Here is a 57,671-nt window from a genome sequence, read left to right on the forward strand (position 1 = left end):
TTAGTGCACGGCCCGACGAAGACAGGTAAGTCGGTGCTTGTGCAGCGACAGCTGAAAGAAGCGGTGTACGTCCGGGGTGACTTGGCGACGGCCGCCGAGCTTTGGGAAGCCGCAACCACGAAGCTGAACCTGTTCACCACGCGGTCACGTGAAGATTCGACGGCGACGAGCGCGAAGCTCACGCTCGGGGCGCGCATCAAGCTCGCAGTCGCGGGGTTCAAGGGCGAGGTCGGCTATGAGGCCACCAAGGGCGAGAAGGCCGGTCGCAGCGCTTCCGACAATCCCCAAGTGCTCGTCGCTGACCGCTTGATTCAGACGCGCGGTGTTCTCATCATCGACGACCTGCACCTGATGCCTCGTGATGAACAGCGGAAAGTCATGACGACCGTAAAGGGCATCACGGATGGCGGCGGCCGAGTTGTTGTCGTAATGGCGGGCTACCGGGTGCAGTACCTTGCGACTCTGGTGCCCAACCTCGGGGGACGCATTGCGCAGCTCGAGGTGGAGCTTTGGAGTGTGGATGATCTGGTCGCGATCGCGAAGCTTGGGTTCGACAAGCTCGCGGTGACCGATCCGGAGGGCACGCTTGCTCGCGAGCTCGCTGAGAACAGTCTCGGAAGTCCGCAACTTATGCAGCGCCTTTGCGCTTCACTTGTTCGTGATGCGAACGGAATCCGTTCACGCACCATGACCAAGCACACCCAGCCGGTCGAATTGAAGGCGCCCGATGACTGGGCCACCTTCTACGGTCACACCTTGTCGAAGGTACTGCTCGAGGTGCAGTGGTTGCTTGAGCTCCGTCGCGGCCCTGTGGAACGCCGTCCTCGGAATACTCACTCCACGCGAGGCCATGACGGGCGGGTCGAGCAGCAGGACGGCTACGAGCTCATCATTCGTGCGCTTGGAACGCTCGTCCCGAACGTGAACCCGACGCGTGATCAGATCCATGCCGAAGTGACGCGGAGCATCATCGGCCATCCCAGGCCAACTCCGCAGACGACCGGGAGCAAACTTAAGTACCTGAGCCGCATTGCGTCCGCGCCCTTGCATGCCGCACTCGACGAAGAAGGTCTAGACCGAATGGGTGGAGACGAGGCCGACCATGACCCGGTGCTCGAGTATCAGGAAGTCGGGGCGAACGCAGTTCTCCGGATCACTGATCCGTTGTTCGCGTTCACGCTGAAGTGGTGGCGGGATTAGGCTTTGCGAGCGGCCGCAAGTGTACCGCGAGCGGCGCAACGTGCCGGTCTGGGTGAGGTGACATGGCTGCAGCTTGAGGTCTGTGATCCGTGGTCCACGACAGAGCCGCGGCTGCAGCGCCGGGAGCCGTTGTCCCGCTCACGGCGGCCGGTCCTTGGCGAGCAGTCGTCCCTCGAGCGCTTCGGCGCCGGCGGCCGGGCCACAAGGCCGTCCTGGCGACCGTGCACTCGTTTTGCCAGGGCTCTCTCGTGGCCGTCCGCATGCGCAGCACCTTCACGTGGTTCGTCGCCCCCGTGACCCTCGTCGGTGTCCCGTGTAGCAACTCGGAGACATTTCGGTCGTAGCGACGATCAGCCGAGAACCGCGCTGCGGCCGATATGTTTGCCCCACACGACGGCACACTGGGGCCCCGGGCCGATTGAAGCCGCCCAGGGGGCGCAGGCCGTTACTCGCTTGAGCGACTCTCGGCCGGGCTGGGGCTGGTCACATCGGCAGGTCGAACTGAGTGAAAGCGTGTGGCCGGGACGGTCAGCATGAGGGTACTCGTGTGGTGCAAGTCACGTCGATGTCCTGGCCAGTCCACGCTCTCCAGTTCCGCTTGGTATTGGCGGTTGCTGTCGCAGTTTTGTGCGCGCGCTCGGTAGGGGCGGTTAGGTGGATCGTTCGGTCTTTCAGCTCCGCTTCCCAGCCGTGCTTCATGAGCGCTCGGAGCCGGCGTTCGAGTTCCGTTGTCGCGTCCGCGATCTGGCGGAGGGGGCCGGCCATTACGTGGTCTTGGTTGAGGGTGAATGTGTTGTGGCGGCCGGTGCCGTGCTGGATGACAAGGCCCAGGCCGCTGAGTTTCTTGAGGGCAGTGTGAATGGTTTTGCGGTCGAGTTGTAGCTCGGCGGCGAGTTGTGTCGGCCGGAGATGAGAGTCGGGTGCGTCGAGAAAGAGTTCATACACCCGGGCGGGGGTTCGTGAGAGCAGGCTGCTGAGAGGCGCGGCGGGATCGAACATCGTGCGAACGAGCCTAGCAATCTCGTGGTAGTTTCCACCACGGCAGTCGTGGCAATTTCTCCCACGAGGGTTGGCGCTTCGTGGTGGTTTCTGCCACCGGGCTATCAAATAGCCTCTGATCAGGATTGTTTCAAATCGTGGTAGTTTCTGCCACAATAGTTCGGTCTGCCCTCAGTTACCCCAGTTACCCCGGGTTACCCGGTCCGGGTAACCGCCAACTCCCGCGGAATCACTGGGCTCCTGTAGTAGTAAGTAGTAGTAGTTACCCAGTTACCCAATAGATAGATAGTTAAGAGAGAACCAAGGGGTGTGCTCTCGCAAACACCCCTACCCTCCCCTGCCTATATGCATGTACCCCCCAAAATCGGGTAACCGGGTAACCGGAGGCCTAAACCCCAGGTCAGGACTCATAAAAACGGTTACCAACGGGTGGTAACTGCTTGGTAGGCAGGTAACTCCCCGAAGTTCCAGGTAACGGCGGATTTCTTGCCAGGCCTGGGAATTAATCTCCTCGGCGGCGGTTGCATCCTGTGAAGCCCGCACAACCGAAGGGAGATTTCGTGGCTGAGACAGTGGTCCTCGCGCCTCGCGGCATCCACCCGGATGTGCCCGAGCGCGGCGGTCGCCCGCGAGAGCGGGCGCTGCGTCATCGAAACACCCAGCCTTCTGCCATCAGTGTTCGATCCCCCCGCCCCGATTCCGGGGGTAGAGCCGCGGCGTCAATCGCAATCGCCGGGGGCTGGAAACCTCAGACCCATCACCGTGCTGCGAGCGCCCCCGGCTCCCCGGTCTCGGACAATCCGGCACCACGTCCGTCGAAAAACTCCGAGTGCCGCGCATGACTCCGTCCGAGTCCAGCATCTGCTGGGGCGCACCGGCTTTCGGAGGAGAATCCTGTGAACCAGACCACCGCCACCAACCCGCCCGGTTGTCTGCATCGAGCTGAGCTGAGCGCGGGGCTCATCGCGTGAAGCGCGCTGGAGGTTGGCCTGTTGGGTGCGGGGCTGGGTGCTCGACAGGCAGAATCCGGTCACCTTCTCGTCGCCGCAGAGTTCGCCCTGGTGGCGAGCGCGCTCTGCCAGAGGGGCTTGACCTGCCCGCTGTTCTGAGGCGAGCGAGTTCTCTGACGCGCAGGTGCGCGGCCCATCACTGCAAGGTCACGCGCCCAGGGTGGGGGGTCCTTGGCGGGGTCCGGTCCGGATGAACTTCTGGTGACAAAAAGTCGGATGCGCTCGCGGGCTGCTTCGATAGATGTCAATATAGATGCATGTCGAATCAAGAAGTCGAATTGATCATCATCGGGTCCGGTCCCGCGGGGTACACGTCGGCGGTTTACGCGGCGCGTGCGGGTCTCGCTCCGGTGGTGATCGCGGGTTCGGTGACCGCGGGCGGTGCGTTGATGACGACGACCGAGGTGGAGAACTTCCCGGGCTTCGTCGATGGCGTGCAGGGGCCGGAGCTGATGGAGTCGATGCGGGCGCAGGCCGAGCGATTCGGCGCTCAGATTGTCTACGATGACGCGATCCGCCTCCAGCTCGACGGCGACGTGAAGACCATCGAGACCGGTGCCGGGGCGACGTATCTGGCGCGGGCGGTGGTCCTGACGATGGGCTCGGCGTACCGGAAGCTCGGCCTTCCCGAGGAAGAGCGCCTGTCTGGGCACGGTGTGTCGTGGTGTGCGACGTGCGACGGGTTCTTCTTCCGCGAGCAGGAGATCGTCGTGGTCGGCGGCGGGGACTCCGCGATGGAGGAGGCACTGTTCCTCACCCGCTTCGCGTCGAAGGTGACCGTGGTGCACCGGCGGGACGAGTTCCGCGCGTCGAGGATCATGGCGCAGCGCGTGCTCGACGACCCGAAGATCGAGGTCGCCTGGAACAGCGAGGTCGCCGCGATCCTCGGCGATGAGCAGGTCACCGGGCTGACGCTGCGCGACACGATCACCGGGGCCGAGCGCACGCTCGACTCGACGGGGGTGTTCGTCGCGATCGGGCACGACCCGCGCTCCGAGCTCGTGACCGGGCAGGTCGACACTGACGCGGACGGGTACGTGCGGGTCGCGCACCCGTCGACACGGACGAACCTGGCCGGGGTGTTCGCGGCCGGGGACCTCGTCGACCACACGTACCGGCAGGCGATCACCGCCGCGGGCACCGGCTGTGCGGCCGCGCAGGACGCCCAGCACTACCTGTCGAGCCTCGCACGGGCCACTGTTTCCGCACCCGTCATGGAGATCTCCGCATGAGCACCGTCACCGCTGTCACCGACGCGACCTTCCAGGCGGAGGTGCTCGAGTCCGAGCTGCCGGTCGTGGTCGACATCTGGGCGAGCTGGTGCGGCCCGTGCAGGGCGATCGCCCCGATCCTGGAGCAGCTCGCCGGCAAGTACGCGGGCCGGGTGAAGATCGTGAAGGTCGACGCCGACCAGAACCCCGAGACCGTGACCGCAGCCGGCGTGACCTCGATCCCGACCCTCGGCTTCTACCGGAACGGGGAACGCGTCGACATGCTGATCGGCGCGCACCCGAAACCCGTCTACCTCGCGAAGATCGAGGAACTGCTCGCATGACCGACACCCTGACCCGCACCGCCCCGAAACGGCTCTCCACCCTCGACAAATGGCTGCCTCTCTGGATCGGCCTCGCCATGGTCGTAGGCCTCCTGCTTGGCCGTTTCGTGCCCGCGCTTTCAGACGCGCTGTCCGCGATGGAGATCGGCGGGATCTCGATCCCGATCGGGCTGGGCCTGCTGGTGATGATGTACCCGGTGCTCGCGAAAGTCCGCTACGACAAGGTCGCCGCCGTCACTGGCGACAAGAAGCTCCTGGTCTCGTCGCTGCTGCTGAACTGGCTCGTGGGGCCTGCGGTGATGTTCGCGCTCGCGTGGATCTTCCTGCCGGACCTGCCCGAGTACCGGACCGGGCTGATCATCGTCGGGCTGGCCCGCTGCATCGCGATGGTCGTGATCTGGAACGACCTCGCCTGCGGCGACCGCGAGGCGACCGCGGTGCTGGTCGCAATCAACTCCGTCTTCCAGGTCGTGATGTTCTCGGTGCTGGGCTGGTTCTACCTGACCGTGCTGCCAGGCTGGCTCGGACTGGACGCGCAGGGACTGGAGATCTCGGTCTGGCAGATCGCGCTGAACGTGCTCGTGTTCCTCGGGATCCCGCTCGTCGCGGGCTTCGCTACCCGTTTCATCGGCGAGAAGCGCAAGGGGCGCGACTGGTACGAGGAGAGGTTCCTCCCGAGGATCGGACCGTGGGCGCTCTACGGGCTGCTGTTCACGATCGTGCTGCTGTTCGCACTGCAGGGCAACGCGGTGCTGGCGAAGCCTCTCGACGTGGCGCGCATCGCGCTGCCGCTGCTGGTCTACTTCGGCCTGATGTGGTTCGCGGGGCTGCTGCTCGGCAAGGGCCTCGGTCTCGGCTACGCACGGTCGACGACGCTGGCGTTCACCGCAGCGGGCAACAACTTCGAGCTCGCCATCGCGGTCGCGATCGGCACCTTCGGCGCGGCATCCGGCCAGGCCTTGGCCGGGGTCGTCGGCCCGCTCATCGAAGTGCCCGTGCTCGTGGGCCTGGTCTACGTCTCGCTCTGGGCCGCGAAGGCCTGGTTCCACACCGACCCCTACGCCACCGAATCGAGGACGTCATGACCGACACGACCGTCATCTCCGACGCCGACGCGTGCGCGCCGTCCACGGCGCACGCGATCGGCACCGAGGCCGCCACGACCGTGGCCGGGGCACTGAAAGCGCTCGCTGACCCGCTGCGGCTGCGGATGCTCTCGGCGATCGCGACCGACCCGCGCGGCGAGTCCTGCGTGTGCGATCTTGCCGAGCTCGCCGAGGTGTCGCAACCGACGGTCTCGCACCACTTGAAGGTGCTGAAGGAGACCGGGATGCTGCTCTCAGAGCGCCGTGGCACCTGGGTCTGGTACCGGATCGCGCCGGGCAAGCAGCGCGCCGTCGCGTCCCTCCTCGACGCGTTCGCTCCCGCCGCAGCCGTCACCGACGAACCCGAAGACACCGCAGCACGGGCCGCGGCCCTGCAGCAGATGGACGCCCGCGTGACCCGGCTCGCCGAAGAGCTCGCGGACGAGCTGACCGGGCTGCACCGTGATGTCGTGATTGCGATCGTGCGCGAGTCCTACGCGGGCCTGGTGCGTTCGGCGAAGCTGACGGCGCACATGATCCCGCTCACCGAGCGGTTCGCCCGGCAGCGTCTGGCCGATCTGACGCGGGACCGCTCGGCCGGGGTGCCGCAGGTGCTGTTCGTGTGCGTGCAGAACGCGGGCCGCTCCCAGCTCGCCGCCGCGATCGTCAACCGGCTCGCCGAAGGCCGTGTGATCGCCCGCTCCGCAGGCTCCACCCCCGCGTCGGACGTGCACCCGCACGTGCGCTCCCTGCTCACCGAGATCGAGGGCGCACAGGAGGCTGAGACGGCGTTCCCGAAGCCCCTCACCGACGACGCCGTGCGCGCGGCCGACGTGGTGGTCACGATGGGCTGCGGCGACGTCTGCCCGATCATCCCCGGCGTCCGCTACGAGGACTGGGCCGTGGGCGACCCGGCTCTCGCTTCCCCGGACGGGGTCGACGCGATCCGCCACGATATCGAGGGCCGCGTCCGCGAGCTCCTCGCCACGCTCACCGACTGAACGAAAGCGAACAACAATGACTGACCAGAAGCCTTCCGTCCTCTTCGTCTGCGTCCACAACGCCGGGCGCTCCCAGATGGCCGCCGGCTGGCTCCGCGAGCTCGCAGGCGACCGCGTCGAGGTCCGCTCCGCCGGGTCCATACCCGCCGACCAGATCAACTCCGTCGCCGTCGAGGCGATGCGCGAAGTCGGCGTCGACATCACCGCCGAACAGCCGAAAGTGCTCACCACCGAAGCGGTGCAGGACTCCGACGTGGTGATCACCATGGGCTGCGGCGACGCGTGCCCGTTCTTCCCCGGCAAGCGCTACGAGGACTGGAAGCTCGACGACCCGGCCGGACAGGGCATCGATGCCGTGCGCCCGATCCGGGACGAGATCAAAGGTCGCGTCGAAACGCTGCTGGCGGAACTGCTCGTCTGAGGGACTGCGAGGGACTGCGAGCACGGGAGGGGCAGCGGCCAATGGCCCTGCCTCTCCGCTGTGTTTCCGGGTTTCCTGGTCCCTGCGGCGAACACCGATGTGCCGTGAGGCGTGCGCCATCGATCGCGCTACAGCCCGTTCTTGCTCTACCGGGACGCGCCTCGCAGCGCTGCTTCGATCTGCTCCTGCGTAGGCGCTCCGGCGAACCCGTTCCTCGTCGCATAGACGCGGCACGCGAGCGAGCGGACCGGTGCTGTCGGGAACAGGTCGACGCCGTCGACGAGGATCGTGGGCGAGCCTCCGAACCGGGTGCTTACCGCCTCGGCCTCGGTCCGGATCGTGACCAGCTCGACAGGCACGGCCCTGAATCCAAGAGCGTCCAGTGCTGCGCGCGCGTTGGCTTCGGCCACGTCCGTGTTCGGGCAACCGACAATGTGCAGCAGCTCGACCTTCATGCGGCATCCTCGAATCGCGCGTCGTTCGACGCCCGGTCCGGGCCTGGCGGGAGAAGGTTCAGGCAGACCAGGCCGACACCGGCGACGACGAAGACATCGGCGACGTTCCCGACGAACAGGTCGCCGTAGGCGAGGAAGTCCGTGACCTGCCCCTGTCCGAAGGAGGGCGGGTTCAGGAGCCGGTCGACGAGGTTGCCGACCGCGCCGCCGAGGACCAGGCCCAACGCGGCACCCCACCGCGCGCCACGCAGCCGCACAGCGAACACAACTACCGCGATGGCGGCGAGGAGGCCGACGAGGGTGAAGATCCAGGTGGACCCGGAGCCGAGCGAGAACGCGGCTCCGGGGTTGTAGACCAGGGACAGGCCGAACAGGTCGCCGACCAGCGGAACCCGCTCGCCAGAAGTCAACTGCGCCACAGCGAGGGCCTTCGACCCCTGATCGAGGGCCACGGCGAGCACGGCGACCGCGAGGGCGACGCCGAGTGCCCTCCGACCTTTCGGGGAGGGCGGGCTCGTCCCCTCGGCGACGACGGTGCCCTGCGCGGTCACGCGATCGACTTCCTGGTGCGCGCGGCGCGGAGACCGTTGAGGATGACGACGACCTCGGCGATCTCGTGCACCAGCACCACCGCGGCCAGCCCCAGCACGCCGAACAGTGCCAGCGGGAGCAGGGCGGTGATGATCAGCAGGGACAGGGTGATGTTCTGGTTGATGATGTGCCGTCCGCGGCGGGCGTGGTCGAACGCCCGCGGGAGGAGCCGCAGGTCGTGGCCGGTGAAGGCGACGTCGGCGGACTCGATCGCGGCGTCGGAGCCGGTCGCGCCCATCGCGATTCCGATGTCCGCGGCTGCCAGGGCGGGGGCGTCGTTGATGCCGTCGCCGATCATCGCGACCGAGCTGTGCCTGCCCAGCTCGCTGATCGCGGCGGCCTTGTCCTCCGGGCGCAGCTCGGCGCGCACGTCCTCGATCCCGGCCTGCGCGGCCAGCGCGCGGGCGGTGCGGGCGTTGTCGCCGGTGAGCATGGTCATCCCGACGCCCTGGGCGGCGAGGGTGCGGACGACCTCTGGGACCTCGGGGCGCAGCTCGTCGCGGACCCCGATCGCGGCGACCGGGACCCCGTCGCGGTGCACGATGACGACGGTCATGCCCTGCTCCTCCAGGCCGGCGACCTGGTCCTTGAGCGGGCCGGCGTCGAGCCAGCGCGGGCTGCCGACCGTGATCCGCGCGCCGTCGAGGGTGCCTTCGATGCCGTGCCCGGCCTGCTCGGTGACGTCCAGGGCGGCGGGGGCTCCGGCGGCGGCGGCGGTGATCGCGGCGGCCAGCGGGTGGGTGCTGTGCTGCTCCAGCGCCGCCGCCCAGGCGAGGGCCTGCGCCTCGGTCACCCCGTCGGCGGTGAGAACGGCGGTAACGGCGGGCTCGTTGCGGGTGAGGGTGCCGGTCTTGTCGACGGCGACGTGGCGGATCACGCCGAAGCGCTCGAACACGGCACCGGACTTGATGATCACGCCGAACCTGCTCGCCGAGCCGATCGCGGCGACGACGGTCAGCGGGACGGAGATCGCCAGCGCGCACGGCGACGCCGCGACGAGGACCACGAGGGCGCGGGTGACCCACAGCTCCGGGTCGCCGAACAGCGACCCGATGACCGCCACCAGGACGGCGAGGATCAGCACGCCGGGCACGAGCGGGCGGGCGATGCGGTCCGCGAGGCGGGCGCGGTCCCCCTTCTCCGCCTGCGCCTGCTCGACCAGCTCCACGATCGTGGTCAGCGAGTTGTCGGTGCCCGCCGCGGTCGTCTCGACCTCCAGCGCACCGGCGGTGTTGATCGCCCCGGCCGACACCGCATCGCCGGGCTCGACCTCGACCGGGATCGACTCCCCGGTGATCGCCGACGTATCCAGGCTGGAGCGCCCCGTACGGACGATCCCGTCGGTCGCGATCCGCTCGCCCGGCCGCACCAGCATGACCTGGCCCACGGCGAGATCCTTGGCCGCGACCTCGACCGAGGCCCCGTCCTGGCGGATCGTCGCGGTCTCCGGGACGAGCTTGAGCAGCGCCCGCAGCCCGCCACGGGCCCGGTCCATCGCCTTGTCCTCCAGGGCCTCGGCGATCGAGTAGAGGAACGCCAGCGCGGCGGCCTCCTCGACGTAGCCGAGGATGACCGCGCCGACCGCGCTGATCGTCATCAGCAGGCCGATGCCGAGCTTGCCCTTGAACAGCTTGCGGAGCGCGCCCGGGGTGAACGTCGACGCGCCCAGCAGCAGGCCGATCCAGAACGCCACCAGCGCCGGGACCTCCGCCCCTGTCCATTCCAGGACCAGGCCCGTGCCGAAGGCGACGCCGGAGAGCACCGGGACCATGATCCCGCGGTCACGCCACCACGGACGCTCCCGCTCCTCCTCGGCATCCTCGCCGACCCGGGTCTCCGGCTCGTCGCAGCCGCACGCCGCGCTCACGCGCCCGCTCCCGTCCCGCAGCAGCCCGGCACCGTGCACTCGGCGTCCACGCACGGCGCGTGCTCGTCCACGGCCAGCGTCACGTCCACCAGCGCCGTGAGCGCCGCCGCGAGGTGCGGGTCGGCGATCTCGTAGCGCGTCTGCCGCCCCTCGGGCTCGGCGACCACGATCCCGCAGTCACGAAGACAGGTCAGATGGTTCGACACGTTCGAGCGCGTCAGCTCCAGCTCGCGCGAGAGCACGGCCGGGTAGCTCGGGCCAACGAGCAAGGTCATCAGGATCCGGGAGCGCGTCGGGTCCGCCATGGCCCGGCCGAGCCGGTTCATGACGTCGAGGCGAGAAGCAATGGTCAGCATGCACTGAACTATACAGCCAGCACTGACCTGAAACCAATGGGTAGTGAACCTACGATGCCGAACCCACGCCGAGTTGGATGAGCTGCGGGGCCGGCGCGCAGCACGATCCCGCGCTGGCGGACTCGTCCGGCGCATCGAAGAGCCCCGAGCCGCCGCACACGCCCGTGTCGGGCAGAACGAGATCCACCCGTTCCGCGGCCTCGCGGTCCCCGGCGATCGCGGCGACGACGCTGCGCACCTGCTCGAACCCGGTCAGGGCGAGGAACGTCGGCGCACGGCCGTAGGACTTCGCTCCCACGATGTAGAACCCCGGCTCGGGCTGCTCGAGGTCGGCCGCGCCGGTGGCCCGGACGGAGCCGCAGGAGTGCACGTTCGGGTCGACCTCCGCAGCGATCTTCGACGGGGCCTGCAGGCGCATGTCGAGGTCGAGACGGATCTCGGAGAGGAAGGACAGGTCGGGACGGAAGCCGGTGGCGACGAAGACCCGAGCGGCAGGCGCGAGCCGGCGGCCGTCCTCTGCCACCAGCACCGCCTCGCCGGCGGCGAGGGCGACCTGCTCGGTGCGGAACCCGGTCACGAGATCGACGAGGCCGTCTTCGACGGCCCTCTTCGCCCGCTGGCCCAGAGCGCCGCGTTCGGGCAGCTCGTCGGAGCTGCCGCCGCCGAAGGTGTTGCCGACAGCGCCGCGACGGAGTACCCAGGTGATCCGCGTCCCGGGCTCGCGCTTGGCCACGCGGGAGAGCGTGCCGATCGTCGTCGCGGCGGAGTGACCGTTGCCGACGACCACGACGTGCTGACCGGCGAGAGCAGTCGCGTCCTCGATCGCGGGCATGCGGTGCTCCAGGAGGCCTGCGTCTGTCGCTGCGCTCTCGCCGAGGGCAGGGAGCCCGTCAGCTCCGGCGGGGCTCGGTGTGCGCCAGGTGCCCGAGGCGTCGATCACGGCGCTCGCTTCGATCCGCTCCTCGGTGCCGTCCGCGCGCTCGACGTGGACGACGAAGGGCTGCTCGGCACGGCCGGCGTCGACGGAGAGATCCCGGCCCTTGCGGCCGACGCCGACGACCCGGGCCCCGTAGCGCACGCGGTCGCCGAGGGCCTCTGCGAGGGGTGCGAGGTACTGCTCGATCCACTGCGCGCCGGTCGGGTAGCCCTGCGTCGGGGCCGACCATCCAGTCGGCTCCAGTAGGCGTCGCGACGCAGGGTCGGTGAGCTCCGTCCACGGCGAGAACAGGCGCACGTGGCCCCATTCGGCCACGGCCGAGGCAGCGGCGTCGCCGGATTCAAGGACGATCGGGTCGAGCCCCCGCTCGATCAGATGGGCTGCGGCGGCCAGTCCCTGCGGACCAGCACCGATGACGACGACAGGGTTCACTGCGACCTCCATACATTGACATTCTTCGATGCGAGACAAATCGATCCTGACGCTCATATCGACAGATGTCAATACGTCGGGCAGAATGGAGCCATGAACGCACTGCCCGTCACCATTGACACCAGCGCAGGCTCCTGCTGCGCCCCCGGCCAGGCGATGGACGACGGCACGGCTCACGACCTCGCGAAGGTCTTCAAAGCGCTCGGCGACCCGACGCGGGTGAAGCTGCTCTCCATGATCGTCAGCAGCAGTGCCGGCGAGATGTGCGTCTGCGACCTCACCGACCCAGTGGGCCTGTCGCAGCCGACGGTCTCCCACCACATGAAGCTGCTCGTCGAGGCGGGCCTGGTCACCCGCGAGCAGCGCGGGAAGTGGGCGTACTACCAGCCGACCACCGGCACGCTTGCCGACGCGGCGAAGGCGCTGTTGGGCTGAGCTTCGTTGTCAGTCGGACACCGAGCGGATCTTGGGTAGTCGGACCAGTCCCCGCCGGTGAGGCGCGAGCGCGCGGCGGCCGACGCCGCCGTGATGCCGAGCCGGCCGCCGGCGGTGCGCTGTCAATTGTTCTGGGACGCCTTTGAGGTGAAAGGTTGGGGCATTCTCGAAAGCACGGCTGCCATTCTTGGGTGCATGCTGCCATTTGGTATCGGACCTCACAGCTGCCCGACCCGGGTCGTGCTCGACCATGTCATGAGCCGCTGGGGCGTGCTCGTGCTGCTGGCGCTCAGCGAGGGCACGCTGCGCTGGGGCGAGCTGCGCCGCGAGGTCGACGGCATCAGCGAGAAGATGCTCGCCTCGACGCTGCGCACGCTCGAGGCTGACGGCATCGTGGTGCGCACCTCCTACCCCGAGGTGCCGCCGCGCGTGGAGTACTCGCTGAGCCCGCTCGGCGAGGAGCTCATGCAGCGCATGCTGCCCCTCGTCGGCTGGGTCGCCGAGCACGCCGAGGGCATCGTCGAGCAGCAGGCCTGACCCGCCGCCTCCCCGCCCCCGCCATCCCTCCCCGCCTCCCCGCCCCACCCCTCGGCATGACGTCACTATTTGCGGGTGCCGAGGCCTGCACACCCGCAAATATCGCCGTCATGCCGGAGTTGGAGGGCGGGTGGGCGGATGGCACAGGCGGAGGGTGGCGCGCGGTGCTCCGTGTGGCCCGCGGGCGCTCAGCCCCCGGCGAGCTCCCGGTCGACGGCGGCGGCCATGACGGCGCCGGGGTCGGGGATCAGGCCCGGATCGATCCGCTGCGCCCCGGCGACGCCGAAGGCGATGAGCAGCAGTCGGCTCGCCGCGGCCCTGCGGTCGCCCCTGCCGGGGATGCGCTCGGCGAGTGAGCGCTCGAGCGCGCGGTAGCTCTCGGCGAAGGCGCCGGCGAAGCGCCCGTCGCTCTGGGCATGGCGCCAGGCATCCGCCCACCGCGCGAGCCCGGCGAGATCGCCCTCGCCGAAGGGCGCGAAGAACGCGTCCACCGCGGGGCGGCCCGGGGCCGGCGTCTCGAGCTCGTAGGCGGTGCGCTCGCGCTCGACGTAGGCGAGCCAGGCTTCGGCCGCGAGCTCGGAGGTCGTCGCGAAGCGGTGGTGCACGAGCCCGGGGGAGACGCCGGCCTCGCTCGCGACCGCGCGCGAGGTGACCGCCGCGAGGCCGTCGCGCTCGAGCACGCAGACGGCGGCGTGCAGCAGCTCGGTGCGTCGTTCGTCGTGCGAGAGGTAGCCCACCCATGAATTGTACATGCGCCCAAAACTCCTCTAGCGTCGAATTGGGCGACTGCCCAAATTGAGCGAGAGAGGAGCGTGCTCATGCGCGCCATGACCCCAGCGGAGATCCGCGGGTCGATCCGGAACGCCGACGACCGCGTGCGCCGCACCATGCTGCTGCCGCGCGCGCTCGGGGAACTCGACTGGTCGGTGCGCGACGTGCTCGCCTGGCGCGACCCCCGCGCGCGCCACCGGGGCTACCTCGTGCGCTGGGCGGCCGCGCCGTCCGGCGGGGCGAGCCCCGAGGGGCTGCTGCTCACGATCGCGCGCGCTCCGGGCAGGCCGGACCGGGCCGTCATGTGCACCTTCTGCCGGTTCACCGCCCGCTTCGAGGAGGTGGCGCTGTTCACTGCGCCTCGCGCCGGTGCGGCCGGGCTGCGCGGGGACACCGTCGGCGTGCTGGCCTGCGAGGATCTCGCCTGTCACGCCCGGGTGCGGCAGGCGCCGCTGCGCGGCCCGCTCGATCCGCCCGTCGAGGAGATCGTCGCGGCCAGGGTCGCGGGCCTCGCCGAGCGCATCGACGCCTTCTTCGCCGACGTGCTCGGCGCCGGGCCGCGGGGGTCTTGACAGGGCGAGGGCGGGCCCCTAGCTTGAGGGGACTTAGTTTAGCCGGTCACTAAAGGTACTACGACCTCCTCTCCCCGATTGGACCGACATGAAGATCACGCGATCCCTCGCGGGCATCGTCGCCCTCGCCGTCGCGTTCGGCGGTGCGCTGCTCGCGGCCCCGCCCGCGCAGGCCGCCGAGCTCGTCACCGTCATCGACGACGCGAAGACCGGGAAGGGGGACGGGCAGTTCGACTACGGCGCCGGATGGTCCACCTCCACCGGCCTCGACACGAGCCGCTGGCAGGACGGCACCGAGCACTGGACGAACGGCACCTCGAGCTTCACCCTGCGCTTCACCGGCACCTCGGTGCGGCTGTACGGTGTGACCGCGCCGAACCACGGCATCGCCGCCGTCTCCATCGACGGCGGCCCCGAGGTGCAGGTCGACAGCTACGCCGCCACCCGCGCCTTCAAGCAGCGCCTCTTCGAGAGCCCCGCGCTCGCCGACGGCGCCCACACGCTCGTGTACCGCGTCACCGGCGACAAGAACGCCGCCTCGACCGGCATCGGCGTCTCCATCGACGCCGCCGAGGTCGTCGCCCCCGAGCCCACCGAGATCGTCGGCGGCATCGTCGACGACGCGACGATGAGCGGCCCCCACCGATTCACGTACGGCACGGGCTGGGTCGCCGGCACCGGCAACAGCACCACGAACTATCACAACGGCACCGAGCACTGGGCGAAGCCCGCCGGAACGCCGACGCTGACGTTCACCTTCACCGGCGTGCTCGCGAGCCTGCACGGCGTCACCGCCCCCGAGCACGGCCGCTACGCCGTCTCGGTCGACGGCGGCGCCGAGACCGTCGTCGACGCCTACTCGAACGGGCGGCTCTTCAAGCAGCAGGTCTACAGCACCGGGTTGCTCGAGTACGGCGAGCACACCGTGACGCTGCGCCTCACGGGCGACAAGAACCCCGCGGCGTCGCGCGCCGACGGGCAGATCGACTTCGCGACCGTCTACACCGAGAACGTCCCCGTCACGGGCGTCGAGCTGGATGCCTCGACGCTGCGCGTGCTCACCGGCCAGCAGGCGAAGCTCAGCGCGAAGGTGCTCCCCGAGGGCGCGATCGAGCGCGGCATCCGCTGGTCCAGCAGTGACGAGGCGGTGGCGACCGTCGCCGCCGACGGCACGCTCACCGCGCTCGCCGAGGGCGAGACCGAGGTGACCGCCACCACCGTCGACGGCGGCAAGACCGCCACCCGCCGCGTGCAGGTCGTCGGCATCGGCACCGGCCTGCAGGGCGTCGTCGGCGACACGAACTTCCACTACGTCGAGCGCAAGACCTTCGACGACTACGAGCGGAAGTACTACGAGGACGTCGTGCAGATGACCGGCACCACCTGGTCGGCGACCGCCTGGCGCGGCGACCGCGTCAACGGCCAGTTCGTGTTCCGCACGGGCACCGAGGCGCAGTCCGACGTGACGCTCGCCGCGAGCGCGCTCACCGGCCCCGGCGGTGCGACCATCCCGGCCGAGGAGGTCACGCTCGACGTCATCCGCACCGTGCTCGCCGGTCAGGGCAATCCCTCCGCCGGCCGCCCGCAGGAGCGCGTCCCCGACGTGCTCGGCGGCAACGCGCCCTTCGACCTCGCCCCACGCTCGGTGCAGGGCGTCTGGATGACCGTGGACGTGCCGACCGGCACCGCGCCCGGCAGCTACACCGGCACCGTCACCGCGACGAGCGCCGAGGGCGCCGAGATCGCCTTCGAGCTGCAGCTCGAGGTGCTGCGGCTCACCCTCCCCGAGCCGAGCGAGTGGGAGCAGTTCATCGACCTCTGGCAGAACCCCTACGCGATCGCGCGGGTCGAGGGCATCCCGGCGGATCAGCTCTGGACGAAGGCGCACTTCGACGCGATGCGCCCGTACTACCGGATGCTCGCCGACGGCGGCCAGGACGTCATCACCACGACCGTCGTCGCCGACCCCTGGGCCTCGCAGACCTACGACAAGTACGGCTCGATGGTGCAGTGGACCAAGCAGCGCGACGGGAGCTGGGCGTTCGACTTCTCCGCCTTCGACGCCTGGGTCGAGTACATGATCGACGACATCGGCATCGACGGGCAGATCGACGCCTACTCGATGGTGAACTGGGCGAGCCGCATCCTCTACTACGACGAGGCCAGCGGGCAGAACGTGAACGCCAAGGTCGACGTCGGCACCGCGCAGTGGAACGCCATGTGGGGCGCGTTCCTCGAGGCCTTCGGCCCGCACCTGAAGGAGAAGGGCTGGTTCGACCGCACCTACATGGCGATGGACGAGCGCGCCCTCGGCGACATCATCAAGGCCGTCGACCTCATCGCCGAGAAGGCGCCGGGTCTGAAGGTCGGCGCGGCGATGAACTACAACAGCCTCGGCGACCCGCGCCTCGACCGCATCGAGAAGATCTCGCTCGGCTCGTACTACGTCGACCTCGGCGACGCCGAGTTCGCGGAGGTCTCGGCGCACCGGCGCGAGCTCGGCCTCATCACGAGCGTCTACAGCTGCGTCGGTCACTTCCCGAACACCTTCACCCGCTCGAACCCCGCCGAGGGCGACTGGGTGCAGTGGAAGACGGTCGCCACCGGCTCGGACGGCTTCCTGCGCTGGGCCTTCGACAGCTTCGTCGCCGACCCGCTGCAGACGACCGACTTCAAGACGTGGGAGTCTGGCGACACCGCCCAGATCTACCCGGGCGCGCTGAGCTCGATCCGCTGGGAGAAGCTCACCGAGGGCGCGCGGGATGCCGAGAAGATCCGCATCCTGTCGAAGGCGAGCCCCGAGGCGGCCGCGACGCTCGGCGCGCTCATGGCCGGCATGGAGAACCCGGGCTACGCCTCCGACCCCTTCGGTGGCCGCATCGACCCGGGCAAGGTCGACATCCCCGCCGTCGTGACCACGCTCCGCGCCGGGCTCGACGACGCCGCGCGGGCCTACGCCGGGACCATCCCGGTGCCGATCGAGCGGGTCTCCGTCGACCCGGGCGCCCTGGCCCTCACCGTCGGTCAGCAGGGCGCGCTTACCGCGACGGTGCTGCCCGCCGACGCGAGCGACCCCGGCGTCGCCTGGACGAGCTCCGACGAGAGCGTGGCGAGCGTCGCCGCGGACGGCGCGACCGCGACGGTCACCGCGCTCGCCGAGGGCACGGCCACGATCACGGTGACGAGCGCCGACGGCGGCAAGACCGCCACGGCGACCGTCACGGTGGAGGGGGCCGAGCCGGAGCTGCCGGACTTCACGATCGCCCTGCCGGGCGGGGCTGCGCTCGTCGCCGGCGCCGAGGCGCGCATCGTGATCTCGGGCCTCGCTCCCGAGAGCGAGGTGGAGGTCGAGCTGCACTCCGACCCGGTGCGCCTCGCCGCGGGGACGGCGGATGCCTCGGGCGTCTTCGCCGCGACGGTGACGGTGCCGGCGGACACTCCCGCGGGCGCGCACGCGCTGGTCGTGCACGGCACCGATGCCGAGGGGACGACGGGCAGCCGCGAGCTGCCGGTCACCGTCCGCGCAGCGACGGAGGAGCCGGGCGGGCCCGGTGAACCCGGCGGGCCGGGGGAGCCCGGCGAGCCGGGCGGCCCGGGGCAGGGCGACGGCGACCTGGCCTCGACGGGCGCCGCGGGCGTCGGCGAGCTGCTCGCCGCCGCGATCCTGCTGGCCGCGCTCGGCGCCGCGCTGGTGCTCCGCAGGCACCGCCGGATGCCGCGCCGGGGCTGAGCGAGGACTCGTGATCGAGGCGACGGGCGGTCGTGGTTCGGTGAACCGCGGCCGCCCGGTCGCGCCCGGTGGCGGCGTCGAGCTCGCGCGGGGAAGCGAGCGTGTCCGGGGCGGCTGGGCGGAACTCCTTTACTCAGTGGGTAAACTGCCTCCGCCGAGCACGGGAGGGCAGCGACCCATCCCGCCGAGCCGCCCGGCAGGAGGAGTCACGGTGGAGGCAGCGCCGACCATGATCGAGCGGCTGCGCCGCTCGCCGCTGGGCGCCGACCCGGGCGAGCAGCTCGACGCGCAGAGCACGATCCGCCGCCGGCACCTCCGCCGCGCCCTCGAGCTGATCGCCGCCGACCCCGGCCGCTGCACCCGGGCCTCGATCGCCCGCGACTCGCAATTCACCTCGGCGACGGCCTCGTCCCTCGTGGCCGAGCTCATCCAGCTCGGCCTCGTCGCCGAGTCCGCGCCGCTCGCGAGCACCGGCGGCAAGCGCGCCACGGGCCTCGCGCTCGACCCGGACGGCTTCGTCATCTGCGTCGTGCTCGTCCGACCCCGCGAGGTGCGCGCCGCGCTCATCTCGCTCGACGGGCGCTGCGTGGCCGACGCGGGGATCCCCGCCGACGGACCGCTCGACGCCGCGGACGTCGCCGCAGCCGTGGCGGGTGCGACCGCCGACTACACCGGCCGGATCCTCGCGACGTGCATCCAGTCGCCCGGCGTCACCGACGGCCGCACGGTCGTCGAGAGCGTGCTCATGGGGTGGCGCGACGAACCCCTCGCCGAGGTCGTCGAGGCGGCCATCGGCGCGCCCGTGTTCGTGCTGAACGACGCCGACGGCGAGGCGCTCAACGAGTCCGCCTTCGACGAGTCCCGCGGCGTGCAGCGGCTCTTCGTGCGCCTCGGCGAGGGCGTCGGCGGCGCGGTCACGGTCGACGGCGTCGTGGTGCCCGGAGCGCACCAGCGCGCAGGCGAGATCGGCCACGTCCGCATCGTCTTCGACGAGGAAGCGCCGATCTGCAAGTGCGGAGCGCCGGGCTGCGTCGAGGCGGTCGCCTCGCTCTCGGCGATGCTCGGCGAGGACTATCACGACGAGCTCGACTTCGCGGAGGTCGACGCCCTCGCGGCCAGGCCGGGGGCGGCCGAGCGGCTGGATGCCGGGGCCTACGCCATCGCCCGTCTGCTCCGCATCCTCGCGGCGATGCTCGACCCGCACGAGGTCGTGCTGGGCGGCGCGGCGCCGGCGCTCGGCGAGGAGTTCCTGGAGCGCGTCCGCCGGGCGTTCGACGACAACCCGGCGAAGGGCACCGGCGGGGCGGGGATCCGCTTCGCGCGGGCGCGCTCCACGTACGAGCGCCTCGTCGGGCCGGCGAGGCACGCGCTGAGCTCGACGCTCGGGGTTCCGCTCATCCTGCCTGCGCCGGAGGGGGCGCCGGAGGAAGCGGCGTCTGACGAGGCCGGCGAGCCGGGGGAGCGGGCCGCGGGCTGAGTCGGACCTCGGGGGCCGTCAGGCGACCCGGCTCTCGGCGCACGGATCGACGCGGCGCGCGCGACGCGCCGCGTCGGCGGCACGGGGCCGTTCGGCGTCGTCATCGCCCTGATGCAGGTCGAGGCCGTGCTGACGCACCGCCTCCTCGAGCTCGAGGCGCCGACGACGGCCGAGCTCGCCGAGCTCCTGGGCGCGACGGAGGAGCGAGGCAACGGGGACGCCCCAGTCCCGGGCGAGCCCGACGAGATGGCGGAGCTCGGTGATCCGCGGGGGCCGGAGCTCGGCCCGCACGGCCTCGCTCGGGCAGAGCAGCTCGTCGGCGAAGCGGATCGCCTCCTGCTCCTCGCCGCGGGGGAGGAGCAGGTGGCCGAGCTCGTGGGCGAGGGCCTCCCGGCGTCGCCACGTCGGCAGTCCGGCGTTCAGGATGATGCTGGGCGCGGCGTGCGGATCCCGGCGGATGGCGACGGCGGCGACCCCCTCGGGGAGCCGGCGTTCGACGAGCCGCCCGCCGGCCTCCTCGACGGCGCCGACGAGGTCGGGGATGGGGGCGAGCCCGAGCTCGAGACGCGCGCGGAGCGCGAGCGCGACGGCGCGTGCGGAGCGCCCGCGCGGTGCGGAGGCGAGCAGCGGATCGGCGCTGCGCGCCGGCGCCGGGGCGTCGAGGGCGAAGGCGGTCAGCTGCACGGTGGCGTGCAGTCGGCGCCGTTCGCGGGCGGGCAGGGCGGCGACGGCCGCATCGCGCAGCGCGCAGTCGGACCAGCCGGGCTCGGGGATCGCGACGTCCGCGGCGAGCGCGCCGGGCGGGCAGCCGAGGCTCCGGGCGAGGGAACGCCTGGTCTGCTCGCTGAGCTTGAGGTCGCCGGACTCGATGCGCGAGACGGTCGCCTTCGAGAGGTAGGCCGCCGCCGCGAGCTCGGACTGGCTCCAGCCCTTGGCCTCGCGCAGGAGGGAGAGCACCGGGCGGGGGCGCGTCGTGGCATCCATCTCGCACCTCCGGGTCGTGTGCCTGACCACTTTGCTTAGTCAGTGAACTAAGCCTCAGCCTAAGCAGGGGTCCCGTGCGAGTCAAGCGCGCGACCCGTCGCGGGCGGCGTCGTACCGGCGAACGACCATCGATCCGGGCGGGCGTATTGACGGCCGGCGATGGGCGGAGGTACCCTCCATTGACTTTGCTTACTCACCAAGTAAAGTTAGATCTCGCACCGCCCGAATGATCGATGACGACCAGACAGGACCCCGACGTGCCCGCTTCCCCCAGCAGATCCCGGCTCCTCGCCGCGGTGCTCATCGCCGCCGTGACGGCGTCGTCCGTGCTCCTCGCCGCCCCGTCCCAGGCGGCCGAGGCCGTCGTCATCATCGACGATGCGCAGACCGCCGGTTCGCCGGCCTTCAGCTACTCCGGCGCCTGGACCGCCGGGACCGGCCTGCCGTCGGCCTCCTACGAGGGCGGCACCGAGCACTGGACCAACGGCGGCGAGGTGAGCGCCACGCTCACCTTCTCGGGGACTCGGGCCGAGATCGTCGGCGCCAAGGACCCGGGCCACGGCTACCTCTTCGCCTCGGTCGACGGCGGGCGGGAGACGAGGGTCGACGGGTACGCCCCGTCCCGGGCGCTCCAGCAGTCGCTCTTCGACACCGGCACGCTGCCCGCCGGCGACCACACGGTCGTGCTCCGCATGGACGGCACCCGCAATCCCGCCGCGAACAAGCAGGGTGCGCAGCTCGACTTCGCTCGGGTCACCCGCGACGAGCCCGACGCCGGACCCGAGTCGGCGGCGCCGACCGTCGTCCCCGCGCTCACCCGGTGGACCGGCGGCACCGGCACGCTCGCGCTCGGCAGCACCGTGCGCGTCGTCGTCGCGCCCGAAGACGTCGGCACAGAGCTCGACGGCCGCACCGTGCGCCAGGAGGCCGAGCGGCTCATCGCCGACCTCGGCGCCGCTGGGCGCACCGCCGAGCTCGTGATCGGCGCGGCAGCGCCCGGCGATGTCGTGCTGTCCGTGACGGCCGGCCTGGCCGACGAGGGGTACCGCCTCACGGTCGGCGATCGCGTCACGATCGCCGCCTCGTCATCCGCGGGCCTCTTCTACGGCGGGCGCACGCTCCTGCAGTCGCTGAGCGGCGGCGCCGAGCTGCCCGTCGGCGAGACCGTCGACGCGCCCGGCCAGCGGCTGCGCGGCGGCATGATCGACGCGGGCCGCAAGTACTGGGAGATCGGCTACCTGAAGGACCTCATCCGGCGGATGAGCTACCAGAAGCTGAACATGCTCACCCTGCACGTCGTCGAGGCCGAGGGCTTCCGGCTCGACAGCCCCGCGTTCCCCGGCCTCGCCGACCCGGCCAGCTCCTACGACGAGGCCGAGATCCGCGAGCTCGTCGCCTTCGGCGCCGAGCACCACGTGCAGATCGTGCCCGGGTTCGAGTTCCCCGGCCACGCGACCGTCATCAGCGATTACTTCGGCATCGGCTTCGGCGACGGGGCGAACGCGTGCTCCCCCTCGCACGTGCCCTCGCACCTCACGCCGAACTGGATCATCGACATGACCTCCGACACGGCGCGCGCCGACTCCGCCGCGATCCTCGACGAGTTCCTGCCCTGGTTCCCCGCCGCGTACGTCCACCTCGGCGGCGACGAGGTGACGGGCGAGCTCGGCAACTGCGGCCGCGTGAAGGACTACGTCGCCGAGCGATCCGACCTCGACACCCTCGGCGACCTCTTCGTCGACTACGTCAACGGCGTCGACGACGCCGTCGTGGCCAACGGCAAGCGCTCGATCATCTTCAACGGCTTCGAGCACATGAGCCGCTCGCAGCAGACCCTCAACCGGGGCGTCATCATCCAGGACTGGCAGGGCGACGGCACGAACCCGGCGTTCGCCGGCCACGACAAGCTGTGGATGAACAGCGACTCCGTCTACCTGACGCCGAACAACTACCACAACACCTCGCCGAACCTCACGACGCTCACCTCCTCGTGGGCGCCCCGCACCGACGCCGACATGCTCGGCTCGAACTTCGCGGTCTGGGCGGACTACAACATGTGGGCCGAGGACGAGTACTTCGAGCAGAAGATGGGCCCGCTGCGGGCGGCCATCGCCGACCGCTCCTGGAACGTCACCGCGCGCGGCTCGGCGGCGGAGCTCTCGACGCGGCTCGGCCGGATCGGCGACGCCCCCGGCGTCACCGGCTTCCCGCCGCGCGAGCGGGTCGGCGCCGAGGCGCCGCTGCACCGCTACCCCTTCGACCCCGCGCCGTACCCCTCCGGCTACACCTCGGCGGGCAGCCCGGGCCAGACCCTCTTCGTGCAGGACACGACCGGACGGCTGAACGGCTCGACGTACATCATCTACAACCCCTCGTTCATCGACAACGGCATCAAGGGCTCCGCGCTGAGCTTCAGCCACGATCGGCAGGGCGTCGGGCTCGGCGGCGTCGATCTGGCCGGCCCGTGGACGATGTCCGTGTGGGTCAAGCAGAGCGCGGCGCATCCGGATGCCACGCTGCTGAGCTCCCGCGAGGGCTCCGCGATCCTCCTGCGCGACCGCACGAGCGGCAAGGTCGCGCTCGCCACGGCGGGCGGTCGCGAGACCTTCGACGCCACGCTCCCGGTCGGCAAGTGGGTCGCGCTCTCGCTCGTCAACGACGGTGCGGAGACCGCGCTCTACTTCGACGGCGAACCGGTCGACGAGATCGAGGCGAGCATCCCGCTGCCGCTCGCCGCGATCGGCGCCTGGAACCGCTCCCTCCGCGGCGACCTCGACGAGCTGAACATCTTCGACGCGGCCCTCACACCCGAGCGGATCGCTGCGAACTACGAGCGCGACGCGGCCGAGCTGCCGCAGCCCGGCCTGATCGACTACTGGTCCTTCGATGAGGACTCCGGCGTCGCGGTCGACACGATCGGCGGCAAGGACGGCACGCTCGACGGTGCCGCGCGGGTGCCCGGCCGGCATGGCGGCGGCGCCTCGCTCACCGGCGGCGAGAGCGGCGTGCGCATCGGAGCGAGCGACGTCAGTGGCACCTGGACGGCCTCGCTCTGGGTCAAGCGGAACGCCTCCGTCACGAGCGGTGTGCTGCTCTCCGGCGGGTCCTCGGCGATCAAGCTCGAGCAGTACCGGGACACCGGCAAGCTCGGCTTCACCCAGTTCGGCGTTGCCGACTACGTGATCGACTACTCCACCCCGCTCAACGAATGGGTCTACCTGACCTTCACGAGCGACGGCAGCACCCTGCGCGCCTACGCCGACGGCGAGGCGGTCGGCAGCGTCGCCGCCTCGGGCAACCTCGGTCGCGGCTGGATCGGCCGGCTCGGCTCCGGCAACCAGCTCGACGCGGCGAAGGCCGACGTCGATGAGGTGCTGCTCTACGACCGGGCGCTGAGCGGCGAGGAGGTCCGCGGGCTGTTCGCCGGCTTCGCCCAGGGCGGCGTCGCGCCGATCGGGCTCACCGCGGAGCTCGCCTTCGCCGAGCCGCCGGCCGAGCCGCTCGAGCTCGGCGACGTGGTCACCGCGGAACTGGTGCTGCGCAACCCGGGTCTCGTCGACCTTCGGGAGACCACGGTGACGCCGCGCGGCGGCGAGCTCGGGGAGTGCGCGGTGCCCGCCCGCCTGCGCGCCGCAGCGGAGCTCCGCTGCCCGGTCTCCTTCCCGGTGACCGAGGCGGACGTGGCGCGAGGCTCGGTCTCGCTCGTCGTCGACGCCGCCGCCACGGGGACGAACCCGCTCGCGACCCCGGTGCTCGCCGTGAGCAACGAGCTGACCGCGAGCGCAGGCGGAGCGGCCCGGCCGATCACCGCGACCGTGGACGGCGGCACGCCGGGCACCCTCCGGATCGGCGAGGCCTTCACGGTCGACGTGGCCGGCCCGCAGGCGGGCAGCACCGTCGAGGTGTGGCTGCACTCGGAGCCGGTGCGGCTCGGTACCGCGACCGCGTCGGCCGACGGGGCCGCTCGCATCCGTGCGAGCCTCGAGGCCGGCACCGAGCCGGGCGCCCACCAGCTCGTGATCCGCGCGACCGACAGCACGGGCGAAGCCGTCGAGCTGAGCTACCCGGTGCAGGTGCTCGCCGCGGAGGACCCGGGTACGGGGCCGGGCACGGGCACGGGCCCCGGCGCGGAGCCCGGCTCAGGTAGCGGCACCGGGCAGGGCGACGGGCTCGCGTCCACCGGGTTCGCGGCGGCGGCGCCGTTCGCCCTCGCCATCCTGCTGCTCGCGGCCGGAGCGTTCGCGATCGCGAGGTTCCGACGGCGGCGCGCGTAGCGCTCGTGCGGGCCGGGGAGGACCCGGCCCGCACGGCGGTGCCTCGGCGAGCCCCGCGGCGGCTCAGCCGGCGTACCGGGCGGTGCTCTCGCGCACGATCAGGCGGGTCGGCACGAGGGCCCGGCCGGTCTCGTGCTCCTTGGTCTCGATGGCGTGGACGAGCTTCTCGATGCAGCGGCGGCCGACCTCGGCGAAGTCCTGATGCACGGTGGTGAGCGGCGGCCAGAACGCCTTCGACTCCGGCATGTCGTCGAAGCCGACCACGCTGACCTCGCCGGGCACGTCGCGGCCGGCCTCGTGCAGCGCCTGCAGCGCGCCGAGCGCCATCTGGTCGTTCGCCGCGAAGACCGCGCTGACCTCTGGCCGGGCGGCGAGCTCGCGACCGATCCGGTAGCCGGAGTCGGTGCTCCAGTCCCCGCGCATCGCGAGGGGCGAGGTGATGCCGCGGGCGCGGAGCGTCTCGGCCCAGGCGGTCACGCGGTGGTGCGCCGAGAACGAGTCCTCGGGCCCGGCGATGTGCCAGACGGTCGGATGGCCGAGCCCGAGCAGGTGCTCGGTGGCCTGGCGGGCGCCGAGCTCCTGGTCGGTGTCGACGACGGCGTAGGCGTCGCCCGCGTTCGAGTCGACCACGACGACGGGCTGGTCGTCGGGCAGGGTGATGTCGGCCTGGTCGAGCAGGTGCGCCTCGAAGATGATGACGACGCCGTCGACGGCCTGCTCGCTGAGTCGACGGTACGCGCCCGAGACCGTGCCGGTCGTCGGGTCGGGGATGCGGATGACGGTGACGGTGAGGTCCTCCTCCGCGGCGGCCGCGGTGATGGCGTCGAGCGTGCGCATGTTGCCGTAGGTGGAGAGGGTGAACGTGATGACGCCGATGGAGCGGAACCGCCCGGTGCGCAGCGCGCGGGCGGCCCGGTTCGGCTTGTAGCCGAGGCGGCGCATCGCCGCGAGCACGCGCTCGCGGGTCGCCTCGTCGACGTTGCGGCGTTCGTTGGAGACGCGCGAGACCGTCTGCGAGGAGACTCCGGCGAGTTTCGCGACGTCGGCCATCGAGGGGCCGCGGCGGGTCTCCGGCCGCGATCGATCCTTGGCGGTGTCGGTCATCCGCATCCCTTCGTCGAGTCGGCACGCCGTGAGAGCGTGTTCACGTAGACACAGTAGTTCAGATGTGATAGATGTTTACGTGAACATCAGATTTGGATGAAGGAAACCTCCCGAATGACGACGACGTCCTCCACCGCCCGCACGCCGATGCGCACGAGCAGGCGGCGCGCCCGCGGCCGCCAGCGCTGGATCGGCTGGGCCTTCGTCGGGCCGTTCATGGCGGTGTTCGCGCTCGTGCTCGTCGCGCCCGTCGTCTACTCGATCGGGCTCAGCCTCTTCCGCGAGCAGCTCGTCGGCGGCACCGCCTTCGTCGGCCTCGAGAACTACGGCACCGCGCTCGCCGACCCGAAGTTCTGGGAGGCGCTCGGCCGGGTCGTGCTCTTCCTCGTCGTGCAGGTGCCCATCATGCTCGGCATCGCGCTCGTCGCCTCGCTCGCGATCGACAGCGCCCGACTGTTCGCCTCGTCCTTCTTCCGCATCTCGATCTTCCTGCCGTACGCCGTGCCCGCCGTCGTCGCGACGCTCATGTGGGGCTTCATGTACGGCACCCGCTTCGGCCTCATCGGCAACCTCAACGACGCCTTCGGCATCGAGCTGCCCGCGCCGCTGTCCGGCAGCTGGGTGCTCGCCTCGATCGGCAACATCGTCACCTGGGAGTTCGTCGGCTACAACATGCTGATCTTCTATGCGGCACTCCGGGTCATCCCCACCGACCTCTACGAGGCGGCCGCCCTCGACGGAGCCGGCGCCTTCCGCATCATCCGCAACATCAAGATCCCCGCCATCCGCGGGGCGATCGTGATCGCCGGCATCTTCTCGGTGATCGGCAGCTTCCAGCTCTTCAACGAGCCGAACATCCTGAAGTCCATCGCCCCGAACGCGATCAGCACCTACTTCACGCCGAACATGTACGCCTACAACCTCTCCTTCTCCGGCCAGCAGTTCAACTACTCGGCGGCCATCGCGATCATCATGGGCCTCGTCACGGCCGTGATCGCCTACGTCGTCCAACTCTCCGGCTCGCGGAAGGAGGCGGTCCGATGACCACCGAGGCGACCGTCACCGAAGCCATCACCACCGCCCGCGGCACCGAGCGGCGCGCCGGCTCGCGGCAACCGCGGCTGCACCGCTCCGTCCGGCGCGGTTCGACCGTGCAGCGCCGATCCATCCTGCTCACGATCGTGATGGGCCTGCTCGCCCTCTACGCGCTGCTGCCGCTGTTCTGGCTGCTCGTGAACTCCACGAAGACGCAGCGCGCCTTGTTCTCGAGCTTCGGCCTCTGGTTCTCGGGCGACTTCGCCCTCTGGGACAACATCGTCCAGACCCTCACCTACCACGACGGCGAGTTCGTCCGCTGGTTCGGCAACACCCTGCTCTACGTCGTCGTCGGCGCGGGCGGCGCGACGCTGCTGGCGACCCTCGCCGGCTACGCCCTCGCGAAGTACGACTTCCCCGGCCGCCGTGCCGTCTTCGCGGTCGTGCTCGGCGCCGTCGCCGTGCCCGGCACCGCGCTCGCCGTGCCGACCTTCCTCATGTTCAGCCAGCTGGGCCTCACGAACACGCCCTGGGCGATCATCCTGCCGTCCCTGATCAGTCCATTCGGGCTCTACCTGATCTGGGTCTACGCGAGCGACGCCGTGCCGAGCGAGCTGCTCGAGGCCGCCCGGATCGACGGCTCGGGGGAGTTCCGCACCTTCTTCACGGTCTCCCTGCGGCTGCTCGCCCCGGGCTTCGTGACGGTGCTGCTGTTCACGATCGTCGCGACCTGGAACAACTACTTCCTCCCCCTGATCATGCTGAGCGAGTCGACCTGGTACCCCCTCACCGTCGGCCTGAACTCCTGGAACGCCCAGGCGACCACCGCCGGCGGCGAGGCGATCTACCACCTCGTCATCACCGGCTCGCTCCTCACGATCGTGCCCATCGTCGTCGCCTTCCTCTTCCTGCAGCGCTACTGGCAGTCGGGGCTCGCGGCCGGAAGCGTCAAGCAGTGAGCGGCCCGCCATCGCTTGCACGGAGCACCACCCCCGAGCGCAGTCCTGCGCATCACATCGAAGTGAAAGGAACCACCCCATGACCACTCGCAGCACCATCCGCCGCTGGGCGGGCGTCGCGGTCGCCGCGGCCCTCGCCGGCTCGCTCGCGGCGTGCGCCACGCCCTCCGGCGGAAGCGAGCAGGGCAGCGCGAGCGCCGAGGAGATCGCCGCCGCCCTGCAGAAGGAGAGCAGCATCACCGTCTGGGGCTGGGCCCCGCAGCTCGAGCCGATCGTCGAGGCCTTCGAGGAGAAGTACCCGAAGATCGACGTGAAGCTCGAGAACGTCGGCACCGGCAACGACCACTACACGAAGCTGCAGAACGCGATCAAGGCGGGCACCGGCGCTCCGGACGTCGCGCAGGTCGAGTACTACGCCCTGCCGCAGTTCGCCCTCTCGGGCGCCTTCGCCGACCTCACCGGCTTCGGCGCCGACGAGCTCGAGGACCAGTACACGGCCTCGACCTGGGGCTCGGTCTCGATCGACGGCGGCGTCTACGCGCTGCCGCAGGACTCCGGCCCGATGGCGATGTTCTACCGCGCCGACGTGTTCGAGAAGCTCGGCCTCGAGGTGCCGACCACCTGGGACGAGTACATCGCCGCGGGCCAGGCCATCCACGCCGCCGACCCGAACGCCTACATCACGAACGACGTCGGCGACGCCGGCTTCACCACCAGCATGATCTGGCAGGCGGGCGGCCAGCCCTACGCCGTCGAGAACGGCACCGACGTCACGATCGACTTCGCCGACGAGGGCAGCACCAAGTGGGCGGACACCTGGAACCAGCTCGTCGAGAACGAGCTCGTCGCCCCGATCTCCTCGTGGAGCGACGAGTGGTACCAGGGCCTCGGTGACGGCAGCATCGCGACCCTCGTGATCGGCGCCTGGATGCCGGGCAACCTCGAGTCCGGCGTGCCGGACGCGGCAGGCAAGTGGCGCGTCGCGCCCATGCCGACGTACGAGGAGGGCGTCGCGGCGGCCGCCGAGAACGGCGGCGGCGGTGACGCGGTGCTCGAGCAGAGCAAGAACAAGCTCGTCGCCTACGGCTTCCTCGAGTTCCTGAACGGCCCGGAGGGCGCGGCCATCCACGCCGCGAACGGCGGCTTCCCGTCGACCGTCGCCGACCTCGAGTCCGAGGACTTCCTCGGCTACGAGAGCGACTACTTCGGCGGCCAGAAGATCAACGAGGTGCTCGTGCAGGCGTCCAAGGACGTCGTCCCCGGCTGGAGCTACCTGCCGTTCCAGACCTACGCGAACAGCATCTACGGCGACACCGTCGGCCAGTCGTACGCGAACGCGAGCGACCTGAACGAGGGCCTCGCCGCCTGGCAGGAGGCCAGCGTGCAGTACGGCATCGACCAGGGCTTCACCGTCAACGGGAAATAACCATCAAGCGCGGTGCGGCCGGCCGGGCGCAGGGCCCGGCCGGCCGCACCGTTCCACTCACCATCTGGAGCTCCACGTGCACACCCACGCACTCACCGACCGCCCGCAGCAGCTCGCGCGGCCGGTCGCCGCCGGCCGTTCGTTCGAGATCGGCGAGGAGGACTTCCTCCTCGACGGCGAGCCGTTCCGCATCATCTCGGGCGCGCTGCACTACTTCCGGGTGCATCCCGAGCTCTGGGCGGACCGCATCCGGAAGGCACGGCTGATGGGGCTCAACACCATCGAGACCTACGTCGCCTGGAACGCGCACGCGCCGGCGCGCGGCGTCTTCGACACCGAGGGCGGGCTCGACCTCGGCCGCTTCCTCGACCTCGTCGCCGCCGAGGGGATGCACGCGATCGTGCGGCCCGGCCCGTACATCTGCGCCGAATGGACGAACGGCGGCCTGCCCGCCTGGCTGTTCGCCGATCCCGCCGTCGGGGTGCGCAGCTCCGAGGAGCGCTACCTCGGCGCGATCGCCGAGTACCTCGAGCAGCTGGCCCCGATCCTCGTGCCGCGGCAGATCGACCGCGGCGGGCCGATCATCCTCGTGCAGATCGAGAACGAGTACGGCGCGTACGGGTCCGACCGGCGCTACCTCGAGCGCCTCGTCGCGCTCAACCGGGCCGTCGGCCTCTCGGTGCCGTTCACGACGGTCGACCAGCCGACGCCGGAGATGCTCGAGGCGGGCAGTCTGCCGGGCCTGCACAAGACCGCCTCCTTCGGTTCGCGTTCGCTCGAGCGTCTCGCGACGCTCCGCGCGCACCAGCCGAGCGGGCCGCTGATGTGCGCCGAGTTCTGGGACGGCTGGTTCGACCACTGGGGCGCGCACCACCACACGACGGATGCCGCGGCCACCGCGCACGACCTCGACGAGCTGCTCGCGGCGGGCGCATCGGTGAACATCTACATGTTCCACGGCGGCACGAACTTCGGCTTCACGAACGGCGCGAACGACAAGGGCGTGTACCAGCCGCTCGTCACGAGCTACGACTACGACGCCCCGCTCGACGAGGCCGGCGATCCGACCGAGAAGTACTGGGCGCTCCGCGAGGTCATCGCGAAGCACGCCCCCGTGCCGGAGGAGCGGCCGGTCGCGGGCGGCGCCGCGCCGGCGTTCGAGGTATCCCTCGAACTCGGCGTGCCGCTCCTGGAGGTGGCGGAGGAGCTCGGCGAGTTCGCGCCCTTCGAAGCGCCGCCGACGATGGACGAGCTCGGCCGATTCGACGGCTTCGCGCTGTACCGCACCGAGGTGGAGTGGGCCGGACCGGCCGTGCTGCACGTGGCGGAGGTGCGCGACCGCGCGCAGGTGCTCCTCGACGGCGACCCAGTGGGCGTGTTCGCGCGCACCCACCGCACGCACGCGCTCGCGCTGCCGCGCGACGGCCGGGGCACGCTCGACCTCCTCGTCGAGGACCAGGGGCGGGTGAACTACGGCCCGCGGATCGGCGAGCCGAAGGGGATCGTCGGCGAGGTGCGCCTCGGCGAGGAACCGCTCCGGCGCTGGCGGGCGGCCGGGCTCGACGTGGACCGGCTCGACGCCGTGCGACCGCGGCTCCGCGCCGGGGCGATCGCCGGGCCCTCGTACCACGCGGGCTCGTTCGAGCTCGAAGAGCCGGTGGACCTCCACCTCGGCACCGAGGGCTGGGGCAAGGGCGTCGTGTGGGTGAACGGCTTCAATCTCGGCCGCTACTGGTCGGCCGGGCCGCAGCGCTCGCTCTACGTCCCGGCCCCGGTGCTCCGCCGCGGGGAGAACGAGCTCGTGGTTCTCGAGCTGACCGCGGCGCCGTGCGGCGTCGTGCGCTTCCTCGCCGCCCCGGAGCTCGGGCACACGGACTTCTGACGCCCGGCTCTCGCGAGTCGCCAGACGGATGCCTCGGCGCGCCACCTGAACGGGCGCGCCGAGGCATCCGTCGTGCACTCGGAGCGGCGCGCAGCGGGCCCTCGACTTCCGCGTCGCTGTCCGCTATGTTTACGTCAACATCTCGGATGTTGACGTAAACAATCCTCCCGATTGGATAGACAACGGTGTCACCTACGAACGCGCGCCCCCGCGCCGCCGCGAGCATCGCCGCCGCGGCCGTCGTGGCCGGCTCACTGCAATTCGCCCCGATCGCGGCCCAGGCCGCGGCGCCGGACACGATCCTCACCCCGAACCCCGCCGTCACCGGCCCCGCCTTCGAAGGCTGGGGCACCAGCCTCGTCTGGATGGCGAACGCCACCGGCGGCTACCCCGAGGAGCTCCGCACCGAGCTCATCGAGCGGGTCTTCGGCGACGACGGCCTGAACCTGAACATCGCCAGGTACAACATCGGCGGCGGCAACGCCAGCGACGTCGCCGACTACCTGCGCCCCGGCGGTGCCGTCCCCGGCTGGTGGAACGCCGACGCGCCGCTCAACGACGGCGACGGCGCGATCACCTCCGGCTACGCCGACCGCGACCGCTACCTCGCCGCCTGGACCGGCGACGAGGCATCCGACTACGACCTCGACGCGGACGCCGCCCAGCTCGCCTGGGTCGACCAGATCAAGGACCGCGTCACCAAGTGGGAGGCGTTCAGCAACTCGCCGCCCTACTTCATGACCGAGAGCGGCTACGTCTCCGGCGGCACCGACGCGAACGCCGAGCAGATCAAGCCCGAGGCCGTCGGCAAGTTCGTGAACTACCTCACGACCGTCGTCGAGCACGTCGAGGACGCGCACGGCATCTCCTTCGACTCGATCGACCCGCTGAACGAGCCGAACACGAACTACTGGGGCACCACGTTCGACGGCCAGGGCCGCCCGAACGGCGGCCGCCAGGAGGGCGCCCACGTCGGCCCCGCGCGGCAGGCCGAGCTGCTCACCGCGCTCGCCGCCGAGCTCGCCGAGGACGGCACCACGACGGACGCCGTCGTGTCCGGCCCCGACGAGACGAACCCCGGCCGCTTCGTCGAGGACTGGAACGGCTGGACCGACGAGGCGAAGCAGGCCGTCGGCCGCCTGAACGTGCACACCTACGGCACGGGCGACCGGCTCCGGGTGCGCGACATCGCGAAGTCCGCCGACCGGCCTCTCTGGATGAGCGAGGTCGAGGGCAACTGGGGCGGCGAGCGCTGGAACCCCGCCTCGATCGACAACGGCCTCGGCATCGCGCAGCTCATCACCGACGACCTGCGCGAGCTCGACCCCTCCGCCTGGGTGCTCTGGCAGCCGGTCGAGGACCTCTACAACATGGAGAAGGGCGAGAAGAAGAACTGGGGCTCGATCTTCATCGACTTCGACTGCGACGCCGACGGCGACTCCGCCCGCCGTGTCGCCGACGGCGACGCCGACCCCTCCTGCCGGGTGCTGACGAACACGAAGTTCGACACGATCCGCAACTTCACGCACTACATCGAGCCGGGCGACCGGATCGTGCCGACGAACGACGGGCGCACGACGAGCGCCGTGACGGCCGACGGCACCGGCGCCGTGCTCGTGCACAGCAACCCCTCCGGCGGGGAGCAGCGCATCGAGCTCGACCTCTCGCGCTTCGCCGAGGTCGCGCCCGGCGCGACCGTGACGCCCGTCGTCACCACCGAGTCGCCCGCCGACGCCCCCTCGGCGAACGCCCTCGTGACCGGTGCGGCCGTCGCGATCGACGCGAGCACGAAGAAGTCCGCCATGCTGACGGTGCCGGCGAAGTCCGTCGTCACCTTCGTCGTCGACGGCGTCTCCGGCGTCGCCGCGGATGCCCCGGCGGTCCGCGACGGGGCGACGTTCCGCCTCGTCGGCGAGCAGAGCAGCAAGCCCCTCGCGGGCGGCGACGGCAGCCCGGCCACGGTGCTCGGCGACGCCGCGGCCGAGGGCGCCGACGCGGCCCAGTTGTGGACCGCGACCCGGCTGGTCGAGGGCGACGGCACCGGGCGCGACCGCTTCGCGCTCCGCCTCGCCGACGGCCGCACGCTCGTCTCGGGCGAGGGCGGGACCGAGCTCCGGACGCTCTCCGACGAGGAGGCCGCCGCGGATGCCTCGGCGCAGTGGATCGCGAGCAGCACCGACGGCCGCACCTTCTCGCTGCTGAACGCCGCGAGCGAGCGCGTGCTCGACGTCGCCGACCAGGCGACGTGGGCCGGCGCGCCCGTCGGGCTGTGGACCTCGAACGGCGGCGGGAACCAGGCGTTCCGCATCGTGCCCGCCGACACCGCCGTCGGGCCGACGTATACGAGCTTCCGCCCGGGCCAGGAGTGGCTCGACACGAACGGCAACGTCATCCAGGCGCACGGCGGCCAGGTCGTGCCGTCCGTCGACGAGGACGGCAAGACCATCTACTACCTGTACGGCGAGGACCGCACCAACGGCTACCACGCGGCGCCCGGCGTGCACGTCTACAGCTCGTACGACCTCTACAACTGGACCGACCGCGGGCTCGCCCTGCGGGCTCTCGCCTCGCGCGACGAGTTCGAGGACCCGTACTTCCAGGCGCTCTACGGCGACTACAGCCAGGCGCAGAAGGACGCCGTCTACCGCGACCTCGGCACCGTGCCGGTCCCGGGGGAGACGCCGCCGATCATCGAGCGGCCGAAGGTCATCCACAACGCCGAGACCGGCAAGTGGGTCATGTGGGCGCACATGGACGGGCCCTCCGAGAGCTCGTCGGCGCAGTACGCGAAGGCGAAGGCCGGCGTCGCGATCTCCGACTCGCCCTTCGGGCCGTTCCGCTACATCGACAGCTACTACCTGCACCACTCGCCCGAGGGCTGGGACACCCCGGGCATGGCCCGCGACATGAACCTGTTCGTGGACGACGACGGCACCGGCTACCTCATCTACTCGAGCGAAGGCAACGGGACGATGTACATCTCGAAGCTCGACGCCGAGTACACGAACCTCGCCACCCCAGCCGACCGGGCGGTCGAAGGGGTCGATTACAACCGGATCTTCCCGGGCTGGTCGCGCGAGGCGCCGGCGATCTTCAAGCACGACGAGCGGTACTTCCTGATCACCTCCGGCACGAGCGGCTGGTCGCCGAACCCGTCGCAGTACGCGAGCGCGACCGACATCCTGGGCGACTGGACCGCGCACGGCGACCCGTTCCCGTGGTGGGCGCAGAAGGACTCCTGGAACTCGCAGCCGAGCTCGGTGATCCCGGTCGACCGCGAGGCCGGCAAGTACATCTACATGGGCGACCGCTGGAACGGCGGCACCGATCTGAAGAACGCGCAGATGGTCTGGCTCCCGCTCAACATGGGCGAGGGCGGCGACAGCCTCTCCGTCGAGATCTGGGACGAGTGGCGCCTCGACGACCTCGACCAGTGGGCGGTCTGGGACGTCTCCGGTGTGCCGGCGAGCGTGAAGCTCGGCGCGGGCTTCGACGTGCCCACGGTCACCGTCACCCAGAACGGGGTCGACACGACGCAGCGGGTCGAGTGGACCGTCGACGGCTCCCTGGACCTGCCGGGCACGGTGACCGTCACCGGCACGCTGCCCGACTTCGGCGGCCGCACCTTCCGTCGCACGGTCACCGTCGTGCCCGAGCATGTGCGCTACGCCGTGAACGCGGGCGGGCAGCGCACGGCCGACTGGGAGACGCTCGTGGCGGAGGCCGGCGCGGAGGCGCCGCTCCTGAACAGCCGCCCCGACCAGGAGTACGGGGTCGACGCCGGCACCACGGCCGCCTGGGGCTACCTCGGCGACCAGAACGCCGTCGCGGAGATGGGCGGCACCATGTTCAGCACGCTCCGCTACGCGACCGGCGGCGCCGACCTCGCCTACCGCTTCGACGGTCTCGCTCCCGGCGGCTACACCGTCTACGCGGGCTACTTCGACCCGTGGGCGCAGTGGGACGACCGCGGCGCCGAGGTCACCGTGAACGGCACGGTGGTCGAGGCCGATCACGACTACGACGCCGGCAACCAGACGGCGGCCTACCGCGACGTCGTCGTCGGGGCGGACGGGCGCATCGACCTCTCGCTGAGCCCGACGCGCGGCACCGACGTGCAGCTGAGCTGGCTGATCGTCACGGCCGACGAGGCGCCTGCGCCCGAGCTCGACGTGACGCTCACCGCGAGCACGAAGTGCGTGGCGAAGAAGCTCGTCGTCACCGCCCAGCTCGCGAACGCCGGCGACGCGCCCGTCTCCGTCGTCTTCGACTCGGCGTTCGGCAGCAAGTCGATCGCCGCCGTCGCGGCCGGCAAGAACGGCGTGCACGCCTTCACCACGAAGCAGGCGAGCCTCGCCGCCGGCACCGTCACCGCGACGGTCCAGGGCGAGCTCGGCGGCCGCACCGTGACGAAGACGATCGAGGCCGCGTACCCGGCGGCCTCGTGCAACTGAGCCGGCGCCGTTCCGGCGCCGCCACCCCGATGCGATCCATCAACCCGATGCAAGGAAGCAAGGAGTCACCCATGATGTACCCCCGACTGCTCGGCCGTGCGTGCGCGGTCGGCGCCGGAACCGTGCTGCTGCTCGGCGTGGCCGGCATGGCCGCCGCCGAGGAGAACCACGGCGAGAACGACGTCGACGTCACGGTCGAGATCGCCGACACCGGCGAGCCCGGCGTGCTCGCGATGACCGTCGCCGGCACCTCGACGACGCTCACGGAGGACGGCTCGACCGCGACGGAGCGCCAGTTCACCGGCACCCTGCCGACGGTCACCGTCACCGACACCCGCACCCCGGACGAGATCGCCCCCGGCGCCTACTGGTACGTCCTCGGCACCGCGAGCGACTTCACCGGCGACGCCGGGCAGCCGGCGATCGGCGCCGGGCACCTCGGCTGGGCGCCGAAGCTGATCGACGGCGGCGATTCGGGACTCGTCTCCGAGGGCGACGTGGTCGACACGGTGATGGACACCGACGATCCCGACGCCGAGCTGCCGTTCGGCCTCGTCGATCAGGAGCTCCTGGCGATGGGCTTCGACTCGGCCGCACTCGCGCCCGAGGGGCAGTGGACCGCGAACGCGCAGCTGTTCCTGCGGACGCCGGCGACGGTGGCCCCCGGCTCGTACACCGCGAAGCTCACGCTCTCGCTGTTCGAGTAGGCGGAACCGGATGCCTCGACGTCTCCCGCTCGCGCTCGGCGCGCTGCTCCTGGCTGCGCCGCTGGCTCTCGCCGGTGCGCTCTCGGCGCCGCTGCCCGCCGTCGCGGAGGGCGCGGGCGGCGAGGCCCCGGTCACCTGGTCGGTGGCGCCCGCCACCGAGCAGGGCGCCGACGGACGTGCCTGGGTCGAGCTGGAGCTCGATCCGGGTGCGACCGTCACGGAGCACCTCGCGGTGCGCAACCTCGGCGACGCCCCCGTGGTCTTCGCGCTCGGGGCCGCCGACGGCTACTTCACGCCGTCCGGCCGGTTCAACATGCTCGCCTCCGACGCCGAGTCGGTGGACGCCGGAACCTGGATCGCCCTGCCGGAGACGGTCGAGGTCGCGGCCGGCGGCACCGCCGTCGTGCCGTTCACCGTGACCGTGCCCGAGCGGGCGACCCCGGGCGACCACGCCGCCGGCGTCGCCGCCTCGATCACCTCCGTGGCCGAGGGCGACGGCGCCACCCTCGGCGTCGAGAGCCGGGTCGGCTTCCGCGTGATGACGCGGGTATCCGGCGAGCTCGAGCCCGGGCTCGCGGTCGCCGCCGGCGGCGGGTATCGGCTCTCCTGGAACCCCTTCGCCCCGGGTGCGATCGAGCTCTCGGCGGAGCTCGAGAACACGGGCAACGTGCGCCTCGCCCTCGACCCGAGCGCGGAGGCCGGCGGTGCACGCCGCACCGCCGACGGCGTCGCCGAGGGGCAGCGCGTCGAACTCCTCCCCGGCGAGCGGCGCACCGTGCGGTTCACGATGCCCGCCGTGTGGCCGACCGTCCTCGCCGGGGCGGTGCTCCGCGTCGAGGGCGGCGCGATCGACCCGAGCGGCGAGGCCGCCGGCATCGACCCCGTCGTGCGCGAGGTCACGATCTGGGCCCTGCCCGTGCCGCAGCTCGCCGTGCTCGCTGGCGCCGCACTGCTCGCGCTCGGCATCCTGCTCGGCCGGCGCCGCAGCCGAGCCCGACTCGAGCGACTGCTCGAAGACGCACACCACGCCGGGCGCCGCGAGGCGCTCGCAGAGGAAGGACCCCAGTGAACGACCCGTCGCCGCACGGTTCCGACGGCCTGACCGTCCACGTCACGATCGCTCCGCTGCCCGGCTGCGGACCCACCGGGTGCACGACGCCGGCCGGCCTGCCCGGCACGGGAGTGGACCCGGTGCTCGCCATCGCCGGCTCGGCCCTGCTGCTCGCCCTCGGCGCAGCGGCCGTGCTCCGAGCGAGGCGCACGCCCCGCGCGGACTGAGGCCGCGCGCCCCGGCGGCTCGGCCTCGCACGAGCCTGCGCGGCGGGCCGAGCCGCCCGGGAGCGCTGCCCGACGCACCGGCCGCCCTGAGGCATCCGGTCGCCTTCGACGTGGACACCGATCGGCGCTCGGGCCGGCGGGAGCACGCGCCGCGCCCGCGCGTCGGCGGGAGCTGCGAGCATGGTGGGGTGACTGCGCCGCCGACCGACCCCGCCGACTGGCGCGCGGCGCTCGACGGACTCGTGCCGCCGGCCGAGCCGGGGGTGCGCGGCCGGCCGGTCGCGCCGGCCGAGGAACGCGGAGCGCCCGGCCCGGCTCGGCAGGCGCCCACCCCGCTCGCGCTGCAGTTCGAGCTGCGGCACCGACTCGAGCAGAGACCGGGGCAGTGGCGCGGTCCGAAGGACGAGCCGGCCGCCCGCCCCGCCCAGGTCGACCGGCTCGCCGCCCGGCCGGTGACCAGAGGCGCGCGCGGCGCCTGGGTGAAACAGGGGCTGACCTGGCAGAACGTCGCCTACCAGGGTGAAGCGGGCGGCTTCGACCCGGTGCACGCCCGCTGGTTCGCCCAGTTCGCCCTGCTCAAGGGCGGCAACCCGGGGGTCTACAACCCGTACGGTTCCGACTGGATCACGCTCGACGAGTACGAGAGCCCCGTGCTCTGGGCGCTGCTCGCCGAGGCGGTGCGGCTCGGCATCCCGCTCGTGGGCGGCGAGGCGACCCCGACCGTGCGCGTGCTCGGGGCCGCCGAGCTCGGCTTCGACGCGAGCGCCGACGATGGCGGGCTGAGCCTCGCCCCGGTCGCGCGCTTCGCCGGGCGCCGGGAGCCGGCACCGGTGCCGCTCGGCGGAGTGCGGCTGATCGGCCGGCACGGCCTGTACCGGGCCGCCTTCGAGCGGGGCGCGATCGAGCTGGCCCCGCTCGCCGCCGCGCCGTCGGCCGCCCAGCTCGCACTGCTCGACCGGCCGGATCCGGTGCGGGTGCCCGCCGCCGAGCTCGCGGAGTTCACGCGCACCCACTACTTCGCACTCGCGCAGGCGGTGCCGGTCGCGAGCGCCGACGGCAGCTTCGAGCCGCCGCCCGCGCCGCCCGCGGAGCTCGTGCTGCAGCTGCGCTACGAGACGGGCGACGTCGTGCGCGCCGCGTGGACCTGGCGCTTCGCCGACGGTCGCGTCGCCGAGGCGAGCGCCGACGACGCGGAAGACGGCGAGGGCCGGGCGGATGCCGAGCGCGATCCCGACCTCGTCGCGCGCGTGCTCGACGTGCTCGGCTGGGTCCCGTTCGAGGCGGTCGTGCTGCGCGGCATCGACGCCGCCCGCTTCGTCGCCGAGCGGCTGCCCGAGCTCGAGCGCCTCGCCGAGACGCGGCGGCTCGTCATCGAAGAGCGCGGCGAGCGGCCCGACTACCGCGAGCTGCTCGACCCGCCCGAGCTGCGCGTCACGATGGTCGAGTCGCCCAAGACCGACTGGCTCGACCTCGGGGTCGTCGTCACCGTGAACGGCAAGCCGGTGCCGTTCCTGCCGCTGTTCCGCGCGCTCGCGCAGGGGCGCAAGCGCCTGCTCCTCGTCGACCGCAGCTATCTCTCGCTCGAGCTGCCCGTCTTCGACGAGCTCCGCGCGCTCATCGCCGAAGCCGAGGGGCTGGTCGAGTGGGAGGCGGGCCTCAGGATGCCGCGCGAGCAGGCGCTCGCGCTCTACGCGGACTTCGAAGATCTCGCCGAGTTCGACGGTCCCGCGCTCGCCTGGCGTGCGCTCATCGCCGCGGTCGGGGCGCCCTCGGAGGGCGCGGATGCCTCGGCCGCGTCGGCCCCGGTCGAGCCGCCCGCCGGGTTCGCGCTGCCGCTCCGGCCGTACCAGCTCGAGGGCTTCCGCTGGCTGGCCCGGATGCGGGCGGCGGGGCTCGGCGCGGTGCTCGCCGACGACATGGGGCTCGGCAAGACGGCGCAGGCGCTCGCGCTCATCGCCCACGCCGCGCACGAGGGGTCGGGCCCGTTCCTCGTCGTCGCGCCCACCTCGGTGGCGTCGAACTGGGTCGCGGAGGCGGCGCGCTTCGTGCCCGGCCTCCGGGTGGCGCGGCTCACGACGACCGAGCGCGCCGGTCGCCCGGGCATCGCCGAGGCGGCGGCCTCCGCCGAGCTCGTGGTGACGAGCTACGCGGTGCTCCGGCTCGAGGCGGAGCGCTTCGCCGAGGTGGCCTGGGGCGGGCTCGTGCTCGACGAGGCGCAGTTCGTGAAGAACCCGAAGACGCGCGTGCACGAGGCGGCCCGGGCCATCCGCGCCCCGTTCGTCCTGGCGCTCACCGGCACGCCGATCGAGAACCATCTCGGCGAGCTGTGGGCGATCCTGCGCCTCGTCGCCCCCGGTCTCTTCCCGAGCCGGCGCGGCTTCGACGAGCGGTACCGCCGACCGATCGAGGACGACGGCAACACCGAACGCCTCGCGAAGCTCCGCCGCCGCATCCGGCCGTTCCTGCTGCGCCGCACGAAGGAGCTCGTCGCGCCCGAGCTGCCCGAGAAGCAGGAGCAGACGATCGCCGTCGAGCTCTCGGCCGCCCACCGCCGGGTCTACGACGCGACGCTGCAGCGCGAACGGCAGAAGCTGCTCGATCTCGTGAAGGACGAGAGCGGCCGCTTCATCCTGTACCGCTCGCTCACCCTGCTGCGCATGCTCGCGCTCGACCCCGGGCTCATCGACCCCGCGCACGACGGCCTCGGCTCGGCGAAGCTCGATGCGCTGCTCGAGCAGCTCGAGGAGCTCATCGCCGAGGGGCACCGGGCGATCGTCTTCAGCCAGTTCACCTCGTTCCTCGCGCGCGCCGCGGCGCGGCTCGAGGCGGCCGGCATCCCCTTCGCGCTGCTCGACGGCTCGACGCCGGTGGCGCGGCGGGATGCCGAAGCGGCCCGGTTCCGGGCGGGGGAGGCGCAGGTCTTCCTGATCAGCCTCAAGGCGGGCGGCTTCGGACTGAACCTCGTCGAGGCGGACTACGTGTTCCTGCTCGATCCGTGGTGGAACCCGGCGAGCGAGCAGCAGGCGATCGACCGCGCGCACCGCATCGGCCGCACCGAGCGGGTGATGGTCTACCGGCTCGTCGCGGCCGACACGATCGAGGAGAAGGTGCTCGCCCTGCAGACCCGCAAGGGCGAGCTCGTGGCCGGCGTGCTCGGCGCGGGGGCGGCGGAGGCCGGTGGGGCGGAGGCCGACGCGGGGGAGGCTGACGCGGCGGAGGCCGACGCCGACCTGGCCGAGGCATCCGAGTCCGACGGGCTCGCCCCCGACGACGTCGACTTCGCCGAGGCGCGGTTCAGCGCGGAGGAGCTGCGCGCACTCCTCGACGGCTGAACCGGCCCTCTCGCCTCGCCGCTCACCGCAAGACGTCGGTTTCTGCGGGTGCCGAGCGCTCGTGACCCGCGAACACTGACGTCATGACCCGAGGCCGGCATCCGGGTCGGGGCGCGGGCCGCGCCGGCGTCGGGGTTCCTCGATGCCGAGGTGCACCCGGGTGCGCCTGCGCTCGATGACGATCATGAGCGCGCCGAGCCCCCACAGCGGCAGTTGTGTGAGGAACGCGATCTTGAACGCCTCGAGCGAGTAGTCCTCCGGCGTGCCCGCACCCTGCAGGTCCATCGCGAGGCCGATCAGGAAGATCGCGATGAGCGCCGCAATGAACCCGCCGCCGTTCACGATGCCGTTCGCCGTGCTCAGGCGGTGGCTCGGGTTGAAGGTGCGCGCGTGGTCGAAGGCGATCATCGAGGCCGGGCCGCCGGTCGCGAGGGCGAGCGCGAGCCCGAACAGCAGCCACAGCGGCGTCTGCCCGGGCCACACGATCACGGCGATCCAGACGAGGGCCTGGATGCCGACGATCGGCAGCACCAGCAGGCGGGAGCGGCGCATCGGATGCCGGCTCGAGAGCAGCCCGATCACGGGCCCGACGATCATGCCGAACACGACGAAGACGCTGATGATGAGCGAGGCGGTCGCGGGGCTCAGGCCCTCGCCGCTCGTGAGGAACGGGAAGCCCCAGAGCATGACGAAGGCGGTGCCGGCGAACGGGGTCGTGAAGTGCGACCAGAACGCCAGCCGGGTCGCCGGGTGGCCCCAGCTCTCGCGGAAGCCCTCGCGCAGGTCGGCGGCGGAGGTGACGACGCGGATCGCGCCCGTCTCGGTGTTCACCGCGATGTCGGCGTCACGGCCGGGCGGACGGTTGCGGATGACCCCGAAGGTCAGCACGGCGAAGAGCACGCCGAGCCCGGCGAGGCTGCCGAACGCCACCGACCAGCTCGTCGCGTGCAGCAGGGCGGCCATCGGGAGCAGCGCGAGCAACTGCCCGAGCTGGCCGACGATGCCCGTCATCTGCACGATGAACGGCGAGCGCTGATCGGGGAACCAGGTGGCGACGACGCGCAGCACGCTCGGGAAGATCGCCGCGTCGCCCGCGCCGAGCAGCATGCGCGCGAAGATCGCGATGCCCACGTTCGGTGCGAACGCCATCACGAGCTGGCCCGCGGCCATCAGCAGCATGCCGATCGTGATGATCGGCCGGGCGCCGTAACGGTCGAGCAGCAGCCCGACGGGGATCTGCATGAGCCCGTAGACCGCGAGCTGGATGACGGCGAACATCGACAGCGTCGAGGCATCCGCCTGGAAGCGTTCCGCGGCATCGACGCCGACGGCGGAGAGCGAGGTGCGATTCGTGACCGAGACGATGTAGGCGGCGACGCCGACGGCCCAGACGACCCAGATGCGCCAGGGCGCTGCGGCGGCGACGCGGGTCACCATCCGATGAGCTTCGTGGGGCGCACCCGGAGCACGGTGGAGTAGTCGCCCGTCATCCGGTCGAGCGACCAGCCGAGCCGCTCGAGCCCGGCGCGGTACTTGGCGAGGTAGGGCTCGCGCAGCCGCTCGATCCACTCGGCCGCGGACTCCTCGCTCAGCTCGGCGAGCCCCTGGAAGACGGTGACGTCTTCGCCCTCGGCGTCGGTCTCGAAGTGCACGAGCACCTTCGGGTCGCGGCGCACGTTGCGCGTCTTCACCGAGCCGGGCTGCACGAGCACCTGGATCGTGTCGCCCTCCCAGAGGAACCACACCGGCACCGCGTGCGGGAAGCCGTGCCGGTCGATCGTGCCGAGCCAGGCGACCTCCTCGGTGCCGAGCCGTGCGAGCGCCCGGGCGTGAACGGGGTTCGCGGGGTCGAAGTCGAAGGGGGCGGGCGGCTCGGGGGACGGTGCGGGCGGTGAAGCTGACATCTGGTGGTGACCTCCGCGTCAAGCCTCGCAGTCCGGCCCGGGCGAGGCAAGCGAGGCGCGGCGGCCGCGCCAGTTCGGTGTTGCGGAATGCAACGGGCGGGCGTAGCGTTGCATATCGCAACAGCAGATCCGGGAGGTCGCGATGGTCGAAGCAGTCGGGCGCAACGCCGACGCACGCACGCGGAGCGCGGACGCCGCCGCCATCCTGAGCGCGCTCATCGTCGTCTCCCGTCGCGGCGTCGCCGACGCGCGGACCGCGCGCATCCGGCTCTCGATGACCGAGCAGTCGATCCTCGGCTACCTCGTCGAGCACCCGGGTGCCCGCTCCACCGACATCGCGCAGGCGTTCCGGCTGAACCGCTCGACCGTGTCCCGGCAGCTCGCCGGCCTCGTGCGGCTCGGCGTCGTGCGCGAACTCACCGATGCCTCGGGGCGCGGCACCCCGCTCGAGCTCACCGAGGATGGCTGGGCCGCCTACCACGAGGCGATCGGCATCCTGCAGGGCGTCGTCGACCGCCACCTGAGCGACTGGAGCGATGACGAGGTGGCGCGCTTCGCGCGCGACCTGCAGCGCTTCAACCGTGACGCCGAGGGCGAGACCCGCCCCTGACGTCGCCCGAGCGGGCGGCCCACCGCCGCTCGAGCAGCTCCACCAGAAGCTCCACAAGAGAAGAGGAATGACCATGCAACACATCACCGTGCTCGGCACCGGAGTGCTCGGCTCGCAGATCGCGTTCCAGACCGCGTACCACGGCTTCGACGTGGTGGCCTACGACGTCGACGAGCCCGCGCTCGTCGCGGCGAAGGAGCGCTTCGCCAAGCTCGCCGAGACCTACCGCGCCGAGGGCGTGGCCGGTGCCGCCGAGGGCAAGGCGGAGGAGGCGCTCGCGCGCATCCGCACGAGCCACGTGCTCGCCGACGCCGTCGCCGACGCCGACCTCGTGATCGAGGCCGTGCCCGAGAACCCCGACATCAAGAAGTCTGTCTACGAGGAGCTCGGTCGGGTCGCCCCCGCCCGCACGATCTTCGCGACGAACTCCTCGACGCTGCTGCCGAGCGCGCTCGCGCCGTTCACCGGGCGGCCGGAGCAGTTCCTGGCGCTGCACTTCGCGAACCGCGTCTGGGCGCACAACACCGCCGAGGTGATGGGCACCGAGCAGACCGACCCGGCCGTGTACCGGGCGGTCGTCGAGTTCGCCGGGCAGATCGGCATGGTCCCGATCGAGATCAAGAAGGAGAAGGCCGGGTACCTGCTGAACTCGCTGCTCGTGCCGTTCCTGCAGGCCGCCGGCGAGCTGCTCGTGGACGGCATCGCCGAGCCGGAGGCGATCGACCAGACTTGGCGCATCGGCACCGGCGCCCCGATGGGGCCCTTCCAGATCTACGACATCGTCGGCCTGACCACGGCGTACAACATCTCGATGATGGGCGACGAGAAGCAGCGCGCCTTCGCCGCGCTCATCAAGGAGCGCTACATCGACCAGGGCAAGCTCGGCGTCGCGACGGGCGAGGGCTTCTACACCTACCCCGCGGCCTGAGCCGCCGGCGGCTCGCCCGGTCCCGCGCGCAGCGCCGGCGCCGCTGCGCCCCGCCCGCGGCTCCGGCGAACGACAGAACGCCCGCCCCTCATTCGGAGGGGCGGGCGTTCCGCATGCGGTGAGTGGTCAGCTCGTCTCGGCGGAACCCGCCGAGCGCTGGGCCGAGGCCGGAGCCCCGCCCTGGACATCGGCGGTCTCGCCGCCCTCGCCGTCGACCGTCTCGTCGTCGGCGTCGCCCGTGACGACGGTGCCGTCGCCGAGCGCCGCCTCGGCGTCGAGGTCGGTGGCCGCCTGCTCGAACTGCGAGTTGTAGAGGCGGTAGTACGCGCCCTTCTTCTCGATCAGCTGCTCGTGGTTGCCCTGCTCGACGATGTCGCCGTGCTCCATCACGAGGATGAGGTCGGCGTCGCGGATCGTCGAGAGCCGGTGCGCGATCACGAAGGAGGTGCGTCCCTCGCGGAGCGCCGCCATCGCGTTCTGCAGCAGCAGCTCGGTGCGGGTGTCGACGGAGCTCGTCGCCTCGTCGAGGATGAGCACCGAGGGCTGCGACACGAACGCGCGGGCGATCGTGATGAGCTGCTTCTCGCCGGCGGACACGTTGGCGGCGTCCTCGTCGAGCACGGTGTCGTACCCGTCGGGCAGCGAGTGCACGAAGCGGTCGACGTAGGTGGCCTTCGCCGCCGCGATGATCTCGTCGTCGCTCGCCGACTGCCGGCCGTAGCGGATGTTCTCGCGGATGGTGCCGGCGAACAGCCACGGGTCCTGCAGCACCATGCCGGTGCGGGCGCGGACGTCGTGCCGGGTGAGCTCGGCGATGTCCTGACCGTTCAGCAGGATGCGGCCGCCGTTCAGCTCGTAGAACCGCATGATGAGGTTCACGAGCGTCGTCTTGCCGGCGCCCGTCGGCCCCACGATCGCGACCGTCTGCCCGGGTTCGACCCGGAACGAGAGGTCGCGGATGAGCGGCCGGTCGGGGTGGTACGCGAACGAGACGTGCTCGAACTCGATCGTGCCGTCGCCGACGGCCGGAGCGGGCGCGTCGGCCGCGTCGGCCTCCTGCTCGTCCTGGTCGAGCAGCTCGAAGACGCGCTCGGCCGAGGCCGTGCCCGACTGCACCACGGCGGCCATGCCGCCGAGCTCCGAGAGGGGCTGCGTGAACTGCTGCGAGTACTGGATGAACGCCTGCACGTCGCCGAGCCGCAGCTGGCCGCCGGCCACCATGAGCCCGCCGAGCACCGCGATGCCGACGTAGGTCAGGTTCCCGATGAACATCATGCCGGGCATCATGATGTTCGAGAGGAACTGCGCCTTGAACGAGGCCCGGTAGAGCTCCTCGTTCTCGGCCTTGAACGCCTCGAGGCTCGACTGCTCGCGACCGAACACCTTGACGAGCGCGTGGCCCGAGAACGACTCCTCGACGCGGGCGTTCAGTCGGCCGACCTTGCGCCACTGGATGCCGAAGGCCTTCTGCGACTTCGGGCCGATGATGCCGAAGATCACGGCCATGAGCGGCAGCGACACGAGGGCGACGAGCGAGAGCTGCCACGAGATCGAGAACATCATGATGAGCACGCCGACCACGGTGAGCACCGCGGTGAGCGCTCCGGAGAGCGACTGCTGCATCATCTGGGTGATGTTGTCGATGTCGTTCGTCACGCGCGAGATCAGCTCGCCGCGCTGCACCTTGTCGAAGTAGCTGAGCGGCAGGCGGTTGATCTTCGCCTCGACCTCTTCGCGGAGGCGCCACATGGTGCGCACCATGATGACGTTGATCACGTAGCCCTGGAGCCAGGTGAGCACCGCCGCCGCGAAGTACAGGCCGAGCACGAGGATGATGACCTGGCTGAGGCGCACGAAGTCGATGCCCTCGCCGGGGACGACCCCGGCCGCGGCGACGATGTTCGCGATCTCCTCCTGGCCGGCCGCCCGGAGCTGCTCGACGGCCTGCTCGGTCGTCGTTCCCGCCGGGAGCTGCGAGCCGATGACGCCGGTGAAGACGAGGTTCGTCGCCTCGCCGAGCACCTTCGGGCCGAGCACGGTGAGCAGCACGCCGACCGCGCCGAGGAGCGAGACCAGGGCGAAGGCGTACTTGTGCGGGGCCAGGAGGCCGAGGAGCCGGCCGAAGGACTGGCGGAAGTTCTTCGCCTTGCCGGGCGCGACCGCCCCCGACCAGTCGTCGGCGGAGATGCGGGCCTGCTCGGCGAGCTCGAGTTCGAGCTTCTCCTCTTCGCTGAGCTCCGGCTGCTGCGGGGTCGTGCGGGTCATCGTGCGGCCTCCACTCCGAGCTGGGATTCGACGATCTCGCGATACGTCTGGCACGTCTCGAGGAGCTCGGCGTGCGTGCCGACGCCCACCATGCCGCCGTCGTCGAGGACGACGATGCGGTCGGCGTCGGTGATCGTGGAGACGCGCTGCGCGACCACGATCTTGGTGACCTCGGGGAGCTCCCGCCAGAGCGCCTGGCGGAGCCTGGCGTCGGTCGTGAGGTCGAGCGCCGAGAACGAGTCGTCGAAGACGAGGATCTCGGGCGCGTGCACGATCGCGCGGGCGATGGCGAGCCGCTGCCGCTGCCCGCCCGATACATTCGTGCCGCCCTGCGCGATGCGGGCGTCGAGCCCGCCCGGCATCTCCTCGACGAAGTCGCGGCCCTGCGCGATCTCGAGCGCGTGCCAGAGCTCTTCGTCGGTGGCGTCCTCGCGGCCGAAGCGCAGGTTCGAGCCGACGGTGCCGCTGAACAGGAAGGGGCGCTGCGGCACGAGGCCGATCGTCTGCCAGAGCGCGTCGAGGTCGGCGCGGCGCACGTCGACGCCGTTCACGACGACCTCGCCGCTTGTCACGTCGAAGAGCCGCGGGATGAGCGAGATGAGCGTCGTCTTGCCGGCGCCGGTGGAGCCGACGATGGCGACGGTCTCGCCGCGGGCGGCGCTGAAGGAGATGCCCTCGAGCACGGGGTGCTCGGCGCCCGGGTAGGTGAACGCCGCGTCGCGGAAGGTCACCGTGCCGGTCTCGGGGAACTCGCTCACGGCGTCGGCCGGGCGCTCGAGCGAGGTGTCGGCGTGCAGCACCTCGCCGATGCGGTCGGCCGAGACCGCCGCACGCGGGATCATCATCGTCATGAAGCTCGCCATGAGCACACCGCCGAGGATGATGCCGATGTACTGCATGAAGGCGAGGAGCGTGCCGATCTGCACGCCGCCCTGGTCGACCTCGATCGCGCCGAACCAGATCACCGCGATGGTGGTGACGTTCAGGATCAGCATGAAGAGGGGGAACAGCAGCACGAAGAGCGAGCCGACCTTGCGGCCGACGACCATGATGTCGGTGTTCGCCTCGCGGAAGCGTTCTTCTTCGATCGGCTCGCGCACGAAGGCGCGGATGACGCGGATGCCGGTGAGCTGCTCGCGCATGACGCGGTTCACGCCGTCGAGCTTGCGCTGGTAGGAGCGGAACAGCGGCACCATGCGGCCGATGACGAGGGCGGCGAGCACGAGCAGGGTCGGCACCGCGACGCCGATGATCCAGCTGAGCCCGACGTCCTGCTGGAGCGCCATGATGATGCCGCCGATCGCGAGCAGCGGCGCCGTCACGAGGAACGTCGCCGCCATCATCGCGAGCATCTGCACCTGCTGCACGTCGTTCGTGTTGCGGGTGATGAGCGAGCCGGGGCCGAACTTCGACACCTCGCGCTCAGAGAAGCTCGAGACGCGCTCGAAGACGTCGTTGCGGATGTCGCGGCCGAGCTGCATGGCCGCGCGGGCGGCGAAGTAGGTGGCGATGATCGAGCACAGGATCTGGCCCAGGGAGATCGTGAGCATGAAAGTGCCCGTCGACCAGATGTACGCGGTGTCGCCGCGGGACACGCCCTCGTCGACAATGTCGGCGTTCAGGCGCGGGAGGTAGAGGCTCGCGAGGGCGGAGAGGAACTGGAACACCAGCACCCCCAGCAGGAGCCATTTGTATGGTTTGAGGTATCTGACGAGCAGCTTTGCAAGCACGGGAGACTCCGGGGTTCGATCGTGTCGGTGCGGAGGGACGCTCCATTGTGCAGCGCCCCGCCGACATCCGCGTACGCGGTCCGCGAACGCGAGGAAATCACGATATATCGCGTTCGACGAGGAGTCACGATATATCGTGTTCAGAGATCCCGCAACCACCGCTCGGGGGAGGCGGCATCGTCCCGGGGTACCATCTCCGTTCCGATCGGCATCCCAGCCCCGGCGCAGCACGGCGACGCATCCGCGCCCGGGGTCGGACCGGCCGATTAGACTCGCCCGCGTGACCGGCCTGACCACCGCCCCGGGCGCGCGAGCGCCGCGTTTCCCCCTCGACGTCGAGGCGGTGCCCCGCACGGTGCGCGCCGAGGCGCTGCTCGACGCGCTGCGCACGCGGGTCGTGATCGCCGACGGGGCGATGGGCACCATGCTGCAGCAGCACGAGCTCTCCCTCGACGTCGACTTCGAGGGCCACGAGGGCTGCAACGAGATCCTGAACGCCACCCGCCCCGACGTCATCGGCGGCATCCACGACGCGTATCTCGCCGTCGGCATCGACGCCGTCGAGACGAACACCTTCGGCGCGAACTGGTCGAACCTCTCCGACTACGGCATCGACGACCGCATCGCCGAGCTCGCCGAGTCCGGGGCCCGCATCGCCCGCGAGCGCGTCGAGGCCGCCGAGCGCGCCGACGGCCGCCTGCGCTGGGTGCTCGGCTCGATGGGCCCCGGCACGAAGCTGCCGAGCCTCGGCCACACCACGTACGAGCACCTCAAGCAGACGTTCGCGCTGCAGGCCGAAGGCCTCATCGACGGCGGGGCCGACGCCTTCCTCGTCGAGACCTCGCAGGACCTGCTGCAGACGAAGGCCGCGGTGAACGGCTGCAAGCAGGCGATCGTCGCCCGCGGCATCCGCCTGCCGATCCTCGTCGAGGTGACCGTCGAGACCACCGGCACCATGCTCATGGGCTCCGAGATCGGCGCCGCGCTCACCGCCCTCGAACCCCTCGGCGTCGACGCGATCGGCCTGAACTGCGCCACCGGCCCGGCCGAGATGAGCGAGCACCTCCGCCACCTCGCCAAGCACTCGCCCGTCCCCGTCGCCTGCATGCCGAACGCCGGCCTCCCCGTGCTCGGCGCCGACGGCGCGCACTACCCGCTCACGCCGGCCGAGCTCGCGACGGCGCACGAGCAGTTCGTGCGCGAGTTCGGCCTCGCCCTCGTCGGCGGCTGCTGCGGCACGACGCCCGAGCACCTCGCGGCGGTCGTCGCGCGGCTCCGCGCCGACGCCCCGACGGGCGCCGGCACCGCAGCGGATGCCTCGGCGCCGGCCGTCGGCGAGGCATCCCGCCGCCCGCGCATCGAGCCGGGCGTCGCCTCGCTCTACCAGCACGTCCCCTTCGACCAGGACGCCGCGTACCTCGCGATCGGCGAGCGCACCAACGCGAACGGCTCGAAGGCCTTCCGCGAGGCCATGCTCGAGGGCCGCTACGAGGACTGCGTCGAGATCGCGAAGCAGCAGACCCGCGTCGGCGCCCACCTCCTCGACGTCTGCGTCGATTACGTCGGCCGCGACGGCGTCGCCGACATCCGCGAGATCGTCTCCCGGCTCGCGAGCGCCTCGACCCTGCCGCTCGTCGTCGACTCCACCGAGCCCGCCGTGATCGCCGCAGGCCTCGAGCTCATCGGCGGTCGCCCCGTGGTGAACTCCGTCAACTACGAGGACGGCGACGGCCCCGCCTCCCGCTTCGGCCGCATCATGCCGCTCGTGAAGGAGCACGGCGCCGCCGTCGTCGCCCTCACCATCGACGAGCAGGGGCAGGCGCGAACCGCCGACGACAAGGTGCGCATCGCCACCCGCCTCGTCGAGGAGCTCACGGGGGAGTGGGGGCTGCACGAGCACGACATCGTGCTCGACGCGCTCACCTTCCCGATCGCCACCGGTCAGGAGGAGACCCGGCGCGACGCGATCGAGACGATCGAGGCGATCCGCCGCCTGCACGAGACGTACCCGGGGCTGCACTTCACCCTCGGCGTCTCCAACGTCTCCTTCGGGTTGAACCCGGCCGCGCGCAGCGTGCTCAACTCCGTCTTCCTGCACGAAGCGGTCGAAGCGGGCCTCGACTCCGGCATCATCGACGCCGCGAAGATCGTGCCGCTCGCCTCGCTGTCGCCGGAGCAGCGCGAGGTCGCCCTCGACCTCGTCTGGGACCGCCGCGCCTTCGACGCCGAGGGCAACGTCACGTACGACCCGCTCGCCCGCATGCTCGACCTCTTCGCCGGCGTCGACACCGCCGCGCTGCGCGACCAGCGCGCCGCCGAGCTCGCCGCGCTGCCCGTCGGCGAGCGCCTCGAACGCCGCATCGTCGACGGCGAGGGCAAGGGGCTCGAAGCCGACCTCCAGCTCGCGCTCGCCGACGGCATGACGGCGCTCGGCATCATCAACGACCACCTGCTCGAGGGCATGAAGGTCGTCGGCGAGCGCTTCGGCGCGGGCGAGATGCAGCTGCCCTTCGTGCTGCAATCGGCCGAGGTCATGAAGAACGCGGTCGCCCTGCTCGAACCGCACATGGAGAAGGCGGATGCCGCGGGCAAGGGCCGCATCGTCCTCGCCACCGTGCGCGGCGACGTGCACGACATCGGCAAGAACCTCGTCGACATCATCCTGACGAACAACGGCTACGAGGTGATCAACCTCGGCATCAAGCAGCCCATCGCGGACATCATCGCCGCCGCCGAGCAGCACGACGCCGACGTGATCGGCATGTCCGGGCTGCTCGTGAAGTCCACCGTCGTGATGAAGGAGAACCTCGAGGAGCTGAACGCCCGAGGTCTCGCGAAGCGCTGGCCCGTCATCCTCGGCGGCGCGGCGCTCACCCGCACCTACGTCGAGGACGACCTCGCCGGCCTCTTCGACGGCGAGGTTCGCTACGCCCGCGACGCCTTCGAGGGCCTCGCCCTGATGGAGCCGCTCGTGCGCATCGCCCGCGGCGCCGACCCCGCCGAGGTGGGGCTGCCGGCGCTGAAGAAGCGCATCCACTCCGCCGGCTCGCGGCTGACGCTCACTGAGCCCGACGCGATGCCCGCGCGCTCCGACGTCGCGCGCGACAACGCCGTGCCCGCCCCGCCGTTCTGGGGCACCCGCATCGTGCGCGGCATCGCGCTCGCCGACTACGCCGCGTTCCTCGACGAGCGGGCGACGTTCCTCGGTCAGTGGGGCCTGAAGCCCGGACGCGGCGAGGGCGGCGCGAGCTACGAGGAGCTCGTCGAGCGCGAGGGGCGGCCGAGGCTCCGGTACTGGCTCGACCGCATCCTCGCCGAGGGCATGCTCGACGCCTCGGTCGCGTACGGCTTCTTCCCCGTCGTCTCGGAGGGTGACGACGTCGTGGTCCTGCACCACGGCGACGATCCGCAGGGCGTGCTGGGGCATCCGGGGCTGCTCGCGCCCGACGGCGGCTCCGGCGGCGTGCTCGGCGCCGATCGGCTGCGCTTCCGCTTCCCCCGGCAGCGCCGCGACCGGCACCTGTGCCTCGCCGACTTCGTGCGGTCGCGGGAGTCCGGCGAGATCGACGTGCTGCCTGTGCAGCTCGTCACCGCGGGCGCGAGCATCGACGCGGTCACCGCGAAGCTCTTCGCCGAGAACCGCTACCGCGACTACTACGAGCTGAACGGCCTCGTCATGCAGCTCACCGAGGCGCTCGCCGAGTTCTGGCACGCGCGCATCCGGGCGGAGCTCGGCTTCGCCGCCGAGGATCCGGCGGATGCCGCAGGCCTCTTCAAGCTCGAGTACCGGGGCGCGAGGTTCTCGCTCGGCTATCCCGCGTGTCCAGACATGGAGGACCGCCGCAAGGTCGTCGAGCTGCTGCGCCCCGAGCGCATGGGCGTCGAGCTCAGCGAGGAGCTGCAGCTGCACCCCGAGCAGTCGACGGATGCCTTCGTCTTCCACCACCCCGAGGCGAAGTACTTCTCCGTCTGACTGGTTCCCTGAGCTCGTCGAAGGGCTGGTTCCCTGAGCATGTCGAAGGGTTGGTTCCCTGAGCATGTCGAAGGGTGGTTCCCTGAGCTCGTCGAAGGGCTGGTTCCCTGAGCTCGTCGAAGGGCGCTTCGACGAGCTCAGCGAACCACTGGGGCGCTTCGACGAGCTCAGCGAACCACTGGTTCCCTGAGCTTGTCGAAGGGGCGCGACCGCTTCGACAGGCTCAGCGAACCGGGCTCAGCGACCCACGCGGCGCACCGCGCTCAGCGCAGCGCATCGCGCGGCAGTTTCGCCCGGCGGAGGGCCGCGAGCACCGCCGGCCCCGCCACCGCCAGGCCGATGACTGTCGTGATGGCGCGCAGCGTGTCCCAGCTCGCCGTCGAGGTGATGAGCGAGTACAGCAAGAAGCTGCCGAGGTTCTCGCCGAGCGTCGCGCCCGGCTCGTACGAGATGCCCGCGCCCGTGCCGACGGCGAACGGCCAGTACCAGAAGTTCATGACGAGCCCGAAGGCGTACGAGGCGAGCACGCCGTAACCCGCGAGCATGGCGATCTCGGCGAGCTTCGCCCGCGGTCCGCGGAGGCGGGGGAGGAGCCCGGCCCCGGCACCGACCCAGCCGCAGGCGAACATCTGGAACGGCGTCCACGGCCCGAAGCCGCCCTGCAGCGTCGAGGACAGCAGGATGACGAACACGCCGAGCAAGAAGCCGAACCGCGCCCCGTACGCCCGGCCGGCGAGGATCAGCAGCACGAACACCGCCTCGATCCCGCCGACGCCGGTGCCGACGACCCGCACCGCGGCCCCGACGGCCGTGAGCGTGCCGAGCAACGCGAGCACCTTCGCCGAGCGCACGCTGCCGTCGAGCACGAACACCAGTGTCACTGCGGCGAGCGGCGCGAGGGCGAGGGCGACGAAGGGCACCGCGCCCTGCGCCTCCGTGGGCACCGCCGGAGCGAACAGCGGCCAGGCGAAGGCGGTCGCGGCGAGCAGGTGCCCGCCCCAGACGAGCGGGGTCTGCACGCGGGGGCTCCACTTCACGAGCGCACCGCCGTCCGCAGGGCGCCGGCGCCGAGCCGGCCGTCGCGCATCTCGATGGTGCGCTCGGCGAGTTCGCTCGCGAACGCGTGGTCGTGCGTGGCGATCGCGACCGCGCGGCCTTCGCCGGCGGCGGTCCGGAGCGCTGCCGCCACGAGCGATCTGGCCCGGGCGTCGAGGCCGCGCGTGGGCTCGTCGATGAGCAGCACCGAGGCATCCGCCGCCAGCTGGATCGCGATCGCCAGGCAGCGCCGTTCGCCGGTCGAGAGGTCGCGCGGATGGCTCGCCAGCAGTCGCGCGGCGGTGCTCGTGCCGTCCCCCGCGCCGAGGAAGGCGAGGAAGCGGGCGCGCGTCGTCCCGCCGGGCGCGCCGGCCTCGCGGTCGGCCCGTCGGCACTCCTCCTCGGTGCTCGTCGCGCACAGCAGGTCGTCGGATGCCTCGGGCACGAGCGCGACCGCCGCGCGCCTGGCACGCCGGCGCAGCCGGGCGACGTCGATGCCGTTCACGCGGACCGCGCCGGCCGCCTTCGGCAGCGCGAGGGCGAGCAGCAGGGTGGACTTGCCGGCGCCGTTCGGCCCGGCGAGCGCCACGATCTCGCCGGCGCAGAGATCGAGGGATGCCTCGTCGACCGCGACCCGGCCGCCGAGCACGACGTGGATGCCGCGGGCTTCGAGCCGTGCCTCGCCGCCAGATCGGGCCTCCCCCGTCGAAGCGCCCGTCGCGGCCGGACCGCGGTCGTGGCTCGAGGCATCCTCCTCGCCCGCCGGTGCGGCCCCCGCGCCGGGCGCGACGCGGACGACCCGGCCGTCGCCGAGGTCGAAGCGGGCGTCGGCGACGGCGGCGAGCTCGCCGACGCGGTGCTCGGCGACGACGACGCAGACGCCGTGCTCGTGGGCGAGGGAGTCGAGCAGGGTGCGGATCCGCAGTCGCGCCTCGCGGTCGAGGTCGGCGAGCGGCTCGTCGACGAGGAGGATGCGCGGGCGTTCGACGAGCGCGGCGGCGATCGCGACGAGGGTCGCCTCGCCGGCGGAGAGCGCGCGGATGTCCCGGTCGAGCAGCGCCGTCACGCCGACGCGCGCCGCGGCCTCGGCGACGCGGGCCGCGACGATCGAGGCGACGACGCCGCGCGCGGTCGGGGCGAAGCCGATCTCGTCGGCGACGGTCTCGCTGGCGAAGCCGATCCGGGGGTTCTGCAGCACCACGCCGATGAACCCCGCGGTCTCCCGAGGCGGCACCGTACGGCGGTCGACGCCGCCGACGCGGGCGAAGCCGTGCAGCTCGCCGTCGTCGAAGTGGGTGTGCAGGCCGCTCAGCGCGTGCAGCATCGTCGACTTGCCGGAGCCGGTCGGACCGCTCACGAGCACGAGGCTGCCGGCGGGGACGACGAACTCCTCGACGGCGAGCGTCCAGCCCTCGACGGGCGCACCGGGGTCGGCGTCCGCGGCATCCGCGCACGCCCCGTAGGCGAGCACGACGTGGCGGAACTCGATCGGGGTCGCCCTCCCGGCATCCACCGAGCGCTGCGCGCCGAAGCCGCGCACCTCCATCGCGGCCGCGATCGCGACGGCGCGTTCGACGGTGCGCTCGAGCAGGGGGACGAGCAGGGCGGCGGCGCCGCGGGATCCGCGGAGCTTCCGGGCGAGCGCGACCTGGCGGACGGCGTCGCCGAGCGCGGGGACCGTCGCCCAGGCGATGACGAGGGTACGCGCCGCGCCGCGAAGGGGGCCGCCCCGCGCCCCGCGCGCGAACAGCTTCGACAGGTCGATGCAGGCATTGATCGCCCCGAAGGCGAAGATCACGGCCGCGATGGGCAGGGCGCTCTCGACCGAGTTCCAGAGGCCGCCGCTCGTGATCGGACCGAGCATCGTGACGTGCGCGAACGGCGCGGGCAGGCGCACCACGGGCAGATCGACGAGCACGGTCCCGCTGCCGTCGACCCCGTGGAAGAGGATGCGGTACAGCACGCGCACGACGATGAATCCGATCGCGAGGATCGCGGCGTGCCGCAGCGGTGCGGCTCGGAATCGGAACACGGCGTGGCTCGTGGGGGTCGAAGGCGCCGGCGGGATCACTCCGCGGGGGCGGCCGGTTCGTCGTTCAGCGTGAAGAGGAGCTCGACGGCGTCGCCGGGCTGCAGTTCGAGGGTGCTGAGGCCCTCCTGTGCGTAGCCCCACTCGCCGTCGGCCGGCTTGTGCCAGAGCGCCCAGTAGGCGAATGCGGCCGGCATCGACTCGCAGGTCTCGTGGTACTCGCTGCCGTCTGCGGCCGGGATCGCGAGGTCCTGCTGGGGCACGCCGTTCACCCGGCACACGACCTGGTCGCCGTACTGCGCGGTTCCCTCGGTCTCCACGCCGGCACGGGCGAGCGCGTCGGCTGCGATCATCGGATCTTCGGTGACCACGCAGCTGTCGATCGAGGCGTCGTCGGCGAGCTCGAGGTCGCCGGTGTCGACGACGACGGTGATGCCGCCGCAGGTCCCGGTCGCGGGCTCGGTGGCTGCGGCGCCGGTGGCGGAGGGCGAGGGGGCGGGCTGCCCGGTGCAACCGGCGAGCGCGAGCGCCGTCAGGGCGGCCGCGGCGAGCAGGGAGGCGCGGATGGGGGAGGTCACGCTCCAAGCGTAGGGGCGGCAGAGGTCGGATGTCGCGCTGCGACGCGCAGGGATGCGGTGCCGTTCTTTTCTCTCCCGTCACTTCGCCACGCCGGCACATGCGGCGCTTCTGCGAAGCGCTGCACGTGGCATTGCGGCGTTGTGCGCAGGGCCGCCAGGGCGACGCGACTCCCCTCGCGCAGTGGGCGGCAATCCCTGTGGACAGTCGGCCGCCCCGGCGCGCGGCGTCGCCTAGCGTGCAGGGATGCCTCGAACTCGTCGAACCGTCGTCGCCGCCGCTGCGGTGGCCTTCGGACTGGTCGCCGCGCTCGCCGGGTGCGACGCCGGATCCACGGCGCCGTCGTCGCCTCCGCCCACCCCGTCACCGCCGGCACCGATCTTCGCGAGCGACGAAGAGGCCCTCGCCGCCGCCGAAGCGGCGTATGCGGCATATGCGGCCGTTGATGCCGCGATACTCGCTGACGGAGGGAAAGGGAGCGACCGGATCAAGGATCACGTCTCCGCTACGTACGAGCCAACAGTGCTCAAGGCCTACGCGCAGATAGCTGAGGGCGGCTTGGTCGTCCGTGGTGAGGGCAGCGTCGAAGGCGCGCGCTTGATTGAGGCAAACCGCGAGGTGGTTCAGATCTACGCGTGTCTCGATGTGGGCGGCACGGTCGTTCTGAACGCGGAGGGCGTGGACGTGACTCCCCCCGAACGTCCGTTGCGCACACCTGTGCGCCTCCGATTCGTGCCTGACGGAGACCGCTTGCTGCTCGACGGGAGTGAGAAATGGGATGGCGACGACTTCTGCTGACGGGCGCGTGTGTTGGGGCAGCGCTGGGGTTTGTTGCGGTGCCTCAGATGGCGTCCGCATGCGTGCGCGTCGATGCGATCGTTGGAGCTTGTGCCGCGGGCGCAGTCGACAGCGAATCGGAACGGGTCGACATCATCGGCCAGATCGCGGACGGCCCGGATGATTCTGCGGAGGAGACGGACCTCGTCGAGCGTGCAGGCGAATCCGGGTCCGAGGCACAGGCCGACTCCCCACCCCCACCCCCACCCCCGCCGATGAACTGCAGCCCGATGAACCCGGCGATCTGCGCGGTTCCGGAGACTGAGGAACCGCCGCCGTCGGATCCGGCGCAGCCCGAGCCGACGTTGACCCTTCGCGACGTCGCCTCCTTCAGCCCGGGCTCGTCGGGGCTCGCGAGCGAGCCGTCGGGTTGGGCGATCGTGGGGCGGCCGGTGAACCTCATCGCCGAAGCGGGCCCGGTGACGCGGGCGGGCGTGCTGCTCGGCAGGCCCGTCGAGGTCGCGTTCACCCCGGTCTCCTTCGAGTGGACCGCATCGAGCGGCGAGCGCGTCGTGGCCGGTTCTGCGGGACGCAGCTGGGACGAGCTCGGCCTGCCTGCGCTCTCCAACACCGACACCTCGCTCCGTTTCGAGCAGCCGGGGCGTGCCACTGTTCGGCTGTCCGTGCACTACTCGGCCGAGTACCGCTTCGCGGGATCCGGATGGCGCGGCATCCCCGGCACGCTGTCGGTCGAGGCCGGCGAGCTGGAGCTCCTCGTGGGCACCTTCCGAACCGTGCTCACCGATGGCGACTGTCGGGCGAACCCCGACGGACCGGGCTGTTGATCGATGTCACACTCCGACACACAGCCGAATCCTGTGCAGATTCGTGATGTGGAGAGTCTTCCGATCGAAGACACAGGTGGGCTATGTTAGCCAGTACTCCAACCCAGCGGGCGTCCGCCCGTGCCTCCACGTT

Annotated in this window: 42 protein-coding genes (1 of these 42 cut by a window edge); 26 read left to right on the forward strand and 16 right to left on the reverse strand. The window is 71.4% G+C overall.

From position 1 onward, the window contains the following. Positions 1 to 1,200, forward strand: partial view of a hypothetical protein gene (locus tag IEY71_RS01300; protein WP_189083512.1) — the 3' portion only. Its footprint begins 129 nt before the window's first position; 1,200 of the gene's 1,329 nt are visible here — the last part of the coding sequence; the start codon falls outside the window, past its left edge; its stop codon occupies positions 1,198 to 1,200. Between the two features lie 528 nt (positions 1,201 to 1,728). On the opposite strand, the gene IEY71_RS01305 is transcribed toward IEY71_RS01300, so the two are convergent. Next, positions 1,729 to 2,199 (reverse strand): winged helix-turn-helix domain-containing protein, encoded by a 471-nt coding sequence (locus tag IEY71_RS01305; protein WP_189083513.1) that lies wholly within the window; start codon positions 2,197 to 2,199, stop codon positions 1,729 to 1,731. Positions 2,200 to 3,466: 1,267 nt separating this feature from the next. On the opposite strand from IEY71_RS01305, the gene trxB reads away from it, so the two are divergent. The 5 genes from trxB to IEY71_RS01330 are packed head-to-tail and all read left to right on the forward strand — an operon-like array spanning position 3,467 to position 7,271. Then, positions 3,467 to 4,441: a thioredoxin-disulfide reductase gene (gene trxB / locus IEY71_RS01310; RefSeq protein WP_189083514.1), complete on the forward strand. Its 975-nt coding sequence runs from the start codon at positions 3,467 to 3,469 to the stop codon at positions 4,439 to 4,441. Then, entirely contained in the window at positions 4,438 to 4,764 is a 327-nt protein-coding gene (gene trxA, locus IEY71_RS01315; protein ID WP_189083515.1) for a thioredoxin, read from the forward strand. The genes trxB and trxA overlap by 4 nt, the downstream gene beginning before the upstream one ends. After that, positions 4,761 to 5,849, forward strand: coding sequence for an ACR3 family arsenite efflux transporter (arsB, locus tag IEY71_RS01320; protein WP_189083516.1), 1,089 nt, complete (start codon positions 4,761 to 4,763; stop codon positions 5,847 to 5,849). Before trxA ends, arsB begins: the two co-directional genes overlap by 4 nt. Beyond that, the gene (locus IEY71_RS01325) at positions 5,846 to 6,850 is read left to right on the forward strand and encodes a metalloregulator ArsR/SmtB family transcription factor (protein ID WP_189083517.1); all 1,005 of its coding nucleotides are present in this window, start codon (positions 5,846 to 5,848) and stop codon (positions 6,848 to 6,850) included. The genes arsB and IEY71_RS01325 overlap by 4 nt, the downstream gene beginning before the upstream one ends. 16 nt (positions 6,851 to 6,866) lie before the next feature. Further along, a complete protein-coding gene (locus IEY71_RS01330; protein WP_189083518.1) occupies positions 6,867 to 7,271 on the forward strand; it encodes an arsenate reductase ArsC in 405 nt (134 codons plus the stop codon). A gap of 146 nt (positions 7,272 to 7,417) precedes the next feature. On the opposite strand, the gene IEY71_RS01335 is transcribed toward IEY71_RS01330, so the two are convergent. The 5 genes from IEY71_RS01335 to IEY71_RS01355 are packed head-to-tail and all read right to left on the reverse strand — an operon-like array spanning position 7,418 to position 11,921. Then, positions 7,418 to 7,726 carry a hypothetical protein gene (locus tag IEY71_RS01335; RefSeq protein WP_010157044.1) on the reverse strand — a complete coding sequence of 103 codons (309 nt, stop codon included), beginning with the start codon at positions 7,724 to 7,726 and terminating at the stop codon, positions 7,418 to 7,420. After that, positions 7,723 to 8,277: a signal peptidase II gene (gene lspA, locus IEY71_RS01340; RefSeq protein ID WP_024356154.1), complete on the reverse strand. Its 555-nt coding sequence runs from the start codon at positions 8,275 to 8,277 to the stop codon at positions 7,723 to 7,725. Before lspA ends, IEY71_RS01335 begins: the two co-directional genes overlap by 4 nt. Continuing rightward, a complete protein-coding gene (locus tag IEY71_RS01345) occupies positions 8,274 to 10,184 on the reverse strand; it encodes a heavy metal translocating P-type ATPase (protein ID WP_189083519.1) in 1,911 nt (636 codons plus the stop codon). The genes lspA and IEY71_RS01345 overlap by 4 nt, the downstream gene beginning before the upstream one ends. Further along, entirely contained in the window at positions 10,181 to 10,540 is a 360-nt protein-coding gene (gene cmtR, locus IEY71_RS01350) for a Cd(II)/Pb(II)-sensing metalloregulatory transcriptional regulator CmtR (protein ID WP_189083520.1), read from the reverse strand. The genes IEY71_RS01345 and cmtR overlap by 4 nt, the downstream gene beginning before the upstream one ends. Positions 10,541 to 10,589: 49 nt before the next feature. Then, entirely contained in the window at positions 10,590 to 11,921 is a 1,332-nt protein-coding gene (locus IEY71_RS01355) for an NAD(P)-binding domain-containing protein (RefSeq protein WP_189083521.1), read from the reverse strand. A gap of 81 nt (positions 11,922 to 12,002) precedes the next feature. Here IEY71_RS01355 and IEY71_RS01360 point away from each other — a divergent pair, with 81 nt between their 5' ends. Further along, on the forward strand, positions 12,003 to 12,344 hold the full coding sequence (locus IEY71_RS01360) for an ArsR/SmtB family transcription factor (RefSeq protein ID WP_189083522.1): 342 nt from the start codon (positions 12,003 to 12,005) through the stop codon (positions 12,342 to 12,344). Between the two features lie 195 nt (positions 12,345 to 12,539). Further along, positions 12,540 to 12,881 carry a winged helix-turn-helix transcriptional regulator gene (locus IEY71_RS01365; RefSeq protein ID WP_189083523.1) on the forward strand — a complete coding sequence of 114 codons (342 nt, stop codon included), beginning with the start codon at positions 12,540 to 12,542 and terminating at the stop codon, positions 12,879 to 12,881. 188 nt (positions 12,882 to 13,069) lie between these two features. Here the strand turns inward: IEY71_RS01365 and IEY71_RS01370 are convergent, their stop codons facing one another. Beyond that, positions 13,070 to 13,633, reverse strand: coding sequence for a TetR family transcriptional regulator (locus IEY71_RS01370; RefSeq protein ID WP_189083524.1), 564 nt, complete (start codon positions 13,631 to 13,633; stop codon positions 13,070 to 13,072). A gap of 66 nt (positions 13,634 to 13,699) precedes the next feature. Here IEY71_RS01370 and IEY71_RS01375 point away from each other — a divergent pair, with 66 nt between their 5' ends. The 3 genes from IEY71_RS01375 to IEY71_RS01385 all read left to right on the forward strand — a co-directional run bounded on the left by IEY71_RS01375 (position 13,700) and on the right by IEY71_RS01385 (position 19,431). Continuing rightward, positions 13,700 to 14,224, forward strand: a complete 525-nt coding sequence (locus tag IEY71_RS01375) for an FBP domain-containing protein (RefSeq protein ID WP_189083525.1) — start codon at positions 13,700 to 13,702, stop codon at positions 14,222 to 14,224. A gap of 88 nt (positions 14,225 to 14,312) precedes the next feature. Next, a complete protein-coding gene (locus IEY71_RS01380; RefSeq protein ID WP_189083526.1) occupies positions 14,313 to 17,954 on the forward strand; it encodes a glycoside hydrolase domain-containing protein in 3,642 nt (1,213 codons plus the stop codon). 211 nt (positions 17,955 to 18,165) lie between these two features. Beyond that, on the forward strand, positions 18,166 to 19,431 hold the full coding sequence (locus IEY71_RS01385; RefSeq protein WP_229781480.1) for an ROK family protein: 1,266 nt from the start codon (positions 18,166 to 18,168) through the stop codon (positions 19,429 to 19,431). An 18-nt stretch (positions 19,432 to 19,449) separates the two neighbouring features. Here the strand turns inward: IEY71_RS01385 and IEY71_RS01390 are convergent, their stop codons facing one another. Then, positions 19,450 to 20,415 (reverse strand): helix-turn-helix domain-containing protein, encoded by a 966-nt coding sequence (locus IEY71_RS01390; RefSeq protein ID WP_189083527.1) that lies wholly within the window; start codon positions 20,413 to 20,415, stop codon positions 19,450 to 19,452. Positions 20,416 to 20,648: 233 nt separating this feature from the next. Here IEY71_RS01390 and IEY71_RS01395 point away from each other — a divergent pair, with 233 nt between their 5' ends. After that, positions 20,649 to 24,689, forward strand: a complete 4,041-nt coding sequence (locus tag IEY71_RS01395) for a family 20 glycosylhydrolase (RefSeq protein ID WP_189083528.1) — start codon at positions 20,649 to 20,651, stop codon at positions 24,687 to 24,689. Positions 24,690 to 24,752: 63 nt separating this feature from the next. On the opposite strand, the gene IEY71_RS01400 is transcribed toward IEY71_RS01395, so the two are convergent. Continuing rightward, a complete protein-coding gene (locus IEY71_RS01400; RefSeq protein WP_229781481.1) occupies positions 24,753 to 25,793 on the reverse strand; it encodes a LacI family DNA-binding transcriptional regulator in 1,041 nt (346 codons plus the stop codon). A gap of 114 nt (positions 25,794 to 25,907) precedes the next feature. Here IEY71_RS01400 and IEY71_RS01405 point away from each other — a divergent pair, with 114 nt between their 5' ends. The 9 genes from IEY71_RS01405 to IEY71_RS01445 all read left to right on the forward strand — a co-directional run bounded on the left by IEY71_RS01405 (position 25,908) and on the right by IEY71_RS01445 (position 40,866). After that, complete coding sequence (locus IEY71_RS01405; protein WP_189083530.1) at positions 25,908 to 26,837, forward strand: carbohydrate ABC transporter permease; 930 nt, start codon at positions 25,908 to 25,910, stop codon at positions 26,835 to 26,837. Continuing rightward, positions 26,834 to 27,787 carry a carbohydrate ABC transporter permease gene (locus IEY71_RS01410; RefSeq protein WP_189083531.1) on the forward strand — a complete coding sequence of 318 codons (954 nt, stop codon included), beginning with the start codon at positions 26,834 to 26,836 and terminating at the stop codon, positions 27,785 to 27,787. The genes IEY71_RS01405 and IEY71_RS01410 overlap by 4 nt, the downstream gene beginning before the upstream one ends. 79 nt (positions 27,788 to 27,866) lie before the next feature. Next, positions 27,867 to 29,213: an ABC transporter substrate-binding protein gene (locus tag IEY71_RS01415; RefSeq protein WP_189083532.1), complete on the forward strand. Its 1,347-nt coding sequence runs from the start codon at positions 27,867 to 27,869 to the stop codon at positions 29,211 to 29,213. Positions 29,214 to 29,361: 148 nt separating this feature from the next. Continuing rightward, positions 29,362 to 31,095: a glycoside hydrolase family 35 protein gene (locus IEY71_RS01420; RefSeq protein ID WP_189085022.1), complete on the forward strand. Its 1,734-nt coding sequence runs from the start codon at positions 29,362 to 29,364 to the stop codon at positions 31,093 to 31,095. A 185-nt stretch (positions 31,096 to 31,280) separates the two neighbouring features. Then, positions 31,281 to 35,549, forward strand: a complete 4,269-nt coding sequence (locus tag IEY71_RS01425) for a family 43 glycosylhydrolase (protein WP_189083533.1) — start codon at positions 31,281 to 31,283, stop codon at positions 35,547 to 35,549. 71 nt (positions 35,550 to 35,620) lie between these two features. Beyond that, positions 35,621 to 36,256 carry a hypothetical protein gene (locus tag IEY71_RS01430; RefSeq protein WP_189083534.1) on the forward strand — a complete coding sequence of 212 codons (636 nt, stop codon included), beginning with the start codon at positions 35,621 to 35,623 and terminating at the stop codon, positions 36,254 to 36,256. Between the two features lie 10 nt (positions 36,257 to 36,266). After that, positions 36,267 to 37,325 (forward strand): DUF916 domain-containing protein, encoded by a 1,059-nt coding sequence (locus tag IEY71_RS01435; protein ID WP_229781482.1) that lies wholly within the window; start codon positions 36,267 to 36,269, stop codon positions 37,323 to 37,325. Then, positions 37,322 to 37,534, forward strand: coding sequence for a hypothetical protein (locus tag IEY71_RS01440; protein ID WP_189083535.1), 213 nt, complete (start codon positions 37,322 to 37,324; stop codon positions 37,532 to 37,534). Before IEY71_RS01435 ends, IEY71_RS01440 begins: the two co-directional genes overlap by 4 nt. Positions 37,535 to 37,722: 188 nt before the next feature. Next, on the forward strand, positions 37,723 to 40,866 hold the full coding sequence (locus IEY71_RS01445; protein WP_189083536.1) for a DEAD/DEAH box helicase: 3,144 nt from the start codon (positions 37,723 to 37,725) through the stop codon (positions 40,864 to 40,866). 81 nt (positions 40,867 to 40,947) lie between these two features. On the opposite strand, the gene IEY71_RS01450 is transcribed toward IEY71_RS01445, so the two are convergent. Then, on the reverse strand, positions 40,948 to 42,303 hold the full coding sequence (locus IEY71_RS01450; protein WP_189083537.1) for an MFS transporter: 1,356 nt from the start codon (positions 42,301 to 42,303) through the stop codon (positions 40,948 to 40,950). Beyond that, positions 42,297 to 42,770, reverse strand: a complete 474-nt coding sequence (locus IEY71_RS01455) for a TIGR03618 family F420-dependent PPOX class oxidoreductase (protein ID WP_189083538.1) — start codon at positions 42,768 to 42,770, stop codon at positions 42,297 to 42,299. Before IEY71_RS01455 ends, IEY71_RS01450 begins: the two co-directional genes overlap by 7 nt. Before the next feature lie 142 nt (positions 42,771 to 42,912). On the opposite strand from IEY71_RS01455, the gene IEY71_RS01460 reads away from it, so the two are divergent. Together IEY71_RS01460 and IEY71_RS01465 are read left to right on the forward strand one after the other, a co-directional pair. Beyond that, on the forward strand, positions 42,913 to 43,380 hold the full coding sequence (locus tag IEY71_RS01460; protein WP_189083539.1) for a MarR family winged helix-turn-helix transcriptional regulator: 468 nt from the start codon (positions 42,913 to 42,915) through the stop codon (positions 43,378 to 43,380). 73 nt (positions 43,381 to 43,453) lie between these two features. After that, on the forward strand, positions 43,454 to 44,308 hold the full coding sequence (locus tag IEY71_RS01465) for a 3-hydroxyacyl-CoA dehydrogenase (RefSeq protein ID WP_308426112.1): 855 nt from the start codon (positions 43,454 to 43,456) through the stop codon (positions 44,306 to 44,308). Between the two features lie 126 nt (positions 44,309 to 44,434). Here the strand turns inward: IEY71_RS01465 and IEY71_RS01470 are convergent, their stop codons facing one another. After that, positions 44,435 to 46,573 carry an ABC transporter ATP-binding protein gene (locus IEY71_RS01470; RefSeq protein ID WP_189083541.1) on the reverse strand — a complete coding sequence of 713 codons (2,139 nt, stop codon included), beginning with the start codon at positions 46,571 to 46,573 and terminating at the stop codon, positions 44,435 to 44,437. Continuing rightward, on the reverse strand, positions 46,570 to 48,303 hold the full coding sequence (locus tag IEY71_RS01475; protein WP_189083542.1) for an ABC transporter ATP-binding protein: 1,734 nt from the start codon (positions 48,301 to 48,303) through the stop codon (positions 46,570 to 46,572). The genes IEY71_RS01470 and IEY71_RS01475 overlap by 4 nt, the downstream gene beginning before the upstream one ends. Positions 48,304 to 48,592: 289 nt before the next feature. Here IEY71_RS01475 and metH point away from each other — a divergent pair, with 289 nt between their 5' ends. After that, positions 48,593 to 52,276 (forward strand): methionine synthase, encoded by a 3,684-nt coding sequence (metH, locus tag IEY71_RS01480; protein WP_189085024.1) that lies wholly within the window; start codon positions 48,593 to 48,595, stop codon positions 52,274 to 52,276. Positions 52,277 to 52,539: 263 nt separating this feature from the next. On the opposite strand, the gene IEY71_RS01485 is transcribed toward metH, so the two are convergent. Genes IEY71_RS01485 through IEY71_RS01495 form a run of 3 tightly spaced genes read right to left on the reverse strand, consistent with a single transcriptional unit; the run spans position 52,540 to position 55,918 of the window. Further along, entirely contained in the window at positions 52,540 to 53,313 is a 774-nt protein-coding gene (locus IEY71_RS01485; RefSeq protein WP_189083543.1) for an ECF transporter S component, read from the reverse strand. After that, entirely contained in the window at positions 53,310 to 55,343 is a 2,034-nt protein-coding gene (locus IEY71_RS01490; RefSeq protein WP_189083544.1) for an ATP-binding cassette domain-containing protein, read from the reverse strand. The genes IEY71_RS01485 and IEY71_RS01490 overlap by 4 nt, the downstream gene beginning before the upstream one ends. Before the next feature lie 35 nt (positions 55,344 to 55,378). Continuing rightward, on the reverse strand, positions 55,379 to 55,918 hold the full coding sequence (locus IEY71_RS01495) for a hypothetical protein (protein WP_189083545.1): 540 nt from the start codon (positions 55,916 to 55,918) through the stop codon (positions 55,379 to 55,381). Positions 55,919 to 56,162: 244 nt separating this feature from the next. Between IEY71_RS01495 and IEY71_RS01500 the strand changes: the two genes are divergently transcribed. Next, positions 56,163 to 56,714, forward strand: coding sequence for a hypothetical protein (locus tag IEY71_RS01500; RefSeq protein WP_189083546.1), 552 nt, complete (start codon positions 56,163 to 56,165; stop codon positions 56,712 to 56,714). Next, a complete protein-coding gene (locus IEY71_RS01505) occupies positions 56,690 to 57,538 on the forward strand; it encodes a hypothetical protein (RefSeq protein WP_189083547.1) in 849 nt (282 codons plus the stop codon). Before IEY71_RS01500 ends, IEY71_RS01505 begins: the two co-directional genes overlap by 25 nt. The last annotated feature ends 133 nt before the right edge of the window (positions 57,539 to 57,671 follow it).

The organism is Agromyces mediolanus, from assembly GCF_014648575.1.
Lineage (GTDB): Bacteria > Actinomycetota > Actinomycetes > Actinomycetales > Microbacteriaceae > Agromyces > Agromyces mediolanus.

Coding starts and splice junctions, on each gene's coding strand:
- IEY71_RS01305 (WP_189083513.1), bottom strand. CDS start 2,199: ATGTTCGATCCCGCCGCGCCTCTCAGCAGCCTGCTCTCACGAACCCCC.
- trxB (WP_189083514.1), top strand. CDS start 3,467: ATGTCGAATCAAGAAGTCGAATTGATCATCATCGGGTCCGGTCCCGCG.
- trxA (WP_189083515.1), top strand. CDS start 4,438: ATGAGCACCGTCACCGCTGTCACCGACGCGACCTTCCAGGCGGAGGTG.
- arsB (WP_189083516.1), top strand. CDS start 4,761: ATGACCGACACCCTGACCCGCACCGCCCCGAAACGGCTCTCCACCCTC.
- IEY71_RS01325 (WP_189083517.1), top strand. CDS start 5,846: ATGACCGACACGACCGTCATCTCCGACGCCGACGCGTGCGCGCCGTCC.
- IEY71_RS01330 (WP_189083518.1), top strand. CDS start 6,867: ATGACTGACCAGAAGCCTTCCGTCCTCTTCGTCTGCGTCCACAACGCC.
- IEY71_RS01335 (WP_010157044.1), bottom strand. CDS start 7,726: ATGAAGGTCGAGCTGCTGCACATTGTCGGTTGCCCGAACACGGACGTG.
- cmtR (WP_189083520.1), bottom strand. CDS start 10,540: ATGCTGACCATTGCTTCTCGCCTCGACGTCATGAACCGGCTCGGCCGG.
- IEY71_RS01355 (WP_189083521.1), bottom strand. CDS start 11,921: ATGGAGGTCGCAGTGAACCCTGTCGTCGTCATCGGTGCTGGTCCGCAG.
- IEY71_RS01360 (WP_189083522.1), top strand. CDS start 12,003: ATGAACGCACTGCCCGTCACCATTGACACCAGCGCAGGCTCCTGCTGC.
- IEY71_RS01365 (WP_189083523.1), top strand. CDS start 12,540: ATGCTGCCATTTGGTATCGGACCTCACAGCTGCCCGACCCGGGTCGTG.
- IEY71_RS01370 (WP_189083524.1), bottom strand. CDS start 13,633: ATGTACAATTCATGGGTGGGCTACCTCTCGCACGACGAACGACGCACC.
- IEY71_RS01375 (WP_189083525.1), top strand. CDS start 13,700: ATGCGCGCCATGACCCCAGCGGAGATCCGCGGGTCGATCCGGAACGCC.
- IEY71_RS01380 (WP_189083526.1), top strand. CDS start 14,313: ATGAAGATCACGCGATCCCTCGCGGGCATCGTCGCCCTCGCCGTCGCG.
- IEY71_RS01390 (WP_189083527.1), bottom strand. CDS start 20,415: ATGGATGCCACGACGCGCCCCCGCCCGGTGCTCTCCCTCCTGCGCGAG.
- IEY71_RS01395 (WP_189083528.1), top strand. CDS start 20,649: ATGACGACCAGACAGGACCCCGACGTGCCCGCTTCCCCCAGCAGATCC.
- IEY71_RS01400 (WP_229781481.1), bottom strand. CDS start 25,793: ATGACCGACACCGCCAAGGATCGATCGCGGCCGGAGACCCGCCGCGGC.
- IEY71_RS01405 (WP_189083530.1), top strand. CDS start 25,908: ATGACGACGACGTCCTCCACCGCCCGCACGCCGATGCGCACGAGCAGG.
- IEY71_RS01410 (WP_189083531.1), top strand. CDS start 26,834: ATGACCACCGAGGCGACCGTCACCGAAGCCATCACCACCGCCCGCGGC.
- IEY71_RS01415 (WP_189083532.1), top strand. CDS start 27,867: ATGACCACTCGCAGCACCATCCGCCGCTGGGCGGGCGTCGCGGTCGCC.
- IEY71_RS01430 (WP_189083534.1), top strand. CDS start 35,621: ATGATGTACCCCCGACTGCTCGGCCGTGCGTGCGCGGTCGGCGCCGGA.
- IEY71_RS01435 (WP_229781482.1), top strand. CDS start 36,267: ATGCCTCGACGTCTCCCGCTCGCGCTCGGCGCGCTGCTCCTGGCTGCG.
- IEY71_RS01450 (WP_189083537.1), bottom strand. CDS start 42,303: ATGGTGACCCGCGTCGCCGCCGCAGCGCCCTGGCGCATCTGGGTCGTC.
- IEY71_RS01455 (WP_189083538.1), bottom strand. CDS start 42,770: ATGTCAGCTTCACCGCCCGCACCGTCCCCCGAGCCGCCCGCCCCCTTC.
- IEY71_RS01460 (WP_189083539.1), top strand. CDS start 42,913: ATGGTCGAAGCAGTCGGGCGCAACGCCGACGCACGCACGCGGAGCGCG.
- IEY71_RS01465 (WP_308426112.1), top strand. CDS start 43,454: ATGCAACACATCACCGTGCTCGGCACCGGAGTGCTCGGCTCGCAGATC.
- IEY71_RS01470 (WP_189083541.1), bottom strand. CDS start 46,573: ATGACCCGCACGACCCCGCAGCAGCCGGAGCTCAGCGAAGAGGAGAAG.
- IEY71_RS01500 (WP_189083546.1), top strand. CDS start 56,163: ATGCCTCGAACTCGTCGAACCGTCGTCGCCGCCGCTGCGGTGGCCTTC.
- IEY71_RS01505 (WP_189083547.1), top strand. CDS start 56,690: ATGGGATGGCGACGACTTCTGCTGACGGGCGCGTGTGTTGGGGCAGCG.